The organism is Streptomyces sp. NPDC058877, assembly GCF_042742855.1.
Classification (GTDB): domain Bacteria; phylum Actinomycetota; class Actinomycetes; order Streptomycetales; family Streptomycetaceae; genus Streptomyces.
In genome coordinates, this window is sequence record NZ_JBHYMF010000007.1 from 1 (window position 1) to 56,153 (window position 56,153).

A 56,153-nucleotide genomic window follows, 5' to 3' on the forward strand; every position below is an offset into this window, starting at 1 on the left:
GCCGTGGTGGCGGGGCCGGCCGCTCGGCCGGGGTGGCTCCGGAGGCCCGGGGCGGCTCCGGGTGCCGTCCGGTCAGCCCTCCAGGAAGGCCACCAGGGCGTTCGCGAGGAGGTACGGGTCGTCCGCGCCGCAGAGTTCGCGGGCGCTGTGCATGGAGAGGATGGCGACGCCGATGTCGACGGTCGTGATGCCGTGGCGGGCGGCGGTGATCGGGCCGATCGTGGTGCCGCAGGGCATGTCGTTGCTGGAGACGAAGGACTGCCAGGGCACGCCCGCCTTCTCGCAGGCGGCGGCGAAGACCGCGCGGCCACTGCCGTCGGTGGCGTAGCGCTGGTTGACGTTGACCTTGAGGATCGGGCCGCCGTTGACGCGCGGGTGGTGCGTCGGGTCGTGGCGCTCCGCGTAGTTGGGGTGGACGGCGTGGCCGGTGTCGGAGGAGAGGCAGACGGTGCCGGCGAGGGCGCGGGCGCGGTCCTCGTAGGAGCCGCCGCGGGCGTAGACGGAACGCTCCAGGACGTTGCCGAGGAGGGGGCCCTGGGCGCCGGTGTCGGCTTCGGAGCCGTTCTCCTCGTGGTCGAAGGCGGCGAGGACCGGGATGTACGGGAGGTCCTCGCGCCCCGCGAGGGAGGCGAGCGCGGCGGTGGCCGCGTGGACGGAGAGCAGGTTGTCCATGCGCGGTCCGGCGAGGAGTTCGCGGTCGCGGCCGAGGTAGGCGGGGGCGTCGACGGCGTGGACCATGAGGTCCCAGCCGCTGACGTCCTCGGCGTCGACGCCGGCCTCGGCGGAGACGAAGGAGATCAGGTCGCCCTCGTGGACCTCGCCGATGCCCCAGATGGGCTGCATGTGGCGCTGGCGGTCGAGCTTGAGCCCGTCGTTGACCTGGCGGTCGAGGTGGATGGCGAGCTGCGGGACGCGCAGCAGCGGCCGGTCGACGTTGACGAGGCGGTGGCTGCCGTCGCGGAGGGTGAGGCGGCCGGCGAGGCCGAGGTCGCGGTCGAGCCAGGTGTTGAGGAGGGTTCCGCCGTAGATCTCGACGGCGACCTGGCGCCAGCCCTGGGCGCCCATGTCGGGCTGCGGCTTGACGCGCAGGTTGGGGGAGTCGGTGTGGGCGCCGACGATCCGGTACGGGGTGTGGGCGGCGGCGCCTTCCGGCACGTACCAGGCGATGATCGCGCCGCCGCGGATCAGGTACTTCCCGCCGCTGGTGGCGTCCCAGGCCGCGGTCTCCTCGACGCGGCGGAAGCCGGCCTTCTCCAGCCGCTCGGCGGCGCTCGCGACCGCGTGGTACGGCGAGGGGGAGGCCGTCAGGAAGGCCATCAGGTCGTCGGTGTGGGCGCGGTCGAAGGGGCCGACGCCTGGGCGGGAAGCTGCGCTGCTCATGGGCCCCACCTTACGCAGGCGCCGGTATGCGAATACGGGGTCCCGCAATAAGGAATGCGGGACGGCCGTTGCGGGCGTCGGCCGGGGTCCCGTGCACGGGTCGTCGGGGCGGGGTGCCGGGCTCCGGGGCGGGCGGGGGCCGAACCTTCGGAAAGGGCGGAACGGCCCGCCCCCCTCCCCGGGGACGGGCCGTTCCCTGAAGGACGGGGAGCGTCTTAGAACGCGGCCTCGTCCAGGTCCATCAGCGAGCCGTCGATGGCCTCGGCGAGGGCGCGCTCGGCGGTGACGCCGGGCAGGACGTTGGCGGCGAAGAACTTCGCGGCCGCGATCTTGCCCTGGTAGAAGGCGACGTCCTTGCCGGTGGCGCCTTCGGCCAGCTTCTCGGCGGCGACGGCCGCGCTGCGCAGCAGCAGGTAGCCGACGACGACGTCGCCGGAGGCGAGCAGCAGGCGGGTGGTGTTGAGGCCGACCTTGTAGATGTTCTTGACGTCCTCGCCGGTGGCGGTGAGGTCGGTGATCATCTTGCCGACGATGCCCTCCAGGTCGACGGCCGCCTTGGCGAGCGCGTCGCGGGCCTCGGCCAGCTCCTCGCCGCCGGTGCCGACCGCGAGGAACTTCTTGATCTCCTCGGACAGCGCGTTCAGGGAGGCGCCCTGGTCGCGGACGATCTTGCGGAAGAAGAAGTCCTGGCCCTGGATGGCGGTGGTGCCCTCGTACAGGGTGTCGATCTTGGCGTCCCGGATGTACTGCTCGATCGGGTACTCCTGGAGGAAGCCGGAGCCGCCGAAGGTCTGGAGCGACTGCGCGAGCTGCTCGTAGCCCTTCTCGGAGCCGTAGCCCTTCACGATCGGCAGGAGCAGGTCGTTCAGGCCGTGCAGCGCCTTGGCGTCCTCGCCGGCCGCCTCCTTGACCGCGATCTCGTCCTGCACGGAGGCCGTGTAGAGGACGAGGGAGCGCATGCCCTCGGCGTACGCCTTCTGCGTCATCAGCGAGCGGCGGACGTCGGGGTGGTGGGTGATGGTGACCTTGGGCGCGGCCTTGTCCATGAAGTTGGCCAGGTCGGTGCCCTGGACGCGCTCCTTGGCGTACTCCAGGGCGTTGAGGTAGCCCGTGGAGAGGGTGGAGATCGCCTTCGTGCCGACCATCATGCGGGCGAACTCGATGATGAGGAACATCTGGCGGATGCCGTCGTGCTTGTCGCCGATCAGCCAGCCCTTGGCGGGGTGCTGGTCGCCGAAGGTCATCTCGCAGGTGTTGGAGGCCTTGAGGCCCATCTTGTGCTCGACGTTGGTGGCGTAGACGCCGTTGCGCTCGCCCAGCTCGCCGGTCTCCCAGTCGAACTCGTACTTCGGGACGAGGAAGAGGGAGAGGCCCTTGGTGCCGGGGCCGGCGCCCTCGGGGCGGGCGAGGACGTAGTGGAGGATGTTCTCCTCCATGTCGTGCTCACCGGAGGTGATGAAGCGCTTGACGCCCTCGATGTGCCAGGAGCCGTCCTCCTGCTGGACGGCCTTGGTGCGGCCGGCGCCGACGTCCGAACCGGCGTCGGGCTCGGTGAGGACCATGGTGGAGCCCCAGCGCTTCTCGACCGCGATCCGGGCGACCTTCTTCTGCGCCTCGTTGCCCTCGTTGTAGAGGATGCCGGCGAAGGCCGGGCCGGAGGAGTACATCCAGATGGCCGGGTTCGAGCCGAGCAGCAGCTCCGCGTAGGCCCAGATCAGGGAGCGCGGGGAGACGGTGCCGCCGATCTCCTCGGGGATGCCCAGGCGCCAGTACTCGGAGTCCATGAAGGCGTTGTACGACTTCTTGAAGGTGGCCGGGACCGGGGCGGTGTTGGTCTCGGGGTCGAAGACCGGCGGGTTGCGGTCGGCGTCGGCGAAGGACTCCGCGAGCTCGTTCTCGGCGAGGCGGCGGATCTCGTCCAGGATGCTCTTGGCGGTGTCGACGTCCATCTCCTCGAACGGACCGGTGCCGTACACCTTGTCGCGGCCGAGGACCTCGAAGAGGTTGAACTCGATGTCGCGGAGATTCGACTTGTAGTGCCCCATGGCGACGGCTCCGTAAGGCTCGGGGAGGCAGGTTCCTCGTACACGTGCGTGTGCTCGGCTCCCGGGTACGGGCGTACTACCGGTGAGTAGCGCACGCTCTCTACGATGATGCTACCCACCGGTAATAACGGCAACCCCTATCCGGCCGAGATGTCTGTGACGCCGCACTCAGTGGCGCTGGGGCGGCCGGGGATCAGTACAGGCCGTTCAGGTCCGTTCCCTCGGGCGCGCGGTAGCAGCCGGAGACGACGGTGATCCCGATCAGGTTCTTCTGCTTCGGGTCCGTGCTGCCGACCCACAGCTCGGCGTTCACGGCGAAGTGCTCGTCCTCCTTGTCCGCCGTGAGTTCGAGCGACTTGGCCTTGCTCTTGTTGGGGCCGTACGAGACGACCTTCCACCCCTTCTCGGGCAGCGCCTCGTGGAGCCGCTCGAAGCCCTGCTTCAGCTCGTCCTCGGAGACGTCGTACAGGGACCACGGGTGGCGGACCGAGAAGAGGTGCTCGGGGTCCTCCGCGCAGGTGGAGGCGCCCGCGCCGCCCGGGGTCGACTTGGCCCGGGGCAGGCCGATCATGTCGAAGATCTCGCTGGAGATCTCCTTCGTCCGCTTCCTGGCCTCCTCGACCCCGAGGGTCGTGGGGGTGTAGCCGAGGTCGCCGGTGCCGTCGGAGCCGTTCATGGAGCATCCCGTCGCGAGAGTGGTGAGGCAGAGGAGCAGGGTTCCGAGCGTCGCCCGGCGCCGGGTGCGGCTGCGCCGGGAGACGGGCGACGCGTCCGTCTCGGTCTGTGTGTCGTCGGAGTTCATCAGTCCTCGTCCACCTTGTCGTACGCGCCGGCCACGACCTTCGCCTGGTTCTTCAGGCTCTCCGAGTCGCGGGTCCAGTAGTCGCTGTGGCCGCTCGTGTCCACGTCCATCCGGTGCGCGCCGAACAGCTCGTCCGACGGCACGGTCTGCACGTACCCGGCGTTGAACGGAATGCCGTTCCAGGTCTCGACGCCCCAGGTGTAGCCGCCGAGCCCGGCCAGCTTGCCGCCCGCGGGCACCACGTCGTTCCACGCCGCCTCGGACCACACGTGGCCCTTGTCGACGTCGAGGTCGTCCGCCTTGCCGGTGAGCATGCCGGGGCTGCCGACCGCGACGATGTCGTCGCCCTTGAGGTCGCCCCGGTTCGAGGCGTCGCCGACCACCGTCGAGCCGTAGCTGTGCCCGATGATCGTGGTGTGGCTCTTGTCGGCGCCGCCCTGGACGGTCTCCAGGCCGTCCATGAACTGCAGCAGCTTGGGCGAGCCGTCGTGCGCCCAGCCCTTCTGCATCGCCTCGGGGGCGATGGACTGCGGGGCCTCGTAGCCGAACCAGGTGATGGTCGAGACCTCGGAACCCGGCGCCCACTTGGAGGCCTCCCGCCAGGTCTCCGTCATGCGGTTGACGTCCCCGCCGATCCCCTCGAGCCTCGTCTTCGTGCCGGGCACGTAGACGGCGGTGTGGTCCGCGGTGTCGGGGTTTCCGTTGGCAACGATCGCCCGGCCGATGCCGTCCGTGTCGAAGCCCAGCAGGTACGCCTCGGGGAGGCCCTCCTTGCCCGTTGCGTCGAAGCGGGCCTGGATGGCGTTCATGCCCTTCAGACCCGCCTCCAGCTCCTTCTTCCGGTCGCCGTACTTGTCGTTCCACTCCCGCCACTCGGGGTTCTTGATGACCGCCGGGTAGGAGCCGCTGGGGTTCGGCAGGTACTCCTGGGGCTGCTTCGGGATGGCATTGAGGTCGATCTGGTACTGCGCCTTCGACTCCGCGAGGACCATCCGGTTGGCGTCGTCCCGGACCGCGGAGGGGAGGCCGTCCAGGGCGCCGATGGAGGCCGGGTAGAGCGTCGCGTACTCGTCGCGCTGCTCCTGTGCGAGGCCGTTCCACCAGTCGGCGTTCTCCTTGGGGGACTTGCCGCGGGGGATCTCGTCGTCGTCGGCGTACCTGCCGGCGGCCTCCTGCATCGCCTTGGTGTCCCTGGCGGCGTCGGCCAGCGTCTCGTCGCTGACGGTGAGGCCGGGCCCGGCCTTCAACTTGCGCAGGACGGAGGCGTAGCGGCCGTCGATCTCGTTGGCCTCGCGGACGGCGTCGCCGATGCGCTGGGCGATGTCCTCGGCCTTGCCCTTGTTGGCGTCGGCGCTGCCGATCCCCTCGGCCTTGCCGGGGAGGTACGGGACGGGGGCGCCGTCGTGCGCGGTGTTGCTGCCCGACAGGAGGACGGACGACTGGATCGGGTAGGTCACCGTCCCGTCGGCGTTCACGGTGAACTTCAGGTTCTCCGCGTCCTCCAGTGCCTGCTTCAACTTCTTCTGTGGAGACGCGAGTTCGGACGCGAGTCCGTTGAGCGCGGTGCGGATGAGCCCGCATTCGGTGTGCAGGTACTGGTAGTTGCGGGAGAGCTGCTGGACGTCGCCGCCCGCCTTGTTCGCGGTCTCGCCCTTCTGGGTGTCGTGGATCTTCGCGAACATGCCGTTGTCCACGCGGTCCTTGTCCGCATTGGCGCGGGAGCTGACCTTGCCCCAGCCGTCGGCGGCGTCGGTGTACTCGTTCAGCTTCGCGTCGCGCAGCTGCTGCCAGGTGGGCACGGCGGTCAGCCCTCCTTCTTCGGGCCGGGGTGCTTGTCGCCCTCGGCGGCGACCTTCCGCTTGGTGTCCAGCTCGCGCTCGCCGAAGTCGCGCCCGGCGGCCTTGAGCGCGCCTTCGAGGCGGTCGCACTCGTCGCGGACGTGGGTGAGGCGGGTCTTCCAGGTGCCGAGGACCTCGCCGAGGGCGGCGGAGGAGTCGAAGCCCGCGGTGTTGCCGCCGACGCCCTCGTTCGCGGTGTCGAGGTCGGTGACCGAGGCGGCCGTGGAGGCCTTCAGCTCGCCGGCCGTGTTGCCGGCGCCGTGCCAGGGGCCCACCTCGGCCTTGAGGTCGGGGCCGCCCCCGCCCCCGCCGTCCGGTGCGGGAAGCCCCGCGAGGGTCATCGCCGCGGGCTGCTCGCCCATGATCTCCTGCCATTTGGCGTCGAGCGCCATCTGTCACCCCCGTGGTGGCCGGATTGCTTCCGCGAACCTAGCAAGAGTCTCCGTGGCGTGCGAAGAAGAGTGCGACGGGCATCCGTACGACTCCGGTGCGGGCCCCTCTGGCTTCCGTACCGGCTCCCCCGCGCCCCGGCGATCGATAGTCTGGGCGCATGTACGGCTACGACCAGAATCCGGGTGCCCAGCAGCAGTACGGCCAGCCGCCCCAGCAGGGGCAGTACGCGCCGCCGCAGGCCGGCATGCAGGGCGGGTACGGGCAGCAGGCCCCGCTCTATCCGGAGCCGTCCCCGCCCTCGCTCGCCGACGCCGTGCGCGCCTTCACGACGGGCACCCTGGCCGCCGAGGACTTCCAGCAGGTCTTCGCGACCTCGAAGGTCTACTGCCCGCGCGGGGACAACCCGGGCTTCCTGGCCCTGCACAACACCCAGCAGCCGGTGATCCCGATGTTCACGTCGCTGAAGGAGCTGCGACGGTACGCGGGCAAGGAGTCCAAGTACTTCGTGATCACCGGCGCCGAGGTGATCGACCTGCTGCCGACGGGGTACGGCTTCGTCCTCGACATGGAGGGCGACCACCGCATGGTCTTCGACGCGAAGGCCGTGGAGCAGATGGTCGACTTCGCGATGCGGCGGATGTACGGCTGACCGAGGCTGGACGTGCTGGGGAGAGCGCCCGGGGGAATTCCTCCCGGGCGTTCCGCGTTCCAGGTGACAAGAAGTTCACTGTTCAACTAAAGTGGATGCACAAGGTCGCACCTAGGAGGTCCGGTCATGCCCGCTGTGACTGTCGAGAACCCGCTCACCCTGCCGCGCGTCGCCGCCCCGGCCGACGCCGTCTCCCGCCCCGTGCTCGCCGTCACCACGGCCCCCCAGGGGTTCGAGGGCGAGGGCTTCCCGGTCCGCCGGGCGTTCGCCGGGATCAACTACCAGTACCTCGACCCGTTCATCATGATGGACCAGATGGGCGAGGTGGAGTATCAGCCTGGGGAGCCGAAAGGGACCCCGTGGCATCCGCACCGCGGGTTCGAGACCGTCACGTACATCATCGACGGGATCTTCGACCACCAGGACTCCAACGGCGGCGGCGGCACCATCACCAACGGCGACACCCAGTGGATGACCGCCGGCTCCGGCCTCCTCCACATCGAGGCCCCGCCGGAGCACCTGGTGGTGTCGGGCGGGCTCTTCCACGGCCTCCAGCTGTGGGTGAACCTGCCCGCGTCCGACAAGATGATGGCCCCCCGCTACCAGGACATCCGCGGCGGCCAGGTCCAGCTCCTCACCTCCCCGGACGGCGGCGCGCTGCTCCGCGTCATCGCCGGCGAGCTCGACGGCCACCAGGGACCCGGCATCACGCACACCCCGATCACGATGGTCCACGCCACCCTGCGCCCGGGTGCCGAGGTCACCCTGCCCTGGCGCGAGGACTTCAACGGCCTCGCGTACGTGCTCGCCGGACGCGGCACGGTCGGAGCCGAGCGGCGCCCGATCCACCTCGGCCAGACCGCCGTCCTCGGCAAGGGCGGCGCCCTCACCCTCCGCGCCGACGAGAAGCAGGACGGCAACGCGCCGGACCTGGAGGTCGTCCTCCTCGGCGGCCGGCCGATCCGCGAGCCCATGGCCCACTACGGCCCGTTCGTCATGAACACCCAGGCCGAACTCCGGCAGGCCTTCGAGGACTTCCAGGCCGGACGCCTGGGCACCGTCCCCGCGGTCCACGGGATGGGCGAGTAGGACCCCCACCGCCCGTTGACGGACCGTCACCCGTACGGTCCGCCAGCGGGCGACGACACGCCGACGGGCATGGTCCGGTGGTCGGGTGCAGACGAGTGGAGCACCCCTCCTTCCCGAACCCGCCCGCCGGTTCGCCGCCTGGTGCGCCGTCCTGCTGCTCGCCGCCGGGGTCGCCGCCGTCTTCATCTGGCTCTGCGTCGTCTTCAAGACGGCCGTCACCCCCGTCCTGCTCGCGATCCTCGGCACCGCCCTCCTCGGCCCCCTCTACCGGCGCCTGGTGCGGATGAAGGTCCGCACCTCGCTCGCCGCCGCGCTCACCGTCCTCGCGGTCCTCCTCGTCGTCGGCGGGGCCACCTACATCGTCGTCCTCGCCCTCGTCGAGACCGGCGACCAGATCATCGCCTCCCTCCGACAGGTCGCCGTCGGCATCGCCGAGCACCTCGGCGCGGCCGGGACCTCCCTGGACGACCTGGCCAAGAACGCCAAGACCCTCCTGGAGAGGTTCGGCGGCACCGCCGCCTCCGGGGTCATCAGCGGCATCAGCGTCGTCGGCGAGATGCTCGCCATCGGCGTCCTCGCGCTGTTGCTCATCTTCTTCTTCCTGAAGGACTCCGACCGGGCCGTCGACACCCTGCGCTCCCTCGCCCCCCGCGCCACGGGCGACCTCGTCGAGGCCATGGCCCGCCGCGCCTTCGAGGCGGTCGAGGGCTTCATGCGCGGCACCACCTTCGTCGCGCTCGTCGACGCCTTCCTCATCGGCACCGGCCTGCTCGTCCTCCAGGTGCCCGGCGCGGTGGGGCTCGCCGCGCTCGTCTTCGTCACCGCCTACATCCCCTACCTCGGAGCCTTCCTTTCCGGTGCGATCGCCGTCCTCGTCGCCCTCGCCGACCGGGGCTTCGTGATCGCCCTGTGGGTCTTCGGCATCGTCCTGGCCGTCCAGGCCATCGAGGGCAACGTCCTCCAGCCCGTCGTGCAGAGCCGCACCGTGCAGATGCACCCCGCCGTGGTCATGCTGGCCATCACCGCGGGCGCGTCCGTCGCGGGCATCCTGGGCATGCTCCTCGCCGTACCGCTGACGGCCGCGGCGACGGGCGTCCTCGGCGAGCTGCGCACCCGCTACGGAGCGCGTCCCGAAGCCGCGGAGGAGCCGCCCTAGCGGGTTCTGTTCCGGGCGGTCCGGGGGCTGCTGGGCCCCGCCCTCAGGCGGTGGACAGTCCGCCCGGCTCGAACGAGGCCAGGAGCTGTTCGAGGGCGGCCTGGTCGGGGCCCACGAAGGGGTCGGCGTCGGGGACGGCCGCGATCGTGTCCAGCATCCGGTCCGTCAGCCGCACGGCCGGCGGCAGGTGCGTGCACAGCACGATCTCCGGGTTCAGCTCCGCGAGCGGCGCGATCGTCGCCCGGTACTTCTCCGCGTCCACCAGGTGCACCCACGGGCTGTCGATCGTCGCCCACAGCGTCTGGGCCCGCCGCAGCTCCTCCGGCTTCAGGTCGCTCGCGTGCCCGCTCTCGGCGATCTCGGCGCTCGGCATCGGGCCGCCGAAGCAGTCGGAGCTGAAGCAGATCCGGGTCCGGTCGTCGTAGAAGCCGACGGTGGCGGGGTTGTCGAAGAGCGGCGGCCGGAAGCCGTGCAGCATCCGGTCACCGACGTCGAGGGACTGGCCGGGGTTGAGGAAGTAGACCCGGTCCATGGGCAGCGCCCGCTCGGTCGACATGATGCCGGCGGCGAGGAAGGTGGTGACCACGCGCGCGCGGGGGGCCGCGTCGAGGAGGTCGAAGAGCCCGCCCGTGTGGTCCCGGTCGGGGTGGGTGAGCCAGATCCAGCGGACGTCGGCCGGGTCCATCACCCCGCCGAGCGCGGCCACGAAGTCGCGGTCCTCGACGGAGAGCCCGGTGTCGACGACGACGGGTTCGGCCGCGGTGAGGACGTAGGCGTTGACGGGGATGTGCCCGATGCCCGGGACATCGAGGCTGTCGGCGATCACCGTGGTGTCACTGCCGACCTTGTGGGTGTCCATGACGTGCTCCGTGGTCCCCCCGGGCGGCCGTACGACACCAGTGTGCGCCGTGCGGGAGGCGCCCGCGCGGCGAGGACCGCCCCGTCCCGCGCGGGCCCGCCGGGCCCGCGCGGGCGTGTGGGCGCGGGCTTGCGGGCGCGACGGGTTGGTGCGGCTTCCGTCCGGGGGCGGCGGGCCGGGCGTCCTCCGCCCGCTAGGCGCAGCAGCCGTCGCCCGTCGGGGGCTCGTTCAGTTCGAACCAGATGGCCTTGCCCTCGCCCCGCGGATCGACGCCCCAGTCGTCCGCCAGCAACTCCATCAGGACCAGGCCGCGCCCGCTCGACGCCATCTCGCCCGGGTGGCGCTTGTGCGGCAGTTCGTCGCTGGTGTCGGAGACCTCCACCCGCAGCCGCCGCGACTTCTTCCCGCAGGCGACCTCGGCGACCAGGAGCGCATCGCCGTCGGTGTGCACCAGGACGTTGGTCACCATCTCGGAGACCATCAGCACCGCCGAGTCGAGCTGTTCCCCGTCCGACCAGTCGTGCAGCAGCTGTCGGATCTGCTCGCGCGCCTCGGCGATCCGCTCCGGCTCGGCCTGCGCGATCGTCATCAGGGTGCGGCGCGGGGCCTCCCGCGCGGTGTCGTCGGGTCGGCGGGAGAGCAGCAGGACGGCGATGTCGTCCTCGCGCCGGTCGGCGAGCGGTCCCGTCGTGTGGTGCGAACCGGGCCCGTGGACGGCCTCCACCAGGCTGTCGGCGAGCCGCTCCAGGTCGTCGCCCTCGTGGGTCTCCAGGAGCGCCCTGACCCGCTCCCAGCCGCTGTCCAGGTCGTGCCCACCGGTCTCCAGGAGGCCGTCGGTGCAGATCATCAGGTCTCGCCCGGATCGAGGGTGAGCCGGGTGGTGGGGTAGTCGCCGTCCGGGTCGATGCCGAGCGGCAGCCCGCCGGCCGTCGGCCTGAGCAGAACCGTTCCGTCGTTCATCCGCACCGCCGGGTCCGGATGCCCCGCCCGTGCGATGTCGACGGTGCCCGTCCCCAGGTCGACCTCCAGGTACAGACAGGTCGCGAAGCGCGGCCCGCCGTTCTCCGCCGCGTCGTCGCCGTCGGTGATCCCGTACAGGAAGCGCGAGGCCCGGGACAGGACCGCGTCCGGCCGGTGCCCCTCGGAGGCGTACGCGCGCAGGGCGATCCGCAGCTGTCCCATCAGCCCGGCGGCCCGCACGTCGTGCCCCTGCACGTCGCCGATCACCAGTGCGATCCGCCCCGCGTCCCGCCCACCCCCGCGGGAGGAGCCGCCGGGCAGCCGGATGACGTCGTACCAGTCGCCGCCCACCTGGAGCCCGCCGCCGGTCGGCACGTACCGCGCGGCGATCCGGATGCCGGGGATGCCCGGCCCGAGGGCCGGCATCATCGTCCGCTGCAGCCCCAGGGAGAGCTCGCGCTCCGACTCGGCCACGCCCGCGCGCGCGAGGGCCTGGGCGAGCATCCGCGCGACCGTCGTCAGCACCGAGCGCTCGTCCGGGGTGAACGCCACCGGGTGCTTGAAGGCCGCCATCCAGGCCCCCATCGTCCGCCCGGCCACGACCAGCGGCACGAAGGCCCAGGAGCGTCGTCCGAAGCGCTGGGCGAGCGGCCAGGTCATCGGGAAGCGGCGCAGGTACTCCTCCGGGGTGGGCAGGTAGATCGCCCGACCCGTCCGCACGACCTCCGCCGCCGGATAGTCCGTGTCGACGGACATCGACGAGAACGGCCCCTCGTCGCCCTCGCCGTGCCCGTGGTGGCCGATCACCGTCAGGCGTTCCCCGGCCACCCCGAAGACGGCGAGCCCGTCCGGCGAGAAGCCCGGCATGGACAGCGAGGCGGCGACCCGCAGCACCTCGGCCGTCGACCGGGCCTCGGCCAGCGCGCGTCCCGCATCCAGCAGGAACGCCTCCCGGGAACGGCGCCAGTCCCCGGTGATCGGGGTGTGCGCAGCGGTGCCGGGAAGTTGCTCGGCGACCTCCTGGAGGGTGCCGACCAGTTGGTAGTCGTTCCCGTCGACGAGCGGTTTCGACCTGCTCCGGACGGTACGGATCACCCGTCCGTGTTCGTCCATGATCCGCAGCCTGGCCTCGGCGAGGGTGCCCTCGGCGACGGCGAGGTTGACCACCCCGTCGATCTCGTTCCAGTCCACCGGGTGGAAACGGGAACGCACGGCGGCCTCGGAGAGCCGTGCGGGCTCGGCGGGCAGCCCGAGCAGCCGGGCTGCCTCCGCGTCGAGCGAGACGATCCCGGACGCGTTGTCCCAGCGCCACAGGCCCGTCGCGATCGCGGCCAGGACGTCCTCGGTGCGCATTGCCCTACTTTATGAATATCGGACACCAGGTCGCCAGCGAGAGTATTCGAAATCCGATCACGGCCCGGCCGGTACTCTGGGTGGGGACTGCCTGCGTGTCCCGTGACGTCCGTGACAGCGGCCACGGGACGGCGGCCCACGACCCACGACCCCGAAGACTGGATGAACGACGATGCATCGGTACAGGTCCCACACCTGCGGCGAGCTCCGCGCCTCTGACGTCGGCACCGACGTCCGGCTGAGCGGCTGGCTGCACAATCGGCGCGACCTGGGCGGCATCCTCTTCATCGATCTGCGCGACCACTACGGCATCACGCAGCTCGTCGCCCGGCCCGGCACCCCCGCCGCCGAAGTCCTCGACAAGCTCACCAAGGAGACCGTCGTCCGCGTGGACGGCAAGGTCGTCTCCCGCGGCGCGGAGAACGTCAACCCCGAGCTGCCGACCGGCGAGATCGAGATCGAGGCCGTCGAGGTCGAGGTCCTGGGCGCCGCCAAGCAGATCCCCTTCACCATCAACGCCGACGACGGCGTCAACGAGGAGCGGCGCCTGGAGTACCGCTTCCTCGACCTGCGTCGCGAGCGCATGCACCGCAACATCATGCTGCGCTCCGCCGTCATCGCCTCCATCCGCTCCAAGATGGTGGCCCTCGGCTTCAACGAGATGGCGACCCCGATCCTCGCCGCGACCTCCCCCGAGGGCGCCCGCGACTTCGTCGTCCCGTCCCGTCTGAACCCCGGCAAGTTCTACGCGCTGCCGCAGGCCCCGCAGCAGTTCAAGCAGCTGCTGATGATCTCCGGCTTCGACCGGTACTTCCAGATCGCGCCCTGCTTCCGCGACGAGGACGCCCGCGCCGACCGCTCGCCGGGCGAGTTCTACCAGCTCGACGTCGAGATGTCCTTCGTCGAGCAGGAGGACGTCTTCCAGCCGATCGAGAAGCTCATGACGGAGCTCTTCGAGGAGTTCGGCGGCGGCCGGCACGTCACCTCGCCGTTCCCGCGGATCCCGTTCCGCGAGTCGATGCTCAAGTACGGCAACGACAAGCCCGACCTGCGCACCGACCTCGAACTCGTCGACATCACCGACGTCTTCGAGAACTCCGAGTTCAAGGCCTTCGCCGGCAAGCACGTCCGCGCCCTGGCCGTGCCGAACACCGGTGACCAGCCGCGCAAGTTCTTCGACTCGCTCGGCGACTTCGCCGTCTCGCTCGGCGCCAAGGGCCTGGCCTGGGTCCGCGTCGGCGAGGAGGGCGCCCTCACCGGCCCCATCGCCAAGTTCCTCACCGAGGAGAACGTCAAGGTCCTCACCGAGCGCCTCGGCCTCGCCGCCGGCCACGCGGTCTTCTTCGGCGCCGGCGACTTCGACGAGGTCTCCAAGATCATGGGCCCGGTCCGGGTCGAGGCCGCCAAGCGCGCCGGCCAGTTCGAGGAGGACGTCTTCCGCTTCGCCTGGATCGTCGACTTCCCGATGTACGAGCGGGACGAGGAGACCGGCAAGATCGACTTCTCGCACAACCCGTTCTCCATGCCGCAGGGCGGTCTGGAGGCCCTGGAGACCCAGGACCCGCTGGACGTCCTCGGCTGGCAGTACGACATCGTCTGCAACGGCATCGAGCTCTCCTCCGGCGCCATCCGGAACCACGAGCCCGAGATCATGTTCAAGGCCTTCGAGATCGCCGGCTACAGCCGCGAGACCGTCGAGTCCGAGTTCGCCGGCATGCTCCGCGCCTTCGAGTACGGCGCCCCGCCGCACGGTGGCATCGCCCCCGGCGTCGACCGCATCGTGATGCTCCTCGCCGACGAGCCCAACATCCGCGAGACCATCGCCTTCCCGCTCAACGGCAACGCCCAGGACCTCCTGATGGGCGCCCCGACCGAGCTCGACGAGGCCCGCCTGAAGGAGCTGAACATCCAGCTCCGCAAGCCGGTCGCCAAGGAGAAGCCGGTGGACGGCCGTCCGGTCACGGAGTCGGTCCACCCGGAGGCGGGCCGCTGAGCCCGCCCGGCTGACGCCTGACGGGGGGCCCGGAATCCTGATGGATTCCGGGCCCTTCCGCGTTCTCAGCCAGTCAGCCTCGTGCACGGTGCACGCGTTCACATCCGGAGGACAGAAGCCGGCGGAAGTGACTCACCAAGGGTTCCACCGCGGCAGGGTCCCGGAGCACCACGCGAGCTCCTCTCGTCTGCGGGAAGAACGTCCTCCGGTCGGGCGGGGCGGGGCAGGGCGGTCCGCGTCATCTTGCGGGAAGAGCCTCCGTGGCGCCGACGTTCTCGCCGATCACCCCGCTGACGCGCATCCGCCGCAGGTGCCGGGTTCCGGGGCGCGGAAGGCACGGTCGCAGACCTCGCAGTTCTGGAGCGGGTGTCGGACGGACGGCTCCTCGCGGGGACGGAAGGGCAGCAGGGGTGGGAGCTGGGCGGTGAGGCGGTGGGCCAGGAGGGCGGCGGGGCGGTGGAGGGGCTCCCTGGGGAGGCCGGCGGTCAGGACGCGGTGGACGGCTTCGGCGGGGACTCCCCGTTCGAGCCAGGTCGCGACGCCCGGGGCCAGGTGGTCGACGTCCTTGGCCGAGAGGTGGAGCCGCTCGTCCTCGCGGCGGAGGCCGGCGAGGACGCCGATGGCGGTGACGAGGAGGTCAGGGGCCGGGTAGGCGGGCTGCGGTACGGGCGGCAGGGCGCGCTGCCGCTGGGGCGGTGTGCCGCCCCGGCGGGGCGGGGGCTGCGGCTTGGGCGTGGACCTGGGCTTCGGGCCGTTCGGGGTGCCCGTACGGCCCGGTTGGTTGCAGGAGACCGTCCGCGTGACGACCTGCCCGCTCGCCGTCCGCTCGCGGGTGCGGCGCAGATAGCCGTGCTCCTCCAGCTCACGCAGGGCGGCGGCGATCCGGGTGGTGCCCTCGGGGAACCGCGACGCGAGCGCCTTGATGCCGACGGGCGCGCCGGTGGGCAGCGACTGGATGTGCACGGCCAGACCGATGGCCAGCAGCGAGAGTTCGGCGTGCTGGGCGAGGTGGTTGCCGATCACCGTGAAGCGGGTGCCGTGGCGGACGTTGTCGTGGACGACGCCGGCGGTGGCGTTCCTACCCCGGGAAGGGTGGTTCTTGGCGGTGTTACGGGACGCGGGGCGCGGGAGCGCGCTAGTGTCGCGGGTATCCATCAGGAAGCGTTCTCTTCCTTGTTGGTCAGGCCCTCGCATCGGGATGCCAGTCCCTGCGGGGGCCGACGCATTTCTGCGGTCGGGTTGTTGGGGTGAGCGTAAGGCAGGCAACCAGCCGAAAAGCCAGCTGAGTTGGCATATTCACTCGCGTGAGTGACCATCCCGCCCATCGGGGAGGAGGGGTGGGGTTTGGTTCGGTTCCTTTCCCCCAGTGGTCGTCCTTGGGGGACGTTGGCACCCACCGGAGCCCGTCCGTCTGGGCTCCGGTGGCGATGCCGTCCATGCAGGTCAGGGGCACGGTAGGTCGATTTCGGCCCACACGGTCTTGCGGGGTGAGGGGCCGGTCGTCACGCCCCACCGGTCCGCGAGTGCCTCGACGAGCAGCAGCCCGCGCCCGGAGTCCCCTTCGGGAGAGGGCTGTCGGACGTGAGGGAGGTCTTCGCCCCGGGTGTCCATCACCTCGATCCGAAGGCCGTCCCCGCGCGCGAGGAGTGCGAGCCGGAAGCTCCGGCCGGCGACCCGGCCGTGCGTCGCCGCGTTCGTGGCGAGTTCCGCGACGACGTGGGTGGCGGTCTCGACCACGCGGTACGGAACCGCGTGATCCCGCATCCACTCGACGGCGAGCAGCCGCGCGAGCCGGGCCCCACGCGGGGTGGGTGACAGGAGCACGCTGAAGTAAGGCGCAGGGGAAAGGAGTTGAGTGGTGTTCTGCTGATTCACGTCACCGAGCGTGGTCGCCCCTGGCTATCGTGAACAGTGGTGGCGTCGATGCGTAGAGTGACTGTCCGGGGCTTGTCCACTGTTGTCCAGGCTGTCCGAACTCACCTCGGGGGTAGGGGTATCGCGCCATGGAGCGGGTCGAGGGAAGGGTGCGGTATGTCGGCGGACGGTGGGGCCCAGCGGCTCAAGAACGAGGCGGACGAGCCGGGGTGGGAGGTCGACCCGGACGACGACTGGGGCGTGGCCGTCGTCGCCACGGTGGGGCGGCAGTTGAGGCTGCGGCGTGAGGCGGTGGGGATGGGCGTCGCCGAGTTCGGCGAGGCCCTCGGCTACGGCGAGGACCTGGTCTACAAGATCGAGGGCGGCAAGCGGATCCCGAGGCCGGAGTACCTGGACAAGGCGGACGAGGTCCTCGGTGCGGGCGGGCTGATCTCGGCCATGAAGGACGACGTGGCGAAGGTCCGGTACCCGAAGAAGGTGCGGGACCTGGCGAAGCTGGAGGCGCGGGCGGTCGAGATCCAGCTGTATGACCCGCTCAACATCCACGGCCTGCTCCAGACCCCGGAGTACGCGCGCGGGCTGCTGCTCATGCGGCGGCCGGCGTACACGCAGGACGAGGTGGAGCGGATGACCGCCGGTCGCGTCGCCCGGCAGAGCATCTTCCAGCGGGACCCCGCCCCCGAACTCAGCTTCGTCCTGGAGGAGTGGACGCTCCGCCGCCCGCTGGGCGGGAGGGCGCTGATGCGGCCTCAGCTGGAGCGCCTGTTGGAGGTGGGACGGCTGCGGAACGTCGAGCTTCAGGTGATGCCGATGGATCGCGAGGAGCACGCGGGAGTGGACGGCAGCATCGAGGTGCTGAAGTTCGACGACGGGTCAGCTGTCGGGCGCTCTCCGGTGGTGGCGAACGGACGCCCCGTGACCGAGCGGAAACCGCTCCATATCCTGGAGATGCGGTATGGCATCATCCGGGCTCAGGCCCTCACTCCGCGTGAGTCGACCGCCCTCATCGAGCAACTGCTGGGAGAGACATGATCCGCAACACCTCGGCCGGGGACGCCTCCGAACTGGCGTGGTTCAAGAGCAGTTACAGCAGCGGAAGCGAGGGCGACTCCTGCGTCGAGGTCGCCACCTCTCTTGCCATGGTCCACGTCCGCGACTCCAAGTGCCTCGACGGCCCCCAGCTCGCGGTTGCGCCCGGCGCGTGGGCGGGCTTCGTGTCGTACGCGGCCGGCTGAGTCCGGACTGCGGGTGCCCCGCGCTCGGCGCGCGGGGCACAGGTCTGTCTGCTGGGAACAGGGCGTCCGGCTGGGGGAACGGCTCCCCTTCATCGAAGCCCTCGCCTGTGTCCTGCGGGGCGCGCACAGCGGCCCGCGCCGTGGCCTTAAGAGCAGCCGCCCGCCGCCGTCACACTTCCCGTCCCGTCTCCGTCAGTGTGGTGTCCGGCTCGATCGAGGCGGACGCGGAAGCAGCCGAAGGAGCCGTCGAGATGTTCGCCGAGATGTCCACCGCCGCCGTCGTCGTCACCGTCCTCGCCGCGCTCATGGCCGGGTTCTCCGGGGCGTCGGTCTTCTTCAGGGCCGCGTTCGTGGTCCAGCCCCTCGCCGAGTACGGCGTGCCGCAGGCCTGGTGGAACTGGCTCGGGGCTGCCAAGACCGCTGGGGCCGCCGGGCTCGTCGTCGGGTTCTGGGTGCCGGTGATCGGGACGCTCGCCGCGATCGGCCTGGTCCTGTACTTCGCCGGGGCGGTGATCACCGTGATCCGTGCCCGCGCGTACGGGCACGCACCCTTCCCGCTGATCTACATGGCGCCCGCCGTCGCCGCCCTGGCCCTCACCCGGTGACACACGGCCAGCAAGAAGGCCGCCGTCCCCCGTACGAGGGGGCGGCGGCCTTCTTCGTGCCTCGGGACGTCCCTCAGGACGTCAGTCCTTCTTCGGCTCCTCCAGGCGCGGGAACAGCACCGCGCCCTTCGTCACCGTCGAGCCGGCGGGGAGCTGTCCCCAGGTGGCCGCGGACTGGACCGGCTGGGAGGCCAGCGCGCCCAGGGACGCCTCGGCGCCCAGCGAGTCCCAGAGGGCCTGGGAGGTCTCCGGCATGATCGGGTTCAGCAGGACCGCGACCGCGCGGAGCGACTCGGCGGCCGTGTAGAGGACGGTCGCCAGGCGGGCCCGGCCCTCCTCCGAGTCGTCCTTGGCCACCTTCCACGGCTCCTGCTCCGTGATGTAGCCGTTGACCTGCTTCACGAAGTCGAAGATCGCCAGGATGCCGGACTGGAAGTCCAGCTCCTCGCCGATCTTCGCGTCGGCCGTGGAGACCGCCTTGGCCAGGCCCTCGTGGAGCGCCTTCTCCGCGTCGCCGTCGGCCGTCGAGGCCGGCAGCTCGCCGCCGAAGTACTTGCCGACCATGGCCGCCACCCGCGAGGCGAGGTTGCCGTAGTCGTTGGCCAGCTCGGAGGTGTAGCGGGCGGTGAAGTCCTCCCACGAGAACGAACCGTCCTGGCCGAACGCGATCGCCCGCAGGAAGTACCAGCGGTACGCGTCCACGCCGAAGTGCGAGGTCAGGTCCTGCGGCTTGATGCCGGTCAGGTTCGACTTCGACATCTTCTCGCCGCCGACCATCAGCCAGCCGTTCGCCGCGATCCGACCCGGGACCGGCAGGCCCTGCGCCATCAGCATCGCGGGCCAGATGATCGCGTGGAAGCGCAGGATGTCCTTGCCGATGAGGTGCACGTTCGCCGGGAAGGTCCCGTCGAACTTCTCCTGGTCGGCGCCGTACCCGACGGCCGTCGCGTAGTTCAGGAGCGCGTCGATCCACACGTAGATCACGTGCTTGTCGTCCCACGGCACCGGGACGCCCCAGTCGAACGTCGAGCGCGAGATGGAGAGGTCCTCCAGGCCCTGCTTGACGAAGTTCAGGACCTCGTTGCGCGCCGACTCCGGCTGGATGAAGCCCGGGTTCGCCTCGTAGAACTCCAGGAGCTTCGGGCCGTACTCGCTCATCTTGAAGAAGTAGTTCTCCTCCTTGAGGATCTCCACCGGCTTCTTGTGGACGGCGCAGAGCTTGGTGCCGTCCTCCGCCTCGATGAGGTCGCCCGGGAGCTTGTACTCCTCACAGCCCACGCAGTACGGGCCCTCGTACCCGCCCTTGTAGATCTCGCCCTTGTCGTACAGGTCCTGCACGAACTCCTGCACGCGGTCGGTGTGACGCTTCTGGGTGGTGCGGATGAAGTCGTCGTTCGCGATGTTCAGGTGCTCCCAGAGGGGCTTCCACGCCTCCTCGACGAGCTTGTCGCACCAGGCCTGGGGCGTGACGTCGTTCGCCTCGGCCGTGCGCATGATCTTCTGACCGTGCTCGTCCGTGCCGGTGAGGAACCACACCTTCTCGCCGCGCTGACGGTGCCAGCGCGTGAGCACGTCGCCTGCGACGGTCGTATAGGCGTGGCCCAGGTGAGGAGCGTCGTTTACGTAGTAGATGGGGGTCGTGACGTAGTACGCCTTCGCCCCCTGCTTCTCGGATCCAGTGGCCGCCATGGTCGAAATCCTAACGGCCTGACGGAGATCCACTCACCTCGATAAGCCGGGGCCGGGGAGGACCCGCGGAACCCCGCCGCTCCCCTTGCCCCCGCCGCCACCGGCCCGCGGCGACGGTGACCCCGCGGTCACCGTCGCCGTCGTCGGCCGCTAGAACTCCAGGCCGGACAGCAGGCCCCGGTAGAAGGCCGCGTGCGCCGTCTCCACGGGGGTCGCGCCCGCGAAGTACGTGCTGGTGCGGGGGGTGCCGTCGAGCTTGCGGAGGTAGTCGAAGGCCTTGTTGTCCTCCTCGCCCCAGACAACGAACCGCCAGTGCAGCGGACGGTCGGCGGCCTCGGCGAGCGCCTGCGTGGCAGCCGTCTTCGACTCCGGGGCGCCGTCGGTCTGGAACACGACGAGTGCCGGACGGGCCGGGTCCTCCTTCGCGTGGTGGGCCAGGACCTCCTCGACCGCACGGTGGTAGTTCGTGCGGCCCAGCCGGCCGAGGGTGCCGTTGACCTCCTCCACGCGGGTGGGGGTGGTCGTCGCGGGAGTGAGGTCCACGGTGCCGTCGACGTCCGTCGAGAAGAACACGGTCGTGACGGTGGCGGCCTCGTCCAGGTGCGCCGACAGCGCGGTGACCTGCTCGGCGAGCCGCTGCACGGAGCCGTCCTTGAAGTACCCGCGCATCGAACCGGACCGGTCCACCACCAGGTACACGGCGGCCCGCGTCCCGGTCAGCCCCTGCTTCTTGAGCTGGGCACCGGCCGCCTTGTAGGCGTCGGCGAGGTGCGGTGCGACGGCCTTGACGGCGGCGAGGGGGAGGGCGGGTGCGGGCGTCTCGTCAGGCGTCTCGTCGGGGGTCTGGACGGGGTCGCTCGGGGAGTCCTCGGACCGGGCCGGGGCGGGCGTGACCTCCTCGGCGGGGGCCGGGTCGACCGGGAGCGCCGGAGCCGGGGACCGGTCGGCCGGCTCGTCCGCCGCGGCGGCGATCGCCTCCGGCTCCGCGGGCGCGGCGGACTCGGCCTGCGGTTCCTCTTCCGCCGTGGCGGTGGCGACCGCCTCCGGCTCCACCGGCTTCGGGCCGTCCGCGGCGGTGACCGCCTCCGGCTCCGCGGGCGCGGTCGTGTCGGCCTGCGGCTCTTCGGCCGTGTCCGTCTGGGGGGCGGCGGGGGCGTCCACCGCGGTGTCGGTCGTCGTGCCCGTGGCCTCGGTCACCGCCTCCGGTCCGTCGGCCTCGATCGGCTGCTCGGCGGCGGGCTCCACCGCTTCGGAGGACGCTTCGGACACCGCTTCGGTCGGCTCCGCGACCGCTGCGGTCACGACCTCCTTAGGTGCCGGAGCTTCCTCGGCAGCCTCCGTCGTGGCCCGCTCGGGTGCGGTGACGGTCTCCGCGGCGGGGGGCACCTCTTCGGAGGCGGCCGGCTCCGGCTCGGCGGTCGTCTGCTCGGGGACGGTGGCCTCGGCAGCGGGGGCCGTCCCTTCGAGGACGGTGGCTTCGGGGGCGGCAACCGGCTCCGAGGGGGCGGTCGCCCCGGCAGCCGGGGCGGCTTCCTCGGTCGCGGCGTCCTGCGGGGTGACGGTCTCCGGCGCGACGGTCTCCGGGGCAGCGCTCTCCGGGGCGCCGGCCTTCGCTCCGGCCGTCTTCTCCTCTTCGGCCTTCTCCCCTTCCGCCTCCTGCTCGGGGGCCGCCGGCGGTGCGGGCTCCGAGGGCGCGGGCTCCGAGGGCGCGGCCGTCTCCGTCTTCGCCTCCGTCTTCGCCTCCGCGGCCGGTGCGGGCTCCTCCTCGGCGTCCGTCCGTGCACCCGCCTCCTCGGCCGTCACGGCCGGCTCCGCCTCCACCTGCCCAGTGGCGGCGGCCCGGGCCCTGGGGATCTGCGGGTTGTCGAAGGACGCCGCCACCAGGTCGTCCGCGGCGCGGCGGGCCTCGTCCGAGTCGTCCGGTGCGGTGGCGGGCGCCGGTGCGGTGGCGGCCACCGGGGCGGCCGATGCGGCCGGGGCGTCTCCGGTGGTCCCTCCCTCGACGGCGTCCGTGGTCGCCCGCGTCTCCGGGACGGCCTGCTTCTCCGGAACGGGGGTCTCACGCGTCTGGGGCGGGACGGAGGTTGCCGGGGTTTCCTCGCGGTCCCGGCCGAACACCTTGCGCAGCATGCTCCGAATACCCATGGGCGAACCCTTTCGCATGAGTGGGGGTGCAGTGTGAATGTCCGTACTGGGCGTTTCGGGACGTTCATCCCTGGCCAGGGCGGACACGTAAGGTTAGCGGCCGTCCCCGCTCTCTCCGATGACCCGGCCGTCCTCGGTTGTCGTGCATTCATGCGGTGTTCACTCCTTCGCCGTCCGTGTGCAGGCGTACGCGCATAGCGTCGCCGCCGAAGGAATCCCGACAGCATGTCGGCGCAGTGGTGCGCCGGAGGAGGACGAAGTGCGCAAACTGCTGCCGCTGCTGAGCACGAACGCCCACGGGGGTGGCCGTTCCGCTCTCACCTGCCGGTTCCGCTGCGGTGACGCCTGCTTCCACGAGGTGCCCAACACCAGCGACAACGAGTACGTCGGCGACGTCATAGCCGGCGCGCTCTCGCGCCGTTCCGCGCTCCGCGCCGCCGCCGTCGTCACGGTCGCCTCCGCCGCCGGCGGGGCCGTCGTCGTCGGGACCGCGCCGGAGGCGGCTGCCCGTCCGTCGAAGCCCGAGCGCGTCGACGGCGCCCGTGGCCTCCGCTTCAAGCCGGTGGCGCCCAACACCGACGACCGGGTCACCGTTCCCGTCGGATACGAACAGAACGTGGTCATCCGCTGGGGCGAGCCCATCCTCCGCGGCGCGCCCGCCTTCGACCCGGAGAAGCAGACCGCGCAGGCCCAGGCCGGCCAGTTCGGCTACAACAACGACTTCCTCTCCCTGCTGCCGCTGCGCGGGGAGCACCACCGGCAGGTCCTCGTCGCGAACCACGAGTACACCGACGAGGTGCTCATGTTCCGCGGCTACGACGAGGCCGACCCGACCCGCGAGCAGGTCGAGATCGCCTGGGCCGCGCACGGCCTCTCGGTCGTCGTGGTCCAGGAGGAGCACCGCACCGGCAAGCTGACCCCGGTCACCCGCCACCACCTCAACCGGCGCCTCCACACGACGAGCGAGTTCGAGCTCACCGGTCCCGCCGCGGGCAGCGACCTGCTCAAGACCTCCGTGGACCCGACCGGACGCAAGGTCCTCGGCACGCTCAACAACTGTGCCGGCGGCACCACGCCCTGGGGCACCACCCTCCACGGCGAGGAGAACTTCAACCAGTACTTCGCCAACGGCTCCAGCGCCACCGACAAGCGGTACGGCGTCGGTACCGGGGCCACCGAGCGGAAGTGGGAGCGGTTCGACAAGCGCTTCGACCTCGCGCAGGAGCCCAACGAGGTGCACCGCTTCGGCTGGGTCGTCGAGCTCGACCCGTACGACCCGGAGTCGACGCCCCGCAAGCGCACCGCCCTCGGCCGCTTCAAGCACGAGGCCGCGCAGCCCCGACTCACCGAGGACGGCCGCCCCGTCGTCTACATGGGCGACGACGAGCGGTTCGACTACTTCTACAAGTTCGTCTCTTCGAAGCGGATGAAGAAGGGGTCCTCCCGGGCCGCCCGCGAGCACAACCTCACCCTGCTCGACGAGGGCACCCTCTACGTCGCCAAGCTGACCGGGGACTCGCCCGCCGCCGAGATCGACGGCAGCGGAAAGCTCCCGAACGACGGCGAGTTCGACGGCTCCGGCGTGTGGATCCCGCTCGTCACCGGCGACGTCTCGCACGTCCCGGGCATGACCGCCGAGGAGGTGTACGTCTTCACCCGGCTGGCCGGTGACAAGGTCGGCGCGACGAAGATGGACCGTCCCGAGGACGTCGAGCCCTCCCCCCGCAGCGGTCGCGTCTACGTGGCGCTCACCAACAACTCCAACCGCGGCAAGGAGGGGTACGCGCCGGCCGACGAGGCCAACCCGCGCAACCTCAACAAGCACGGGCAGATCCTGGAGCTCGCCGAGCACTGGGACGACCCGTCCTCCGACGGCTTCGCCTGGCGGCTGTTCCTGGTGGCCGGCGACCCGAACGACCCGGCCACCTACTTCGCCGGCTTCCCCAAGGAGAAGGTCTCCCCGATCTCCTGCCCGGACAACGTCGCCTTCGACCCGCACGGCAACCTGTGGATCTCCACCGACGGCAACCGGCTCGGCTCGCACGACGGCCTGTACGGCGTCGCCACGCGGGGCGAGCGGCGCGGTGAGCTCAAGCAGTTCCTGACCGTGCCGGCCGGCGCCGAGACCTGCGGCCCGATCGTCCAGGACCGCCGCGTCCTGGTCGCCGTGCAGCACCCGGGCGAGATCGACGGCGCCTCCGTCGAGAACCCCGCCTCCGTCTGGCCCGACGGACCCGGCAAGATCGTCCGCCCGTCGGTCGTCTCCGTCTGGCGCAAGGACGGGCGCGACATCGGCGTCTGATCCGGTGCCCCGGGCCTGGGAAGGGGGTCACCCCACTCCCAGGCCCTCCCGGAACCGCAGGAACTGCTCCTCCGGATCGCCGGTGTACGCCCACGGCACCCATGCGGCCCGTGACCCGAGCATTCCCAGCAGCTCCCGGGCTATCTCCACCTGGCCCGCGTAGCAGGCCGCGTGCGCCAGGAAGTTGAGGTCGGCGACCTCTTCCGGCGCCACCGGTCGGTCCGGGTCCCGGCCGCAGATCCAGCGCGCATGGGTGCGGCGCAGTTCCGTCGCCGCGAGTTCGTGCTTCCAGTGCTGGTCGAAGCCCCGCACGGGGCCCCGGCCGAGCGCCCCGTCCGCGACGTACCGGTACTCCTCGACCCGGGCCACCTGCACCAGGACGGGCAGCGGGGAGCCGGGGGGCGCCACGCCCGCCGCGTCGCGGGCGAAGTCGTACATGCTGCCGTGCGTGCCGTGCCACCGCGCCGACCAGTAGCGCAGCACCTGGATGTGCCCTTCGGTGTTGTACGGGTCGCGGCGCCGCAACTCGTCGAACCAGTGGCGCAGCTCGCGGCGCGGCACCCCGCCCTCGTACAGCCGGGCCACCGAGAGCAGCGACACCCACGGCATCGGGTCGGCCGGTGCCGCCTCGGCCGCGCCCCGGCAGGCGTCGACGGCGGCGTCGATCCGGCCCCGGTCGATGACGGCGCCCCGGCCGGCCGCGATGGCCGCGTCGAAGACCCGGACCACCTCCGTCGCGGCCCGGAGCACGGCGGCGTCGGGGTTGCCGGGTTCGGCGGCCCGCCAGGTCTCGACGGTGGAGCTGCCGGCGGCGGCGTGCGAGAGGAGCCGCAGCCGGTGGGTGCGGCGCGCCCAGTCCGTGCCGGTGCCGGCGAGCAGGTCCCGCACGCCCTGCCAGCGGCCGATGACGATGTCGTGGCGTGCTTCGGTCAGGGCCCGGTCTCCGAAGTCCGGATCGAAGTCGGGCGCGAAGCGCTCCTGGCGCGCCGAGCGGCGGCGTACGGCCATCGGGGTCTCCTTCGGGTTCGGCTGCCGTCAGAAGTCGTTCTGTCTGCGGGGGACGGGTCAGAAGTCGGTGGCGTAGCTCTTGTCGTCGGTGCGGTCCCTCCGGGGCGCCGGGACCGCGGCCTGCTCCGCGGCCAGCGCGCGGACCGCGTCGAGGCGCGCCGGACGGTAGTAGTCGCTGCCCCTGCGCCAGTACACGAGCAGCGGCACCACCCCGAGGAGCAGTCCGCCGAGGCCGATGGCGAGGGCGGTCGTGGTGAGGACGCCGAGCGATTCGACGAACGCCCAGAGCATGAACGCGGAGCCCAGCAGCGGCCACAGTCCGCCGAGGAACAGGTCCTTCACGGAGCGGAACAGGACCGTCTTGTACGCGACGATCGCGGCGATGCCGGCGAGGCCGTAGTAGAAGGCGATCTGGAGGCCGATCGCGGCGACCGCGTCGCTGAGGATCCGTTGGACGGAACCGGCGGCTGCGGCGGCGGCGAACATCAGGAGGGCGGCGCCGCCGACCGCGGCGATCGCGACCCACGGGGTGTTCCAGCGGTGGTGCACGGAGCCGAGGGCCGCCGGCAGGGTCCGGTCGCGGCCCATGGCGAACAGCGAACGGGTCACCTGGAGGAGGGTGGTCTCCAGGGTGGCGACGGTGGACAACAGGACGGCGACGACGAGCAGTTTGCCGCCGATGCCGGGCCAGATCTCCTGGCCGAGGACGGCGAGGACGTTCGGCCCGGCGGTGCGGATCTCCTCCGCGCCGAGCAGCACGTTGACGGCGACGGTGAAGGCCTCGAAGAGCAGGAAGACGAAGCCGACGCCGACGAGCGCGGCGAGCCCGGCGGTGCGGCGGCTGTTCCGGGTCTCCTCGCTGAGGTTGCTGGTGACGTCCCAGCCCCAGTAGTAGAAGGCGGCGATCAGCGCGCCGGCGGCGAAGCCCTCGGGGCCGTCGAAGCGGTCGAGCGCGAACCAGGACCAGTCGAAGGCGGTGGCCCGGCCCCGGTGGGCGACGGCGGCCAGCACGAAGCCGAGCAGGATCAGCATCTCGGCGCCGGACATGACGAGTTGTGCCCGTACGGTGAGCCGGGCACCGCCCAGGACGACGAGCAGCATCATCAGGAACCAGCCGGCTCCCACCGCGGCGGCGAGCGGGGTGTTCTCGGCGAGTTCGGGATCGAAGAGGGAGAGGGTGAGCGAGCCGGCGGGCAGCGAGCCGGCCACCATGAACACGGTGGCGGAGAAGACCAGGGCCCAGCCGGAGAGGAAGCCGAGGAAGGGGTGGAGGGTGCGGCCCACCCAGGAGTATCCGGCACCGGCGTTGACGTCGATCCGGCCGAGCCGGGCGTAGGCGAGGACGATGCCGAGCATCGGTATCGCGCAGTAGAGCAGGGCGCCGGGGCCGGCGAGGCCGACCGCGCCGAAGAGGACGGCGGTGGTTGCGGCCAGCGAGTAGGCGGGGGCGCTGCCGGCGATGGCCATCACGATCGTGTCGAAGGTGCCGAGGACGTTGGGCCGGAGCCCTCTGTTGGTGGTGGTGCGCATGGCGGGACCTCGGGGGCGCGGGGGGTGAGGCAGGGCGGTGGCAGGACGAAGTGGTGTGTCCGTCGGGCCGTTTGCCGACGGTGGAGGGCTCGGATCACGGTGAATCGTGCGCATCGTAGTCGCCCGGGTGGTTCCCGGTAACGGCGGTGGGGAGGGTTCCGTTCCGTGACCGCCGGTAAGTTCTCCGGCGTGCTTCCCCGGGTGTTCACCGCAGGTCGGGGCCGGCGATGGCACGGGCCGCGCTGACTTCCTGGCGGAGCGGCTCCAGCACTCCGTTCTCGTCGCCGGGGAGTTCCGCGTGGACCTCCACGAGGGTTTCGGTGCCCCGCAGTCCGTCCGCGAGCTCCCGCAACTCCCTTTCCACGGCGGCGACCTCGGCGGGGTCGGGGGCGGGCGCGCCGTGGTTGACCCGGATCCGGGCCGCCGTCGTGGCGTCCACGATCCGCTCCACGGCGACGACCAGCGGCCACCAGGCGGCGGCCCGGGTGCCGGTCGGGGGCGGTTCGGTCAGGGCCCGCTGGAATTCGGAGCGGACCGTCGACAGGTCCCGGTAGAGCTTCCGGCGGGCCCGCAGCCTGCTGCCCTGGCCGTCCGCCGCCGCGGGGCCGAAGGCCCGGCCCACGTAGGCGGCGGTGTCGGCGACCGCGTCCGCGAGCCGGTCCCCGATCCGGGCGTGCCAGGACTCGGGCCAGAGCAGGTAGCCGGCGACCAGGGCGATCGCGCAGCCGATGAGCGAGTCGTACAGGCGGGGCAGGACGAGGCCGAAGCCCTGGTGGTTGAGCAGGTCGGAGAGGAGCAGGATGACCGGGGTGATCGCTGCGGTCTGGAAGGCGTAGCCCTTCGCCGAGAAGGCGGGGACGAGCGCCGCGAGCACGCACATCACCGGCACGTCCCACCAGCCCCGGGGCACTTCGGAGAGGACGAGGGCGGCGAGGACGAGTCCGGCGGCGGTGCCGGCGGCACGGAGCACGGCCCGGGAGAACACCGAGCCGAAGTCGGGCTTCATGACGAAGGTGACGGTGAGTGCGACCCAGTACGAACGGGGCACGGCGACCAGCGAGACCAGGGCCTGGGCGAGGCCGATGCAGAGCGCGAGCCGCAGGCCGTACCGCCAGGACGCCTCGGACAGCAGGGCGGCGCGGACGGCCCGGCGGACCCGGACGCGCAGCGCGGCGGGCCGCCCGAGCCGGTCGTCGACGTTGTACGGGTCCGGATCGGCCTGGTGGACGACGGCCGCCGCATGGCGCAGGGCGTGGTCCACGGCCTTCTCGGCGGGCCGTTCGGGCACCGGCAGGTCCAGGTCGGGGGCGCCGGTGCGGCCCTCCTCGACGGCGTCGGCGAGGTCCCGCACGGCAGCGGGGACCGCGGCGGGCAGCGGGCCGACGAGCCGGGCACGGAGGTGTGCGGCGGGGGCGGCTTCGACGAGGGGGATGACGACGTTCAGTTGGGCCAGCAGCCGCACCAGGGAGGAGGCACGGCCGTGCTGGCGGGTGCGGCGGGAGAGGACCAGGTCGTATGCCTGGTTGAGGGAGGCGGTGACGGCCTGGCGCTTCTCGTCGTACGCGGCGGTGCCGGTGGCCTCGTACAGTTCGGCCACCGCCCGGTAGGTCGACGCCACCGCCGACCGTTCGGGCGCGGCGCGGCGCAGCGGCCAGCCGAGGAGGGTGAGGAGGAGGACGAGCAGTCCGCCGAGGGTGAGGAGGACGGGGGCCTTCCACCAGGGGTCGGGCATGGGCAGACCGGCGCCGACGACGGCGTTGAGGAGGAGCAGCAGGCCGGAGACGGAGGCGACCGCGCCGATGGAGGAGATCATCCCGGAGACCAGCGCGATGAGGGTGAGGGCGGCGACGGCGAGCCAGCCCTGGCCGAAGACGAGGGTGCCGAGGGCGACCCCGACGGCGCCGAAGAGCTGGGGCACCGCGATGTTGAAGACCCGCATCCGATAGGCGTCGGCGGTGTCGCCGATGACGCCCGACAGGGCGCCCATCGAGACGAGTGCGCCGTACGCCGGCCGGTCGGTGGCGAGCCCCACGGCGAGCGGTGCGGACAGGGCGACGGAGGCGCGGAGGACGGCGGCCCAGGGGATCTCCGCGGGGGCCGGGCGGAGTCCGGCGGTCAGCCAGGGGGGCGGGGCGAGACGTGCGGGTCCTGCGGGACGTGCCATGTGTCAAACGTACGACGGCGCCCGGCCGGTGCCGTGTCGTCGACGGGCGTTCCGCGGGCGGATCTCCGGGAGGGCGGGCGGATCTCCGGGAGGTGTGCCACGGGCGGCACGGCGGGGGCGCCCACCGGGACGCCCCTCGGGTGCCGGTCGCCGGTCCCGGGGCGGGCGGGGAGGAGTGGTCGCGTCAGCCCGGAGGCCGTCGCGGGGCGGTGGCCGCCGGGGCGGTCCTCAGTTGCGGTAGGCCTCGACTTCGGAAGCCGGGCGCAGGGCGGCCGTGTCGGGGTCCTCGCCGAACTCCGCCTTCGCCCGACGTTGGCGCAGCAGGTCCCAGCACTGGTCGAGGCGCACTTCCAGCTCGGCGAGCCGGGCGCGTTCCTCGGGAAGGAGGCCGCCGGTCCGCTGCCGCAGGGCCCGCTCCTCTTCGACGAGGGCGCCGATGTCGTCCAGGATCTCCTCGTTGTCCATGCCTACCAGCGTGGCCGATCAGCGCTCGCCCCGCAGGTCGAGAGCGGTGAGGACGGCGCGGTGGTCGGAGCCGGCGAGGTCGGGGAAGCGGATGTGGTCGACCGTGAAGTCCTCGCTGACCAGGACGTGGTCGATCTGGACGTACGGCGGGAGGGGGGCGTCCGTGGGCCAGGTGGGGGTGCGGCTGGAGTGCGTCAGGCGAGCGGCGTCCTGGAGCCGGCCGGCGCGCAGGACCGCACGGAAGGCGGCGTGGTCCTGGGAGGCGTTGAAGTCTCCCGCCATCAGGAACGGCCGGTCGGGGGTGCGTCCGGCGGCGGTGTCCGCGAGCCGGCCGAGTTCCCGCTTCCACCGGTGCACCTGGCGGGGCAGCGGCGGCAGCGGGTGGGCCAGTTGGAGCCGGACCGGACGTCCGGCGATCTCGACGGTGGCGCCCGGCATGCCCATGGCCGCGGGGACCACCCGCTCGTCGCGCAGCGGACGGGCGCTGAGCAGGACGGAGCCGACGGAGCCGTCCGCGTCGACGGCGGTCCGGTGGGGGAGCTCGGCGGCGAGGGCGGTGGCGAGGGACCGCCCGCAGGCGCGGTCGCATTCGGAGACGAAGACGAGGTGGGGGCGTTCGCGTCGGACGGTGGCGATCAGCGCGTCGGTGGCCCGGCCGAACCGCACGTTGGCGGCCAGCACGCGGACCCGGGCGAGCGGCAGCCCGTACGAGGTGACGAGGTGCGGGGTGTGGGGCAGGGAGGTCCAGCCGGTGGCGGTGAGGACGAGGACCGAGAGGAAGACGAGGGCGCGTCGGCGGGCGGCGGCGGCGAGCAGCACGGCGAGGCCGGCGGGGAGGGTGAGCCAGGGGAGGAAGGAGAGTAGTTGCGGTACGGGGGTGACGGCATCCGTGTCGAGCGCCCGGCAGGTGGCGGCCAGGGCGGGGGCGAGGAGGGGCAGCCCTGCGGCCCGGGCGGCGAGTCGTCGTCCGGGCCTCGGGGGCGGCGGCTCGGGGGCCGCCGGGACGGTGCGCGTCTGCGTGTCCGTGACGGGTTCGGTGGGCTGGGCGGGCCCGATCGGTGGGCTGGGCTGGGCTCGATCGATCGGCTCGGTGGGCTCGATCGGCTCGGTGGTGAGGGCTCGGTCCAGGCACTTCAGTGGCGCAGCGCCTGCCCGACCTCCGCCGTGGGTTCGCCCGAGAGGGTCCGATTGCTGCGTGCCGTACCGGTCTTGGAGGCGCCGGGTTCGACGCCGTTGATGTTGAGGACGACGGCGTCGAGCAGATTGCCGTCGCCGTCACGGAAGTTGACCAGGATCGTGTAGTCGGCGCTCTTGTCCTTGGGGTTGGTCGCGGTGATCTCCGCGACCGTGCGGTCCCCGTCGGTGCTCGTCGGCCCCGCGGTCACGTCTGCGCCGGCGTTCACCCCGTCCTTGACCTCGTCCAGCTTCTCCTGGGCGGCCGAGGCGACGGCGGCCGTGGCGGACGAGACGATCTCGCCCGCCTTGTCGCCGACGCTGTCGCAGCCGCTGAGGGCGAGGAGGGTGACGGCGGCGAGTGCGGCTCCGGTGGTGCGTCGCATGTTCCGGCGCCTCAGAAGGTCTCGCCCGAGCCGTACGACTCGTCCGTGGCCAGCGCCCAGATCACGAAGATCGAGATGGCCATGGAGAAGAGCGCCCACCAGGGCTGGTACGGCAGGAAGAGGAACTGGAAGAGGATGTTGAGGGAGGCCAGGGAGATGCCGGCGATCCTGCCCCACTCGGCGCCCTTGAGGATGCCGAAGCCGGTGACGGCGATGATGACGCCGAGGATCAGGTGGATCCAGCCCCAGGTGGTGAGGTCGAACTTGAAGACGTAGTCGCCGATGCGGGTGTAGACCTCGTCCTCGGCGATGCCGGCGATGCCCTGGAAGATGTCCATGAAGCCGATGACCAGCATGAGGACGCCGGCGAAGAGCGTGCCGCCGGCGGCCCAGGCGCCGGCGGTGCTCGGCTTGCGGGGTGCGGTGTTCTGGCTCATGCCCCCATCGTCGGTGCGCTCGCCGGTGCGCGATCGTTCAACGGGTCCGAACGAGTGAGCGGAGGAAGGCGTCGAGTGCCGCGTCGAACTCCTCGGGCCGTTCCAGGTTGGGCAGGTGGGCGGCCCGCTCGATGACGGCGAGCGTGGAGTGCGGCAGCAGGGCGTGCATCTCCTCCGCGTCCGCCACCGGCGTGTAGGTGTCCTCCCGGCCGACCACGATCAGCGCGGGGACCGCGAGTGCGGCGAGCGTCTCCCGGTAGTCGGGCCGCTCGGCCCGGCCGCGCAGCGCGGCGGCTGCGGCGACCGGGTCGGTGGCGCACATCATGCGGTGGACGTGGGGTGCGGCGTGGGTGTTGTGCGGGGCGACCATCCGGTCGAGGACCTCGTCGGCGTATCCGCGCATGCCCTCCCGCAGGAGCCGGTCGGCCATGGCGTTCCGGGCCCGCCTGCCGTCCTCGGTCTCGGCGGCGGGGAAGGTGTCGGCGAGGACGAGGCCCCGGACGCGCCCGGGGTGGCGGCGGACCAGTTCCATGGCGATCTGGCCGCCCATGGAGAGGCCGGCGAGGACGCACTCCTCGATTCCCAGGTCGTCGAGGAGGGCGATGAGGTCCTCGGCGAAGACCCCGAGGTCGGTGGAGCCGGGGGAGGCGCCGAGCGGGCTGTCGCCGTAGCCGCGCAGGTCGGGGGCGAGGACCCGGTGTCCGGCGCGGGAGAAGCGGTCGATCTGCGGCTGCCACATGGTGTGGTCGAAGGGGTGGCCGTGGACCAGCAGGAGGGCGGGGCCGGAACCCCGGTCCGCGTAGGAGGTCTCGGCGTGGACGGTGCGGGAGACGGGCATGGCGGCAGGCTAGGCAGCCCCCGCCGATCGGTGCAATAAGATCTTTGCTCTCGGTGCAATGGGGGAGGGGTTCGAATGGACGAGTACCGCAGGATCGCGGACCGGGTCGAAGCGGCCGTGCGGGGCGGGCGGCTCAAGCCCGGCGACCGGATGCCCCCGCAGCGCGTCTTCGCCCGCCGCCACGGGATCGCGAACTCGACGGCGATCCGCGTGTACGGGGAGCTGGCCCGCCGCGGCCTGGTCGTCGGAGAGGTCGGTCGCGGCACCTTCGTCCGGGCCGCGCCCCCGCTGCCCGGCCCGGCGCTCGCCGAGGCCACCGGCGCCGCGCCCGTCGACCTCCAGCTCAACTACCCGACCGTGCCGGGGCAGTCGGAGCTCATGGCCCGTGCGCTCGCCGCCCTCGCCCGGCCCGACGTCCTCGCCGAGGCCGTCTCCCGCCCCGCCGCCGCCGGTGGCACCCCGCAGGCCCGGGAGGCGGCGGCGGCCGTGCTCGCCCGGCCCGGCTGGGCTCCCGATCCCGAAGGGGTCCTCTTCGCCGGGAACGGCAGACAGGCCCTCGCCGCCGCGCTCTCCGCGCTCGTCCCGCCCGGTGGCCGGCTCGGCGTCGAAGCGCTCACGTACCCCCTGGTCAAAGCGGTCGCGGAGCGGCTCGGCATCCGACTCGTCCCGCTCGCCCTCGATGCGGAGGGCGTACGGCCCGAGGCCCTGGAGGCCGCCCACCGGTCCGCGCCCCTCGCCGCCGTCTACCTCCAACCGACCCTGCACAATCCGCTCGCCGCCACCCTCGGTGAGCAACGTCGAGCCGAACTCGCCGAACTCCTCAGGCACTTGGACCTGACGGCCGTCGAAGACACCACCTGGGCCTTCCTGGTCCCCGATGCGCCCGCCCCGCTCGCCGCCCACGCCCCCGAGCGCGTCCTCCTCGTCGACAGCCTCTCCAAGCGGCTCGCCCCCGGGCTGACCGTCGGCTACGTGGTGGCGCCGGGACGGCTGCGGAACACGGTGGCCGACGCCCTGCGCTCCGGCGCCTGGACGGCGGGCGGCCTCGCCCTCGCCGCCGCGACCCGATGGGCCGGCGACGGAACGGTCACCGAGGCCGTCGCCGCCAAGCGGGCCGACGCCAGGGCCCGGCACGCCCTGGTCGTCCGCCACCTCGGCGACCGGACCGTCCGGACCTCCCCCCACGCCTACTACTGCTGGTGGGAACTGCCCGCCCCGTGGCGCGCCGAGACCTTCACGGCCGCCGCGGCGGCCCGTGCGGGCGTGGCGGTCACCCCGGGCAGTGCCTTCGCCGTGGGCCGCGGCGGCGCGCCCGATGCGATCAGGATCGGGCTCGCGTCCCCGCCCCGCCCGGTCCTGGACGAGGCCCTGGCCCGGCTGGCGGCCCTGGCCGCAGAAGGCCCGGCGACCGGGCCCGGCCCTGATCCACTTGCGGGCCGTCCGGCGGGGGTGTGACCTGGAGGGTGCGGGAACCAGGGGGGCGAGAGACGAAGGAGCTCCTGCCATGGCCGCACACGCAGCGGCGCCCACCAGGCGCCGGATCAGCATGAACGGCTGGGGAGGCCCGGTCACCATCGGCGTCCTGTACGGCCTCTACGCGGCCACCGTCGCGCGCCAGGGCGGCCCCACGACCCTGGGACAACTGTGGCTCGGCCTCATCTCGGCCGTGGTCCTCGCCGTCGCCATCGTCGCCCTGCGGCGCTACGGTCGTGCCCTGCCCCGCGAGCCGCGCGCCGCCGCCTGGGGCGCGCTCCCCGGCATCGCGGTCGGCTTCCTCTACAGCCTGTCCGGCGCGAGCGTCTTCTCGTCGAGCGGGCTGGGACTGATGACGGCGCTGGTGTCCGGCGCCGCCGCCTACTACCTCTTCTACACGCACGAGGACGCGACGGGTCATCCGGCTCCGTGGTGAGCCGGGGCGGATGGACCGTCCGGGTGGGACCCGCACGCCGGAGCGCACCCGCCGCCGCGCGGAAGCGGCCGTCGGCACGGCGGCCCCCGGCCCGGGACCGCTGACGGGGATCCCGCCCTCGCGCCGGTGCGGGGCGGACGGGCCCCGCCCCCGGGACCACGCCCCCGGTCCCGCCCTCCCGGGTACCGGGGGACCGCCGTGAAGCGGCGACGGACCCTCCTGGTGCTCCCGCTGCTGGGCGTGGTGCTCGCTGCCGCCTCGTGCGTCCTCGCGCCCGACCGCTCCGCCGCCGCGCCCCGGCCGGCGCCCCCCGGTCCGACGGCGCCGCCGGTGACGGCCCCGGTCCGGCCCGCTCCCCTCGCGCCCGCGGCGACCGCCCCGCCCCCGTCGGCGGGCCTTCCCCCGTCGGCGAGCGCCCCGAGCCCCGAGCGGGCCGCGCGTGCGGCGCTCGACGCGCTCGGCCCGCACCCCGGCCGGTACGCGCTTGCGGTCGAGGACCTCACCTCGGGCCGCTCCGTGACGTACGGGGCGGTCACGGAGTCGTTCGTCTCCGCGAGCATCATCAAGGTCGACATCCTGGCCGCCCTGTTGCTGCACGTGCAGGACCGCGGGACCCCGCTCACCGCCGAGGAGCGGCGCCTCGCGTCCGCCATGATCCGCCGGAGCGACAACGACGCGGCCCAGCAGCTCTGGATCGAGGTGGGCAGGCGCCCGGGCCTGGACGCCGCCAACGGGCGGCTCGGCTTCAGCGGGGCGCACGCCGGGCAGCAAGGCCCCTGGGGGCTCACCCGGACCACGGTCCTCGACCAGCTGAACCTGTTGAGGCGCGTCTTCACCGAGGACTCGCCGCTGACCGCCGAGTCCCGGGCCTATCTGCGGTCCCTGATGGGCGGGGTCCTTGCGGGGCAGGACTGGGGCGTCAGTGCGGCGAGTTCTCCCGCCGGTGCGTTCGCCCTCAAGAACGGCTGGTTGCGGCGGGACGCGACGCACCGCTGGGTCGTCCACAGCATCGGCAGGGTGGAACACGGGGGACACGTCCTGCTGGTGGCCGTCCTCACCGACGGGCAGCTCGCGTACGAGGACGGGATCTCGCTCGTCGAGCGGACCGCGGCGACGGCGGTCCGCGCCCTGACGGGGGACTCCTGACGCCGGGCCCCGGCCGCCGACCGCGGGCGACCGTCGGGCCGGAGGCGGGCCGGCGCCGGGGGTTCCGGCACCGGCCCGGGCCGTCGCTCCCGGAGCGGATCAGTCGAGCCGCAGGTCCGCCAACTGCTTCTCGAACGGGATGACCTCGTCCTCCTCCGCCCGCCGGGCGGGCCGTGCCGCGACCGTGTCCGCGAACTCGTTCCCGGCCCGGGTGATCCGGGTGGGCAGCCCCTCCTGCCCGAAACCGGTCGGCGCCGCGTCGCCGCCGGTGCCCCAGTCCTCGGAGGCCGCGTAGACCGCGGTGGGGACGACGAGGGCCCGCAGGTGGGCGAAGAGCGGTCGCAGGGCGTGGTCCAGGACCAGGGAGTGGCGGGCCGTGCCGCCGGTCGCTCCGAGGAGGACCGGGGTGCCGGTCAGCGCGGCCGGGTCGATCAGGTCGAAGAAGGACTTGAAGAGCCCGCTGTACGAGCCGGTGAAGACCGGGGTCACCGCGATGACGCCGTCCGCTCCGGTCACCGCGTCGATCGCCTCCCGCAGCGCGGCCGACGGGAATCCCGTCACGAAGTGCTTCGCGACGTCGACGGCGAGGTCGCGCAGCTCGACGACCCGGACGTCGACGGCGTACTCCTGCTCGGCGAGCCGGTACCGGGCCGCCCGGAGCAGTCGGTCGGTGAGGAGCCGGGTCGAGGACGGGCTGCTGAGTCCGGCCGAGACGGCGACCAGCTTCAGGGTCTGCATGGCCTCAGGCCTCCTTCTTCGCGGAAACGGCGGGGTGGAGCGGGGCGGTCTCCGGCACGCCGGCCGGACGCAGGTTGGCGAACTCCTTGCGGAGCACCGGGACGACCTCCTCGCCGAGGAGGTCGAGCTGCTCCAGGACCGTCTTGAGGGGGAGTCCCGCGTGGTCGATCAGGAACAGCTGGCGCTGGTAGTCGCCCACGTACTCGCGGAAGGACAGGGTGCGCTCGATGACCTCCTGCGGGGAGCCGACGGTCAGCGGGGTCTCCCGGCTGAACTCCTCCAGGGAGGGGCCGTGGCCGTAGACCGGTGCGTTGTCGAAGTACGGGCGGAACTCCCGTACGGCGTCCTGCGAGTTCTTCCGCATGAAGACCTGCCCGCCCAAACCGACGATCGCCTGCTCGGGGGTTCCGTGGCCGTAGTGCGCGTACCGCTGTCGGTAGAGGCGGACCATCTTCTCGGTGTGCTGCTTGGGCCAGAAGATGTGGTTCGCGAAGAAGCCGTCGCCGTAGTAGGCGGCCTGTTCGGCGATCTCCGGGGAGCGGATGGAGCCGTGCCAGACGAACGGCGGGACGCCGTCGAGCGGGCGCGGGGTGGACGTGAAGCCCTGGAGCGCGGTGCGGAACGTGCCCTCCCAGTCGACGACGTCCTCCCTCCACAGCTTGTGGAGGAGTGCGTAGTGCTCGATGGCGAGCGGGATGCCCTGTCGGATGTCCTGGCCGAACCACGGGTAGACCGGGCCGGTGTTGCCGCGGCCCATCATCAGGTCCACCCGGCCGTCGGCGAGGTGCTGGAGGGTCGCGTAGTCCTCGGCGATCTTCACCGGGTCATTGGTGGTGATGAGGGTCGTGGAGGTGGAGAGGACCAGGTTCTCGGTGCGGGCGGCGATGTGCCCGAGGAGGGTGGTGGGGGAGGACGGCACGAACGGCGGGTTGTGGTGCTCGCCGGTCGCGAAGACGTCGAGCCCGACCTCCTCGGCCTTGAGCGCGAGGGCGACGGTGTTCTTGATGCGCTCGTGCTCGGTGGGGGTGCGGCCGGTGGTGGGGTCGGTCGTCACGTCGCCGACGGTGAAGATCCCGAACTGCATCGTGCTCACCTCTTGCCCTTCGGTGTCGGGAAGCTAATGGTTGAATCTTAAAGCATCAGCTTCAACGGTACGCCCCCCTCCCCTATTCCGACCCGTACCCTGGACCGCATGACCACACCTGAGACCGACGGCGAGCGCTGGAAGGAGCGGGGCGTGATGCTCCGCGTCTTCGTGTACGTCTTCGCCACCCACGCCTTCGCGGGCTTCGTCTGGCTGCTCTTCTACGTCGGGCAGAACGCCCAGAAGTAGGAGCCGACCGGGGCTCACGTAGAGTCGCCGACGTGAACGGTGCGATAGCGGTCGTCGGAATCGGCGCGGACGGCTGGGACGGACTCCCCGAGACCTCCCGCCGCGTCCTGGGCGCCGCCGAGGTCCTCCTCGGCGCCCCCCGTCAGCTCGACCTGCTGCCCCCCGCGGACTGCCCCGGCGAACGGATCGCCTGGCCCTCCCCCCTCCGCCCCGCCGTCCCCGGACTGCTCGCCGCCCACCGGGGCCGCGCCCTCGCCGTCCTCGCCAGCGGGGACCCCTCCTTCCACGGCATCGCCCGCACCCTCCTGGAGACCGGGGCCGCCGACGCCGAACGGCTCCGCATCCACCCGCACCCGTCCTCCGTCTCCTACGCCTGCGCCCGCCTCGGCTGGCCCCTGGAGGACACCGAGACCGTCTCCCTCGTCGCCCGCCCCCTCGCCGCGCTCTCCGCCGCCCTCCACCAGGGCCGCCGCCTCCTCGTCCTCAGCGAGGGCGCCGACACCGCCGCCCGGGTCGCCGAACTGCTGCGCGCCACGGGCTGGGGCGGCACCCGCATCCGGGTCCTGGAGCAACTGGGCGGTCCCGCCGAACGCCTCCTCGACGGCACGGCCGAGGACTGGCCGCACGACCGGACCGCCCCCCTCAACGTCCTCGCGCTCGACTGCACTCGTGACCCGGACGCCCTCCGGCTCGGCTCCGCGCCCGGGCTCCCCGACGCGGCGTACGAGCACGACGGGCAGCTCACCAAGCGCCATGTGCGGGCCGCCACCCTCGCCGCCCTCGCCCCCGCCCCCGGCGAACTGCTCTGGGACGTCGGCGGCGGCTCCGGCTCCATCGGCGTCGAATGGATGCGCACCCACCGCTCCTGCCGGGCGATCGCCATCGAGAAGTCCTCCGAGCGGGCCGCCCGGATCACCCGCAACGCGGACGCCCTCGGCGTCCCCGGCCTGCGCGTCGTCCGGGCCGCCGCACCGGAGGGCCTCGCCGGCCTGGAGACCCCCGACGCCGTCTTCATCGGCGGCGGACTCACCGCACCCGGCCTGCTCGACGCCTGCTGGGACGTCCTGCCCCCCGGCGGTCGACTCGTCGCCAACACCGTGACGCTGGAGTCCGAGGCCCTGCTCGCCGACCGCTACCGCCGCCACGGCGGCGAACTCGTCCGGCTCGCGGTCTCCACCGCCGTGCCCGTCGGCGGCTTCACGGGCTGGCGCCAGGCCATGCCCGTCACCCAGTGGTCCGTAACGAAAGGTTCTGAAGAGGGATGACCGTCTACTTCATCGGCGCGGGCCCCGGCGCGGCCGACCTGATCACCGTGCGCGGTGCACGGACCCTCGCGGCCTGCGGCGTCTGCCTCTACGCCGGCTCCCTCGTCCCCACCGAGCTCCTCGCCGAATGCCCGCCGGACGCCAAGCTCGTCGACACGGCCCGGCTCGACCTGGACCAGATCATCGCCGAGATCACCGCCGCCCACGAGGCCGGCCGGGACGTGGCCCGACTGCACTCCGGCGACCCGTCCGTCTTCAGCGCCGTCGCGGAGCAGATGCGCCGCCTCGACGCCGCGGGGATCCCCTACGAGGTCGTGCCGGGCGTCCCGGCCTTCGCCGCCGCCGCGGCGGCCCTCAAGCGGGAACTCACCGTCCCCACGGTCGGCCAGACCGTCATCCTCACGCGGATCGCCCAGCAGGCCACGCCCATGCCCGAGGGGGAGGACCTCGCCACCCTCGGCCGCAGCGGCGCCCTGCTCGTCCTGCACCTCGCCGCGCGCTACGTCGACCGGATCGTCGCCGAACTCGTCCCCCACTACGGCGCCGACTGCCCGGTCGCCGTCGTCGCGATGGCCAGCCGTCCCGACGAGGTGATCCTGCGCGGCACCCTCGACGACATCGCGTCCCGGGTGAAGACCGCGGGCATCACCAAGACCGCCGTGATCATCGTCGGCCGCACCCTCGCGGCCTCGGAGTTCCGCGACAGCCACCTCTACGACCCGGCCCGGGACCGTCACAGCTGCTGACCGCCCCGGACCGGCCGGAATCAGGCGTTGGGCCGCTTGCCGTGGTTCGCCTTCTTCTTCTTGCGGGCCCGCTTCTTGTTGCCGCGCTTCGCCATGGGACTCCCTCTCACCCAACTCACTAGGGGACGGTGCCCTGGCAAGCCTAGGGTCGGGGTGCCGGGGCCGCACGTCGATCCGTCGGCGCCGTGCGGTCTGATGGAGGCATGACCGTCTACGACGTGGCCCGGGCGCTGCCGGGCATCGAGGAACTGCGCGACCACAGCCGGGCGCTCGCCATGGCGGAGGCCGTGCTCTGCCCGGAGTGGGAGGGCCGCTGTTACTCCTTCGACGCCCACTGGTCGGAGGACGAGCAACTGGCGTCGATGAGGGACGGTGAGGGCGGCGAGTACACGATCGTCCTCTCCCCCGCGGGGGCCTTCGCCCGCGCCTTCGACCACGAGTCGCCGCTCAGCCCGTTCGGACCGCTCGCGGACGGCCGGACCTGGCCCGGCCTGCTCGACGGGGTTCCGGAGCCCTTCGGGGAGTACCTGACCGAGCCCGCGTTCACCGACGAGGACGGGGTCCACGTGACCACCGCCTGCCTGTGGCGGGAGGCCGCGGACACCGCCTGGCGCACCGGTCCGGTCGAGTTCCCGGACCTGGACGGGCACCCGGACCCGGACGGCTCCGGCCGTCTCTTCCGCCTGCTGACGGACCGCTCGGCGGAGGCGTACGCGGAGTGGGCCGAGGAGTACTACGAGCGCCCGGTGGACCGCGGGGCGGTCCGCCGGCTGCTCGCCCTGCACCCGCTGACGGCGGAGCTCGTCGCCGCCCTCAACCCCGAGGTGACGCTCGCGGACCTCGCCGAGGACATCCAGGAGATCGGCTACCCGACGGCCTGAGCACCGCCCGCCCGCGCTCCCGCACGGGCCGCGGCCGGGCGGGCCGCCGGGGGCGCCGGGTCAGGGGCCCTGCACCGCAGACCGTCCCACCACGACCCCCGCGCGGTCGATGCAGACCACGTCCACCGCGATCGGGGCGCCCCGTAGCACGGACAGGGCCTCGTCGCGGGCGCGGGCGGCCACCAGGTCGCCCAGCGGGACGGCGGCGGCCTCGCAGAGGCGGAGGGCGGCGAGGCCCGTGTTGGCGGCGGCGACCTCCGCCGCCAGGGACTCCGGGGCACCCCCGGCGCGGGCCAGCTCCGCCAGGAACGCCTTGTCGACCTGCGAGCGGGCCGAATGGAGGTCCAGATGGCCGGCGGCGAGCTTGGAGAGCTTGGCGAAGCCGCCGCAGAGGGTGAGCCGGTCGACCGGATGCCGACGGAGGTACTTGAGGACGGCGCCCGCGAAGTCGCCCATGTCCAGGAGCGCGATCTCCGGCAGCTCGTACAGGCCCCTCACCGTGCGCTCCGAGGTCGAGCCCGTGCAGCCCGCCACATGGGTGAGGCCGCCGGCACGGGCCACGTCGACGCCCCGGCGGATGGAGTCGATCCAGGCCGAGCAGGAGTACGGGACGACGACCCCGGTCGTGCCGAGGATCGACAGGCCGCCGAGGATGCCGATGCGGGGGTTCCAGGTGGAACGGGCGATCTCGGCGCCGTTGTCGACGGAGATCGTGACCTCCACGTCGCCGGGGGCGCCGTGCGCGGCGGCGACCGCGGCCACGTGCTCCCGCATCAGCTGCCGGGGCACCGGGTTGATCGCCGGCTCGCCGACGTCGAGGGGCAGCCCGGGCAGGGTGACCGTGCCGACCCCGGGGCCCGCCCGGAAGACCACGCCGGAACCGGTCGGCAACAGCCGCACCGTGGAGCGGATCACGGCCCCGTGGGTGACGTCCGGGTCGTCGCCCGCGTCCTTGACCACCGCCGCCATGGCGGTGCCGCCCGCCAGGGACTCCGCCGTCAGCGCGAAGGACGGCGTCTGCCCCTTCGGCAGGGTGATGGTCACCGGGTCGGGGAACCCGCCGGTCAACAGGGCCGTGTACGCGGCGGTGGTGGCCGCCGTCGCACAGGCACCGGTCGTCCAGCCCGGGCGGAGGCCGGTGTGCTTGAGTTGGGCCTCACGCCCGCCGCCTGACGTCACCGAGGGGCTCCTGTGCACGTACTCATTCTCGGGGGGACCACCGAGGCCCGCGCCCTCGCCGGACTGCTGCACGGCGAGGTCCGGGTGACCAGCTCCCTCGCGGGGCGGGTCGCGAGTCCCCGCCTGCCGGCCGGGGAGGTCCGGATCGGTGGCTTCGGCGGCGCCGAAGGGCTGGCGACGTGGGTGCGGGAGCACGCCGTGGACGCGGTCATCGACGCCACCCATCCCTTCGCCGAGCGGATCAGCTTCAACGCGGCCCGGGCGACCGCCACCGTCCATGTTCCCCTGCTGGCGCTGCGCCGTCCCGGCTGGGTCCCGGCGGAGGGCGACGACTGGCGTTCGGCGGCGACCCTGGAGGAGGCGGCCCGGGCCCTCGGCGACCTCGGCGACCGGGTCTTCCTGACGACGGGCCGCATGGGCCTCGCCGCCTTCGCCGACTGCCCGCAGTGGTTCCTGGTCCGCTCGGTGGACGCCCCGGACGTCCCCGTGCCGGCCCGCGCCGAAATCCTCCTCGACCGGGGCCCCTTCACCCTGGACGGCGAGCGGGAGCTCCTCGCCCGGCACCGCGTCGACGTCCTGGTGACGAAGGACAGCGGAGGCGCGGCGACCGCCCCCAAGCTGACCGCGGCCCGGGAGGCGGGCATCCCGGTCGTGGTGGTCCGCCGCCCCCCGGTCCCGGAGGGCGTCCCGGTGGCGGCGACCTCCGAGGAGGCCGCCGCCTGGGTGCGGAGTCGCGGACGTCAGCCGTAGCGGCGCGGTGTCCACGCGATCGTGCGGCCGTCGCCCCGTTCGACCGCGCGGGTCTGCGAGGACCCGATCAGGAGCAGGGTGCGCATGTCGACCTCGGAGGGTTCCAGGGTCTTCAGGGTCAGCACCCGGACCGACTGCTCCGGCCCGCCCACGTCACGGGCGACGACCACCGGGGTCTGGGGGGAGCGGAGTTCGAGGAGGAGGTCGCGGGCGGCGGCCACCTGGTGGTTGCGGGACTTGGAGCCCGGGTTGTAGAGGGCGATGACCAGGTCGGCCGAGGCGGCTGCCCGGAGCCGGGCCTCGATGACGTCCCAGGGCTTGAGCCGGTCGGAGAGGGAGATCGTGGCGTAGTCGTGGCCCAGGGGGGCGCCGGCCGCCGCGGCGGCGGCGTTGGCCGCGGTCACGCCCGGGAGGACCCGGACGGGCACGTCCGCGTACGCCGGCTCGCAGGCGACCTCCAGGACCGCCGTCGCCATGGCGAAGACGCCGGGGTCGCCGCCCGAGACGACCGCCACCTTCCGGCCGCGCCGGGCCAGGTCGAGGGCGAACTCGGCGCGCTCGGACTCGACCTTGTTGTCGGAGCCGTGCCGGATCTGCCCGGGCCGCAGCTCCGGAACCCGGTCGAGGTAGGTGGTGTAGCCGACGAGGACGTCGGCGTTGACGAGGGCGCCGCGCGACTCGGGGGTGAGCCAGGGCGCTCCGGCGGGGCCGGTGCCGACCACGGTGACCTCGCCCGCCTCCCGCACCGGGGGCTCCTGGTCGATGCGGGAGGGCAGCACGGCGACCGAGAAGTACGGGACGGACGCGGGGTCGACCTCCGTCAGCTTCTCCGTCCGCTCGCCGGCCATGAACGCCCGCTCCACGTACCGCGCGTCGTCCAGGCGACCGGCCCGTTCCAGGGCCCGCTTCACGGTGGGGAAGGTGCGGCCGAGCTTCATGACGACCGCCGAGTCGGTGCCCGCGAGGCGGGCCGTCAGCTCGTCCTCCGGCAGGGTGCCGGGGATGATCGTGAGGACCTCCTCCGCCTCGCACAGCGGCTCGCCGAGCCGGGCGGCGGCGGCGCTCACCGAGGTGACGCCGGGGATGACGGTGGTGTCGTAGCGGTCGGCGAGCCGCTTGTGCATGTGCTGGTAGGAGCCGTAGAAGAGCGGGTCGCCCTCGGCGAGGACGGCGACGGTGCGGCCGGCGTCGAGGTGGGCGGCGAGGCGGGCCGCGGCCTCCTCGTAGAAGTCGTTCAGGGCCCCCCGGTAGCCGCCGGGGTGGTCCGTGGTCTCCACCGTGAGCGGGTACACCAGCCGCTCTTCGAGGTGGTCCTCGCGGATGTGCTCGGCGGCGATGGAGCGGGCGATGGAGCGGCCGTGGCGGGCGGAGTGGTAGGCGATGACGTCGGCTTCGGAGATCGCCTTCACGGCGGCCACGGTCATCAGGTTCGGGTCGCCGGGGCCGAGGCCCACGCCGTAGAGCTTGCCGGTCACTGCTGGATCTCCGCTTCGTGGGCGAGGGCGTTGAGCGCGGCGGCGGTCATCGCGCTGCCGCCGCGTCGGCCCCGTACGACCAGGTAGTCGAGGCCGAGGACGTTCTCGGCCAGCGCCTCCTTGGATTCGGCGGCGCCGATGAAGCCGACGGGTATGCCGAGGACGGCGGCGGGCTTCCCGGCGCCCTTCGCGATCATCTCCAGGAGGTGGAAGAGGGCGGTGGGGGCGTTGCCGATGGCGACGACGGAACCTTCGAGCCGGTCCCGCCACAGTTCGAACGCGGCGGCGGAGCGGGTGGTGCCGAGCTCGGCGGCGAGGCCCGGGACGGCCGGGTCGGAGAGGCCGCAGAGCACCTCGTTGTCGGCGGGCAGCCGCTTGCGGGTGACGCCGCTGGCGACCATCTGCGCGTCGCAGAGGATGGGGGCACCGGCGCGGAGCGCGGTGCGGGCGCCGGCGACGACGCCGGGGGAGTACGCGATGTCCTGCACGAGGTCGGTCATGCCGCAGGCGTGGATCATCCGGACCGCCACCTGGGCGACGTCGGCGGGCAGGCCCGCGAGGTCCGCCTCGGCGCGGATGGTGGCAAAGGACCGGCGGTAGATCTCCGTCCCGTCCTTCTCGTAGTCGAACATCCTGTTGTTCTCGCTCATCTCGTGTGGGTCGGCAGGCTGCGGGCCGCCGCGACTGCTGCGGTCAGGGAGGTGCGGGGGGTGGGGACGCCGTCCACCAGATAGCCGTCGTCGCCGGTGGCGAGGACGTCGATCCAGGTGCCGTGCGGGTGTCCGCAGCGGCGTGCGCAGCCGGAGAAGTGCACGGGCAGGGGTCCGGGGGGTGCGGCGGGGGCGTCGGCCCGGACGTCGGCGAGGGACTTGGCGCAGCCGGGCCGCCCGGTGCAGGCGGTGACCCGGGCGCCGGGTGCGTCGGAGCGGGTGAGCAGGCCGTGTGACGCCAGCTCGGCGAGCCGCGCCGGGAGGGAACCGACCGGGGTGCTTCCGCCGGCGGCCGGAGTGGGGGCGGAGGCTCGCCCGGCGGCCGGGACGGCGGCGGGGCGGTCCGCGGCCGGGGCGGCTGCGACGCCCACCACGACGACCCCCCGCCACGGCGTGAGCCGGATCTCGGCGGCCGGCAGCAGGGCCCGCAGCTGGACGGTGGTGAGCCGGCCGAGCGGAGCGAGGACGTGCAGGGCACCGTCGCCGAGCGGCCCGGGCTCGGGCGACCGGGGCGCGGGCAGGGGCGGTACCGGTACGGGCTCGGCCGTGATCCCGGCCCGTGCCAGGGCGTCGGCCCAGTCCGGCAGGTGCCCGTCGGGCAGTTCGCGGGGGCGCCAGGCCCCGTTTCCGGCGGCCCCGGCGGCGTCCAGGAAGGCGAGGGCGGCGGTGAGGGCGGCCCGGACGGCGTCCGCGGCGGCGAGCCGGAAGGCCCGTGAGCCGAGCCGCAGCAGGACCGATCCGTCCGGTTCTGCGATCAAGCTCACATCGCCGCCCAGTCCGGCCACGTCTCCGCGCCCGTCGTCCAGGACGAAGAGGAACCGCCCCGAAAGGGACGCCGCCCGGGCCTCGGCACAGAGCGCGGCGTCCAACCCGCGCGCCCACAACTGCACGTCGGCGTGGCCGAGTCCGTCGAGGCCCGCAGCGGGCGAGGCCACGATGTTGCGGACCCGTTCGTGGGTGGGGGAGGGCAGCAGGCCCGCCTCCGCCAGGAGCTCCGCCAGCCGTGCCCCGCAGTCCTCGGCGAGGCCGCGCAGCTCCGCGTTGCCGCGCGAGGTGATGCTGATCCGCCCGTCGCCGAGGGCGTCGGCCGCGCCGGCCAGGACCTCCACCTGAGCTGCCGTCAGACGGCCTGCGGGCAGGCGGAGTCGGGCCAGGCGGCCGTCGTCGGCGGCGTGCAGGCGCAGCGCTCCCGGGCAGGCGTCGCCACGGTCCCGCGTGCGGGCCTCGCCCGCTTCGGGCGTCGGGGGTGGGGTGGGCGGCATGGCGGCGAGCATACCCACGGGGAACCGGCCGGCCACCGGGTGTGATCCGGTCGACGTCCCCGCTCCCTGGGGGCCCGACGGCGCCACGATCTAGGATGCAGACCGGCATGGGGTCCCAGGACCCCGGGGAGGAAGCCCGGTGAGAATCCGGCGCGGTCCCGCCACTGTGAGCCCGTACCAGCGATGGCACGGGTGAGTCAGGAACTCCCTTCCCCGAGCTCTCGGCTTCGGCCGAGCGAGGGGAGGCCCCCATTCACACGACCACCCGGGGCGCGGACAACCCCGAGGAAGGCCTGAGCTCGCCATGCTCCTGCTGCTGTCGCACTCCGACACCGACCTGCTCAGCGCCCGTGCGGCGAACGCCGCGGCGCCCGGGGACGGCCCGGTCGAGTACCGCTTCGCCAACCCCTCCCGCCTGCCCCTCGCCGACCTGCCGGCCCTGCTCGACGGCGTCGACCTGGTCGTCGTCCGCCTCCTCGGCGGCCTCCGCTCCTGGCAGGAGGGGCTGGACGTGCTCCTCGCCGCCGGAAAGCCGGTCGTCGTGCTCAGCGGCGAACAGGCCCCCGACGCCCAGCTGATGGCGGCCTCCACCGTCCCGATCGGCGTCGCCACCGAGGCGCACGCCTACCTGGCGCACGGCGGCCCGGCCAACCTGGCGCAGCTGGCCCACTTCCTCTCCGACACCGTGCTCCTCACCGGCCACGGCTTCGAGGCCCCGGCCGCCACCCCCACCTGGGGCCCCCTGGAGCGCCCGGCGCGGAACGAGACCGGCCCGACCGTCGCCGTGCTCTACTACCGCGCCCACCACATGAGCGGGAACACCGCCTTCGTCGACGCCCTGTGCGGGGCGATCGAGGACGCCGGCGCGCGCGCCCTGCCGCTCTACGTGGCCTCCCTGCGCGCCCCCGAGGCGGAGCTCGTCGACACCCTCCGCACCGCCGACGTGATCGTCACCACCGTCCTCGCGGCCGGCGGCACCAAGCCGGCCGAGGCGCAGGCGGGCGGGGACGAGGAGGCCTGGGACGCGGGGGCGCTCGCCGCGCTCGACGTGCCGGTGCTGCAGGCGCTGTGCCTGACCGGCTCGCGCTCCGCCTGGGAGGAGAACGACGAGGGCCTGTCCCCGCTGGACGCGGCCAACCAGATCGCCGTGCCCGAGTTCGACGGCCGGCTGATCACCGTGCCGTTCTCCTTCAAGGAGATCGACGCGGACGGCCTGCCGGCGTACGTGGCGGATGCCGAGCGCGCCGCCCGGGTGGCCGGGATCGCCGTCCGGCACGCCCGGCTGCGGCACGTCCCGAACGCCGAGAAGAAGCTGGCCCTCGTCCTCTCCGCGTACCCGACGAAGCACTCCCGCATCGGCAACGCGGTCGGCCTGGACACCCCGGCCTCCGCCGTCGCCCTGCTGCGGCGCCTGATCGCGGAGGGGTACGACTTCGGGCCGGAGGGGGAGCTGCCCGGGTTGGTCTCCGGCGACGGGGACGAGCTGATCTACGCCCTCATCGAGGCCGGCGGCCACGACCAGGACTGGCTCACCGAGGAACAGCTCGCGAAGAACCCGGTCCGCATCCCCGCCGCCGACTACAAGCGCTGGTACGCGCTCCTCCCGGAGGAGCTGCGCACCGAGGTCGAGGAGCACTGGGGCCCGCCGCCGGGCGAGATGTTCCTGGACCGCTCCCGCAACCCCGAGGGCGACATCGTCCTCGCCGCCCTGCGGCGCGGGAACCTGCTGGTCCTCATCCAGCCGCCGCGCGGCTTCGGGGAGAACCCGATCGCGATCTACCACGACCCCGACCTCCCGCCGTCCCACCACTACCTGGCCGCCTACCGCTGGATCGCCGCCCGCGCCGAGGACGGCGGCTTCGGCGCCGACGCCATGGTCCACCTGGGCAAGCACGGCAACCTGGAGTGGCTGCCGGGCAAGAACGCCGGTCTGTCCGCCGCCTGCGGCCCCGACGCGGCCCTCGGCGACCTGCCCCTGGTCTACCCGTTCCTCGTCAACGACCCGGGCGAGGGCACCCAGGCCAAGCGGCGCGTGCACGCGACCCTCGTCGACCACCTGGTGCCCCCGATGGCCCGCGCCGACTCGTACGGCGACATCGCGCGCCTGGAGCAGCTGCTCGACGAGTACGCGCAGATCTCTTCCATGGACCCGGCGAAGCTGCCCGCGATCCGCGCCCAGATCTGGACCCTGATCCAGGCCGCCAAGCTCGACCACGACCTCGGTCTCGACGAGCGCCCCGAGGACGACGGTTTCGACGACTTCCTGCTGCACGTCGACGGTTGGCTGTGCGAGGTCAAGGACGCCCAGATCCGCGACGGCCTGCACGTCCTCGGTGGCGCCCCGGTCGGGGAGGCCAGGGTCAACCTGGTGCTCTCCATCCTGCGTGCCCGCCAGATCTGGGGCGGGACGCAGGCCCTGCCGGGGCTGCGCGAGGCGCTGGGGCTGGACGAGTCGGCCGCCACCCGCACCACCGCCGACGAGGCCGAGGCGAAGGCCCGCGAGCTGGTCGAGGCGATGGAGGCCGCCGGTTGGGACGTGGCGGCCGTCCCCGAGGGGTACGGCCCCGAGGTGCAGGCCGTGCTGCGCTTCGCCTGTGAGCAGGTCGTGCCGCGCCTGGCCGCCACCACCGACGAACTGGCGCACGCCGTGCACGCCCTGAACGGCGGCTTCGTCCCGGCCGGCCCGTCCGGTTCCCCGCTGCGGGGCCTGGTCAACGTGCTGCCCACCGGCCGCAACTTCTACTCCGTCGACCCGAAGGCGGTGCCGTCCCGGCTCGCCTGGGAGACCGGTCAGGCGCTCGCCGACTCGCTCCTGGAGCGCTACCGCACGGACAACGGCGAGTGGCCGACCTCGGTGGGCCTCTCGCTGTGGGGCACGAGTGCGATGCGCACCGCCGGCGACGACGTCGCCGAGGCCCTCGCGCTGCTCGGCGTCCGTCCGCTGTGGGACGAGGCCTCGCGCCGCGTGAACGGCCTGGAGCCGATCCCGCTCGCCGAGCTCGGCCGCCCGCGCATCGACGTCACGCTGCGCATCTCGGGCTTCTTCCGGGACGCCTTCCCGCACGTCATCGGCCTCCTGGACGACGCCGTACGGCTGGTGGCCGGGCTCGACGAGCCGGCCTCGGACAACCACGTGCGGGCGCACGCGCAGGCCGACCTGGCCGAGCACGGCGACGAACGGCGCGCCACCACCCGCATCTTCGGCTCGCGGCCGGGGACGTACGGCGCGGGCATCCTCCAGCTGATCGACTCGCGCGACTGGCGCACGGACGCCGACCTCGCCGAGGTGTACACGGTGTGGGGCGGGTACGCGTACGGCCGCGGGCTAGAAGGCCGCCCGGCGCGCGACGAGATGGAGACCGCGTACAAGCGGATCGCGGTCGCCGCGAAGAACACGGACACGCGCGAGCACGACATCGCCGACTCCGACGACTACTTCCAGTACCACGGCGGCATGGTCGCGACCGTCCGCGCGCTGAAGGGCACGGCCCCCGAGGCGTACATCGGCGACTCGACCCGCCCGGAGACCGTCCGCACCCGCACGCTCGTCGAGGAGACCTCCCGGGTCTTCCGCGCCCGCGTGGTCAACCCGCGGTGGATCGAGGCGATGCGCCGCCACGGCTACAAGGGTGCGTTCGAGCTCGCGGCGACCGTCGACTACCTCTTCGGGTACGACGCGACGACCGGGGTCGTCGCGGACTGGATGTACGACAAGCTGACGCAGGAGTACGTCCTCGACGCGGAGAACCAGGCCTTCCTGAAGGAGGCCAACCCGTGGGCCCTGCACGGCATCGCGGAGCGGCTCCTCGAAGCGGAGTCGCGGGGGATGTGGGAGAAGCCGGACCCGGAGACCCTGGCCGCGCTGCGCCAGGTGTTCCTGGAGACCGAGGGCGACCTGGAGGGCGAGGACTGATCCCCGCGGGGCGGGTGCCGGAGCCGTGCGGGGGAGCCGCTCCGGAATCCGTCCCCCGGCCACCGGTCGTTGGGGGGAGCCCGCTTCGGCGTGCCGGTGGACCGCGCCCCGCTCCGGCGGGCCCGGTGCGGCCGTCCGCGGGCGGTCCCCGGGGCGGGGCTACCGGCCCTTCGCGGCCTGCACCGCTGCCGCCGCGTCGACGTTCCCGAGCCCCAGTTTGGGCAGTTGGCCGGGGTTGGCGGCGGTGTCGCGGATCGTCTGCATGATCGCCGCCGGGTCCAGGCCCTGCTGGTGCAGGAGCGCGGCCACGGCGGAGACGTACGGCGCGGCCATCGAGGTGCCGGACAGCTTTCCGTATCCCGTGGTGTTCTTCACGGTCTCCTTCGAGGTGTGGGTCGGGAGCGTCGAGAGGATGTCGACGCCGGGGGCCGACACGGCGCTCTGCGCGCCGAAGTTGGTGAAGGAGGCCGGTTTCCCGTCCCGGTCGGACGCGTTGACCACCAGGACCGGGGTGTCGACCTCGTAGGGCTGGAGCACGGTGGCGTCGTTGCCCGCCGCGGCGACCACCACCGCGCCCTTGCCGTTCGCGTGGGTGATGGCCCGGTTGAGGATGCCGCCCTTGAGGAGGCGGGCCATCAGGCCGGACTCTCCGAGGGAGAGGTTGATGACGTGGGCGCCGTGGTCGGCGGCCCAGACGATGCCCTTGGTGATGTTCGCGTCGCTGCCGCTGCCGTTCGCGCCGAGCACCCGGACCGGCATGATCTTGGCCTCGGGGGCGCCGCCCGCGATGCCGACGCCGTTGTCGGCGCCGGCGGCGGCGATGCCGGAGACGTGGGTCCCGTGGCCGTTGAGGTCCGTGGGCTCGTCGTCGCCGTCGACGAAGTCGTAGCCGTCGACGAGCCGCCCCTTCAGATCGGGATGGTCGGGGTCCACGCCGGTGTCGACGACGGCGATGACGGTGTCCGTGCCCTTGGCGGTGCCCCAGGCGTCCGGGAGCTTCAGCGCGTCCAGGGCCCACTGCTCGCCGCGCAGCGGGTCGGGCTCGCCGTCGTCGCCGCAGCCGGTGACGAGGCCGGCGGTGAGGACGGCGAAGGCGGCGAAGGAGGCGAGGGCGGTGGGCCGGCGGCGTATGAAGATCTCCCCGTTCGTCGGCATGTGACCCAGTGAACAGTCGGTTTCGGCGTCCCGCATCTCGACGGGACCTCGACGAGAACCCCTATTGTTCTAGTAGAGTGCAAACAAGGGAGGTTTTCCGTGAACCGTGCCACGCCCCGTCTCCGCGCGCTCGCCGCGCTGCCCTTCGTCCTCGCGCTCGCCGCCCAGCTGCTGCTGCTCGCCCTCCATCACGACCGGCTGCCCGACCAACTGGCCGTCCACTTCGGCCCCGGGGGCGCCGACGGCTTCGCCGGTCGCACCGCCTACGGCGTGATCAGCGCCGCCCTGCTCCTCGGACTCGGCACCGGCTGGACGCTCCTCGTCCGCCGCAACGCCCTGTGGGGCGCCTGGGCGACCGCCGGCTTCACCGGCGCGCTCCTCGCCCTCCTGGTACGGGACAACCTGGACGCCGCCGATGCGACACAGGTCGTCTCACCCCCCACCGACCTCGCCCTCGCGGCGGCCTCCGCGGCCCTCCTCGCCACCGTCGGCCTGGCCCTCACCCGGCTCGTCCCCGAAGGGGAGCCGGCCGGCGCCTCCGTCGACGCGGACGCCCCACGGCTTCCGCTCGGCGCGGGCGAGGTCGCCGGCTGGACCCGCACCACCGGCTCCCGGCCGCTCACCGCCCTCGCGGTCCTCGCCCTCGCCGCGGCCCCGGTCGCCCTCCTCCTCGCGCCCTGGCCGCTCGCCCTGCTCGGCCTCGTCGGCCTCGTCATCGGCGTGCCCGGCCTCGCCCTCGCCCGCGTCCGGGTCACCGTCGACCGGCGCGGCCTCACCGTCCGGCCCTCGTTCGCCTCCCGACCCCGCGTCCGGGTCCCGCTCGACGAGGTCGCCGGCGCCGACGTCCGGGACGTCGACGCCCTCACCGACTTCGGCGGTTGGGGCTACCGGGTCCGGGCCCACCGGACGGGTGTGGTGCTGCGCTCCGGCGAAGCCCTCGTCGTGCGTCGCTCCGGCGGCCGGGAGTTCGCGGTCACCGTGCCCGACGCGCGGACCGCCGCCGCCCTGCTCAACACCCTTGCCGAGCGGCATGGGAAGGTCTGACCGTGCTCTTCCGTGTCGACCCGGCCTCCGTCGTGCCCCTCGGCGACCAGATCGCCGCCTGCGTCCGCGGTGCCCTCGCCGACGGCTCCGCCGCCCCCGGCGAGCGCCTCCCGGCAGCCCGGGAACTCGCCGACTCCCTCGGCGTCAACGTCCACACCGTTCTGCGCGGCTACCAGCGGCTCCGCGAGGAGGGCCTGATCGAACTCCGGCGCGGCAGGGGCGCCGTCGTCGTCCCCGGAGCCACCGCGCCCGGTCGCGCCCGGCTCCTCGCCCGTCTCCGCGAGGCGGCGGAGGAGGCCCGCGGACTCGGACTGACGGAGACGGAGTTCCTCGAACTGGCCCGCACGAGCCTGGGGTAGGGGACTCCGCACCCGCTCCGGTCCGCGGATCGGCGCCCCCGCCGGGAGCGTCGCGAGGCCCTCGACCGCCCGACCGAAGGGGCGCCCGTGGTTCCCTTCCGTCCCGCGGCCCGGACGGGGGAGGGCGGGGACGCCCGGCGGGGTCCACGGCGGGTCGTCGGCGGGCAGCGGTTCCGCCCCGTGCGCATCGGGTCCCGCCCCTGCGATCCGCCCCCGAGTTATGTTTTCGCGGTCCTGCAAGAGGGCCGCTGGTCTCCGGGCCCGGCATGACCGTGTCCCCCTGTCGAACGGATGACCCGGGGGGGGTGGTGTCACCGGGCCCGAGGGGTGCCGTCGGAGACGCTGATAAGAGGTCCGACCACCGCCTGACCAGGCGCAATGCCTGGTCGTTCGCGGGCGGCAGGTCTGCACGACGTGGATGCGCGCGCACGACACCGATGCCAAGGCCAGTCCGCCTCCATATCGGCGCCCTCCCTGACCGTCGCCCGCGATGCGGGCTGCCAGGTCGCCTACCTGCCGGGCCTTGCCATGCGGCGGATCGCCGACCTCTACCCCGGCGAGGCGAAGACCGACGCGAAGGACGCGGCGGTGATCGCGGACGGTGCCCGCACCATGCCGCACACCCTGCGCTCGCTGGAGCTGACCGCCGAGATCACCGCCGAGCGCACCGTCCTGACCGGCTTCGACTGGAGCCTCATGCCCCAGTGCCCAGGTGTCCACGACCAAGGGGAAGCTTCAACTCATCGCACAACCCTATGGCCTGTCTGGTGGTCGAACGGCCGAGAGATCCACAGCACGTCCGGCCTTTTGGGGGGGCGGGTAGCCCACAAGGGGGGGCAGTGGAGCCGGTACGAACGACAGATGGACGATGCAGGTGGAACAGAAGACAGCGGTCGGCTTCGAGGCGGGGCGCGCCGAGCGCGTGGTGACCGGGTCGAGGGTGGTGGTGCTGCCGTCTGCCCGTCGGGACCGGCTCGCGGCCCTGGACGGGCTGCGGTTCCTGGCCGCGCTTGCCGTCGTCCTGTTCCACTTCGTCGGGCAGACCAGGTGGGCGATGATCCACATCTGGGGGCTGCCGTACCAGAGCCTGTTCCCCCAAGCGCACGAGTACTTCGCCTTCGGTAGGCTCGGGGTCGACCTGTTCTTCCTGATCAGCGGGTTCGTCATCTGCATGAGCGCGTGGGGGCGCTCACCACGTGACTTCTTCATCTCCCGGGTGACCCGCCTGTACCCGATGTACTGGATCGCGATCGTGGTGTCGGCGTGCGTCGTCTACACGGTCGACACGCCGTTCGGCCGTCCCAATCCGCGGGTGCTGTTCTCCAACTTCACGATGCTCCAGATGCCGCTCGGGATGGAGAGCCTGGACCCGGTCTACTGGACCCTCTGGCCCGAGCTGTGCTTCTACCTGGCCTTCGCGGTCGTGGTGTGGAAGGGCCTCACCTACCAGCGCGTCGTGGTCTTCTGCGGGGTATGGACGGTCGCCGCGGTGCTCACGCCCGCCGCGGGCGTGCCGCTGCTGACGGTGTTGGTCAACCCGGCGTCGGCGCCGTACTTCATTGCCGGCATGGCCTTCTACCTCATGTACCGGTTCCGGCCGACCCCGGTCCTGTGGGGCGTCGTCGGCATGTCGTGGTTGCTGTCGCTGCACTTCCTTCTGAACCCGCACGGTCGCAACAACTGGGCCACGTGGGCGCCCTGGCGCGGCTGGCTGGTGCTGGTGGTCACGGTGTTCTTCCTGCTCATAGCTGCCATCGCGCTGGGCTGGACGCGGCGGATCCGCTGGCGCGGGCTGACCGTCGCGGGGACGCTGACCTTCCCGCTGTACCTGCTGCACGACGTCATCGGCATGACCATCGTGCACCACTACGGCACGAAGGTGGACCCCTGGGTGCTGGTCGGGGTCACGGTCGCCGGTCTCATCGTCCTGTCGTACCTGGTGCAGCGTTTCCTCGAACGTCCGCTCGCGAAGTTCGTGGGACGGTCGCTGCGGAGCGCGGCCTTCGACCTTCCGCTCGGGCGTCCCCGGGGCAGCTGCTGAAAGAAGAGGGGGGGGTGAGGGCCCTCGTCCAAGAGGGCGAGCAGGCTGTCGGGGGCACCGGTGCGGCTGACGATGTGGAGCCGGTCGGGGTGTGCGAGCTTGCGGTAGATCTCGACGTCGGTGTGGTTCTCGTCGGCAAGGTCCATGGCGTACTTCCGTGAAGCGGAGCGGCTGCGGGCGGTGGGAGCGGCACCGCGGGCGCGCCCAGGCGGCGAGGGCTGGTGGCCTGGCTCACTGGTGAGTGCCGTCGTCACCCCGCGCAGGCCCGCAGCAGTGCACCGCCGTCGACGGGGCCCGCCCGAGAGACGTCGGCGGGGTGCGCGGACGGGACCCGTACGCCATGCTCCGGGCGACAAAGCAGACCGACATGCCCAGAATCGTCCTGGAACATTCCCCCGGGAGAGGTGGGCGACATGGGCGATCCCGCTGGTGACGACAGCGACGAACTCTCGCTGCTCCGGGCCCGGGTGGCCGCCCTCGAAGCGGACCGGACCGCCGCCCCGCCGCCCCGCCACCGCCTCCGCTCCTTCTGCGCCGCCCTGCTCATCGTGATCGGCTGCCTCCTCGTCCCGCTGGGCATCGTCGCCTCCTGGACCGCGGACATCGTCGGCGACACCGACCGCTACGTGCAGACGGTCACCCCCCTCGCCTCGGACCCGGACGTCCAGGCCGCCGTCGCCGACCGGGTCACCACCGCCGTCATGGAGCACGTCGACCTGCCCGCCCTGCTCCAGGGCGTGGCACCCGACCAGCGCCCCCTCGCGGAGAAGGCCCTCGGCGCCCTGGGCGACTCGCTGCAGAGCGCGGTCGCCAGCTTCGTCCACGACCGGGCGCAGGACGTGGTCGCCTCCTCGGCGTTCAAGACGATCTGGGTCGATGCCAACCGGACGATCCACACCTCCCTCGACCGGGCGCTGACCGGCAGCGACGACGGAGCCGTGAAGATCGAGACGGACGAGGTCACCATCGACCTGGCGCCGCTGATCGAGCGGGTGAAGGAACGCCTCGTCGACTCCGGGCTCACGGTCGCGGGCAGCATCCCCGAGATCCACACCGACTTCACGGTGGTCAGGTCCGATGACATCGGCAAGGTGAAGACCGGTTTCGGGCTGCTGCAACTGCTGGGCGTGTGGCTGCCGGTGATCGCCGTGCTGCTCGTCGCGGGCGGCGTGCTGCTCGCCGTGCGCCGCCGTCGCACCCTGATCGCCGCGGCCCTCGGCGTCGCCGTCGCGGCGCTCGTCCTCGGCGTCGCCCTCACCGTCTTCCGCACGGTCTACCTGAACGCCCTGCCCGCCGACGTCTCCCCCGCAGCCGCCGGAGCCGTCTACGACACCCTGATCCGCTTCCTCCGCACCTCGGTCCGGGTGTTCGCGACCCTCGGCGTCCTGATCGCCCTCGCCGCCTGGCTCTCCGGCCCGAGCCGCCCCGCCGTGCTCACCCGCGGCCTCTGGCACTCCGGCATCACCGCGACCCGGGCCACCGCCGACCGCGCGGGCCTGCGGCTGGGCCCGGTGGGGCCGTTCGTCCGCCAGTACCGCACCTGGATCACCTGGATCCTCGTCGCGGCGGCTGCCGCGGCCTGCGTCTTCTGGCCCCACCCCACCGGCTGGGTCATCGTCGGCATCGCCCTCGGCCTGCTCTTCGCCCTGGCCGTGACGGCCTTCCTGGCGGAGGAACCCGTCGAGCACGCGCCGTAGCCGGGGCACGCCCCTACCGGCACGCAGGGCGCACGGGCACGTTCGTACCGGCGCGGGCGTGCGCTCCGGAGCACGGGCGGGCGGGTTTCCGGCTCGGGGGCGTCCCCTCCCGCACCTCCGTGCGCACCGCGGCGCACGTCGACACCGCGCCGCGCCAAGGACCTCCGCACCGGAGGCCCGC

General features: G+C 72.9%; 47 protein-coding genes, 2 pseudogenes and 1 riboswitch. Of the genes and pseudogenes, 22 read left to right on the forward strand and 27 right to left on the reverse strand.

The annotated features are described in order from the left end of the window. Window positions 1–72: 72 nt before the first annotated feature. The 5 genes from ACFW2Y_RS03020 to ACFW2Y_RS03040 all read right to left on the reverse strand — a co-directional run bounded on the left by ACFW2Y_RS03020 (window position 73) and on the right by ACFW2Y_RS03040 (window position 6,457). Window positions 73–1,380 carry a M18 family aminopeptidase gene (locus ACFW2Y_RS03020; protein ID WP_384872634.1) on the reverse strand — a complete coding sequence of 436 codons (1,308 nt, stop codon included), beginning with the start codon at window positions 1,378–1,380 and terminating at the stop codon, window positions 73–75. Between the two features lie 215 nt (window positions 1,381–1,595). Beyond that, window positions 1,596–3,425, reverse strand: coding sequence for an acyl-CoA dehydrogenase (locus ACFW2Y_RS03025; protein ID WP_384872636.1), 1,830 nt, complete (start codon window positions 3,423–3,425; stop codon window positions 1,596–1,598). 193 nt (window positions 3,426–3,618) lie between these two features. Next, a complete protein-coding gene (locus tag ACFW2Y_RS03030) occupies window positions 3,619–4,227 on the reverse strand; it encodes a hypothetical protein (protein ID WP_384872639.1) in 609 nt (202 codons plus the stop codon). After that, window positions 4,227–6,026 carry an alpha/beta hydrolase gene (locus tag ACFW2Y_RS03035; RefSeq protein ID WP_384872641.1) on the reverse strand — a complete coding sequence of 600 codons (1,800 nt, stop codon included), beginning with the start codon at window positions 6,024–6,026 and terminating at the stop codon, window positions 4,227–4,229. Before ACFW2Y_RS03035 ends, ACFW2Y_RS03030 begins: the two co-directional genes overlap by 1 nt. A gap of 5 nt (window positions 6,027–6,031) precedes the next feature. Further along, entirely contained in the window at window positions 6,032–6,457 is a 426-nt protein-coding gene (locus ACFW2Y_RS03040) for a hypothetical protein (RefSeq protein WP_384872644.1), read from the reverse strand. Window positions 6,458–6,615: 158 nt separating this feature from the next. On the opposite strand from ACFW2Y_RS03040, the gene ACFW2Y_RS03045 reads away from it, so the two are divergent. The 3 genes from ACFW2Y_RS03045 (at window position 6,616) to ACFW2Y_RS03055 (ending at window position 9,352) form a co-directional block, all read left to right on the forward strand. Continuing rightward, on the forward strand, window positions 6,616–7,107 hold the full coding sequence (locus ACFW2Y_RS03045) for an SseB family protein (protein ID WP_384872647.1): 492 nt from the start codon (window positions 6,616–6,618) through the stop codon (window positions 7,105–7,107). A 126-nt stretch (window positions 7,108–7,233) separates the two neighbouring features. Beyond that, entirely contained in the window at window positions 7,234–8,196 is a 963-nt protein-coding gene (locus tag ACFW2Y_RS03050; RefSeq protein ID WP_384872649.1) for a pirin family protein, read from the forward strand. An 85-nt stretch (window positions 8,197–8,281) separates the two neighbouring features. Then, the gene (locus ACFW2Y_RS03055; protein WP_384872651.1) at window positions 8,282–9,352 is read left to right on the forward strand and encodes an AI-2E family transporter; all 1,071 of its coding nucleotides are present in this window, start codon (window positions 8,282–8,284) and stop codon (window positions 9,350–9,352) included. Window positions 9,353–9,395: 43 nt separating this feature from the next. Here ACFW2Y_RS03055 and ACFW2Y_RS03060 read toward each other — a convergent pair whose 3' ends face one another. Next, window positions 9,396–10,211: an MBL fold metallo-hydrolase gene (locus ACFW2Y_RS03060; RefSeq protein ID WP_384872654.1), complete on the reverse strand. Its 816-nt coding sequence runs from the start codon at window positions 10,209–10,211 to the stop codon at window positions 9,396–9,398. A 193-nt stretch (window positions 10,212–10,404) separates the two neighbouring features. Next, a pseudogene (locus tag ACFW2Y_RS03065) lies at window positions 10,405–12,524 on the reverse strand (SpoIIE family protein phosphatase). A gap of 172 nt (window positions 12,525–12,696) precedes the next feature. Here ACFW2Y_RS03065 and aspS point away from each other — a divergent pair. Next, window positions 12,697–14,517: an aspartate--tRNA ligase gene (aspS, locus tag ACFW2Y_RS03070; protein WP_384872657.1), complete on the forward strand. Its 1,821-nt coding sequence runs from the start codon at window positions 12,697–12,699 to the stop codon at window positions 14,515–14,517. A gap of 282 nt (window positions 14,518–14,799) precedes the next feature. Here aspS and ACFW2Y_RS03075 read toward each other — a convergent pair whose 3' ends face one another. Together ACFW2Y_RS03075 and ACFW2Y_RS03080 are read right to left on the reverse strand one after the other, a co-directional pair. Continuing rightward, the gene (locus ACFW2Y_RS03075; RefSeq protein WP_384872659.1) at window positions 14,800–15,672 is read right to left on the reverse strand and encodes a helix-turn-helix domain-containing protein; all 873 of its coding nucleotides are present in this window, start codon (window positions 15,670–15,672) and stop codon (window positions 14,800–14,802) included. A gap of 288 nt (window positions 15,673–15,960) precedes the next feature. Beyond that, on the reverse strand, window positions 15,961–16,392 hold the full coding sequence (locus ACFW2Y_RS03080) for an ATP-binding protein (RefSeq protein ID WP_384872662.1): 432 nt from the start codon (window positions 16,390–16,392) through the stop codon (window positions 15,961–15,963). 156 nt (window positions 16,393–16,548) lie between these two features. Between ACFW2Y_RS03080 and ACFW2Y_RS03085 the strand changes: the two genes are divergently transcribed. The 3 genes from ACFW2Y_RS03085 (at window position 16,549) to ACFW2Y_RS03095 (ending at window position 18,232) form a co-directional block, all read left to right on the forward strand. Next, window positions 16,549–17,424, forward strand: a complete 876-nt coding sequence (locus ACFW2Y_RS03085; RefSeq protein ID WP_384872664.1) for a helix-turn-helix domain-containing protein — start codon at window positions 16,549–16,551, stop codon at window positions 17,422–17,424. Continuing rightward, a complete protein-coding gene (locus tag ACFW2Y_RS03090; RefSeq protein WP_384872667.1) occupies window positions 17,421–17,627 on the forward strand; it encodes a DUF397 domain-containing protein in 207 nt (68 codons plus the stop codon). Before ACFW2Y_RS03085 ends, ACFW2Y_RS03090 begins: the two co-directional genes overlap by 4 nt. A 263-nt stretch (window positions 17,628–17,890) precedes the next feature. Next, window positions 17,891–18,232 (forward strand): DoxX family protein, encoded by a 342-nt coding sequence (locus ACFW2Y_RS03095; RefSeq protein ID WP_384872845.1) that lies wholly within the window; start codon window positions 17,891–17,893, stop codon window positions 18,230–18,232. 81 nt (window positions 18,233–18,313) lie between these two features. Here ACFW2Y_RS03095 and metG read toward each other — a convergent pair whose 3' ends face one another. Then, window positions 18,314–19,921 (reverse strand): methionine--tRNA ligase, encoded by a 1,608-nt coding sequence (gene metG / locus ACFW2Y_RS03100; RefSeq protein WP_384872670.1) that lies wholly within the window; start codon window positions 19,919–19,921, stop codon window positions 18,314–18,316. A gap of 150 nt (window positions 19,922–20,071) precedes the next feature. Further along, a complete protein-coding gene (locus ACFW2Y_RS03105) occupies window positions 20,072–22,066 on the reverse strand; it encodes a VWA domain-containing protein (protein WP_384872672.1) in 1,995 nt (664 codons plus the stop codon). Window positions 22,067–22,325: 259 nt separating this feature from the next. Here ACFW2Y_RS03105 and ACFW2Y_RS03110 point away from each other — a divergent pair, with 259 nt between their 5' ends. Beyond that, entirely contained in the window at window positions 22,326–24,368 is a 2,043-nt protein-coding gene (locus ACFW2Y_RS03110; protein WP_384872675.1) for a PhoX family protein, read from the forward strand. A gap of 27 nt (window positions 24,369–24,395) precedes the next feature. Here ACFW2Y_RS03110 and ACFW2Y_RS03115 read toward each other — a convergent pair whose 3' ends face one another. The 8 genes from ACFW2Y_RS03115 to ACFW2Y_RS03150 form a co-directional block, all read right to left on the reverse strand. Next, complete coding sequence (locus tag ACFW2Y_RS03115; protein ID WP_384872677.1) at window positions 24,396–25,376, reverse strand: hypothetical protein; 981 nt, start codon at window positions 25,374–25,376, stop codon at window positions 24,396–24,398. Window positions 25,377–25,433: 57 nt separating this feature from the next. Further along, window positions 25,434–26,906, reverse strand: coding sequence for an APC family permease (locus ACFW2Y_RS03120; protein WP_384872680.1), 1,473 nt, complete (start codon window positions 26,904–26,906; stop codon window positions 25,434–25,436). A 205-nt stretch (window positions 26,907–27,111) separates the two neighbouring features. After that, window positions 27,112–29,070 (reverse strand): FUSC family protein, encoded by a 1,959-nt coding sequence (locus tag ACFW2Y_RS03125; RefSeq protein WP_384872683.1) that lies wholly within the window; start codon window positions 29,068–29,070, stop codon window positions 27,112–27,114. Between the two features lie 228 nt (window positions 29,071–29,298). Next, window positions 29,299–29,535 (reverse strand): DUF2630 family protein, encoded by a 237-nt coding sequence (locus ACFW2Y_RS03130; protein ID WP_384872685.1) that lies wholly within the window; start codon window positions 29,533–29,535, stop codon window positions 29,299–29,301. An 18-nt stretch (window positions 29,536–29,553) separates the two neighbouring features. Continuing rightward, window positions 29,554–30,354, reverse strand: coding sequence for an endonuclease/exonuclease/phosphatase family protein (locus tag ACFW2Y_RS03135; protein ID WP_384872688.1), 801 nt, complete (start codon window positions 30,352–30,354; stop codon window positions 29,554–29,556). A gap of 314 nt (window positions 30,355–30,668) precedes the next feature. Further along, window positions 30,669–31,094 carry a hypothetical protein gene (locus ACFW2Y_RS03140; protein ID WP_384872690.1) on the reverse strand — a complete coding sequence of 142 codons (426 nt, stop codon included), beginning with the start codon at window positions 31,092–31,094 and terminating at the stop codon, window positions 30,669–30,671. An 11-nt stretch (window positions 31,095–31,105) separates the two neighbouring features. After that, the gene (locus ACFW2Y_RS03145) at window positions 31,106–31,531 is read right to left on the reverse strand and encodes a hypothetical protein (protein ID WP_384872693.1); all 426 of its coding nucleotides are present in this window, start codon (window positions 31,529–31,531) and stop codon (window positions 31,106–31,108) included. A 37-nt stretch (window positions 31,532–31,568) separates the two neighbouring features. Continuing rightward, window positions 31,569–32,369, reverse strand: coding sequence for an alpha/beta fold hydrolase (locus ACFW2Y_RS03150; protein ID WP_384872696.1), 801 nt, complete (start codon window positions 32,367–32,369; stop codon window positions 31,569–31,571). A gap of 75 nt (window positions 32,370–32,444) precedes the next feature. Here ACFW2Y_RS03150 and ACFW2Y_RS03155 point away from each other — a divergent pair, with 75 nt between their 5' ends. From ACFW2Y_RS03155 to ACFW2Y_RS03165, 3 genes are all read left to right on the forward strand, one after another. Then, entirely contained in the window at window positions 32,445–33,824 is a 1,380-nt protein-coding gene (locus ACFW2Y_RS03155) for a PLP-dependent aminotransferase family protein (protein ID WP_384872699.1), read from the forward strand. A 49-nt stretch (window positions 33,825–33,873) separates the two neighbouring features. Further along, window positions 33,874–34,278 carry a hypothetical protein gene (locus tag ACFW2Y_RS03160; protein ID WP_384872702.1) on the forward strand — a complete coding sequence of 135 codons (405 nt, stop codon included), beginning with the start codon at window positions 33,874–33,876 and terminating at the stop codon, window positions 34,276–34,278. 198 nt (window positions 34,279–34,476) lie between these two features. Beyond that, window positions 34,477–35,424, forward strand: coding sequence for a serine hydrolase (locus tag ACFW2Y_RS03165; RefSeq protein ID WP_384872705.1), 948 nt, complete (start codon window positions 34,477–34,479; stop codon window positions 35,422–35,424). Between the two features lie 99 nt (window positions 35,425–35,523). Here ACFW2Y_RS03165 and ACFW2Y_RS03170 read toward each other — a convergent pair whose 3' ends face one another. Beyond that, on the reverse strand, window positions 35,524–36,162 hold the full coding sequence (locus ACFW2Y_RS03170) for an FMN reductase (RefSeq protein ID WP_384872707.1): 639 nt from the start codon (window positions 36,160–36,162) through the stop codon (window positions 35,524–35,526). Between the two features lie 4 nt (window positions 36,163–36,166). Further along, a complete protein-coding gene (locus ACFW2Y_RS03175) occupies window positions 36,167–37,246 on the reverse strand; it encodes an LLM class flavin-dependent oxidoreductase (protein WP_384872848.1) in 1,080 nt (359 codons plus the stop codon). Window positions 37,247–37,354: 108 nt separating this feature from the next. Here ACFW2Y_RS03175 and ACFW2Y_RS03180 point away from each other — a divergent pair, with 108 nt between their 5' ends. From ACFW2Y_RS03180 to cobM, 3 genes are read left to right on the forward strand one after another with little or no spacing between them, the layout of a single operon-like run. After that, window positions 37,355–37,495 (forward strand): DUF6126 family protein, encoded by a 141-nt coding sequence (locus tag ACFW2Y_RS03180; RefSeq protein ID WP_384872710.1) that lies wholly within the window; start codon window positions 37,355–37,357, stop codon window positions 37,493–37,495. Between the two features lie 32 nt (window positions 37,496–37,527). Further along, window positions 37,528–38,760 (forward strand): precorrin-6y C5,15-methyltransferase (decarboxylating) subunit CbiE, encoded by a 1,233-nt coding sequence (cbiE, locus tag ACFW2Y_RS03185; protein ID WP_384872713.1) that lies wholly within the window; start codon window positions 37,528–37,530, stop codon window positions 38,758–38,760. Next, on the forward strand, window positions 38,757–39,506 hold the full coding sequence (gene cobM / locus ACFW2Y_RS03190; RefSeq protein WP_384872716.1) for a precorrin-4 C(11)-methyltransferase: 750 nt from the start codon (window positions 38,757–38,759) through the stop codon (window positions 39,504–39,506). The genes cbiE and cobM overlap by 4 nt, the downstream gene beginning before the upstream one ends. Window positions 39,507–39,526: 20 nt before the next feature. Here cobM and ACFW2Y_RS03195 read toward each other — a convergent pair whose 3' ends face one another. Then, window positions 39,527–39,601, reverse strand: a complete 75-nt coding sequence (locus tag ACFW2Y_RS03195) for a 50S ribosomal protein bL37 (protein WP_099895366.1) — start codon at window positions 39,599–39,601, stop codon at window positions 39,527–39,529. A 108-nt stretch (window positions 39,602–39,709) separates the two neighbouring features. On the opposite strand from ACFW2Y_RS03195, the gene ACFW2Y_RS03200 reads away from it, so the two are divergent. Next, window positions 39,710–40,387 (forward strand): hypothetical protein, encoded by a 678-nt coding sequence (locus ACFW2Y_RS03200; RefSeq protein WP_384872719.1) that lies wholly within the window; start codon window positions 39,710–39,712, stop codon window positions 40,385–40,387. Between the two features lie 60 nt (window positions 40,388–40,447). Here ACFW2Y_RS03200 and ACFW2Y_RS03205 read toward each other — a convergent pair whose 3' ends face one another. Next, window positions 40,448–41,566, reverse strand: a complete 1,119-nt coding sequence (locus ACFW2Y_RS03205; protein WP_384872722.1) for a cobalt-precorrin-5B (C(1))-methyltransferase — start codon at window positions 41,564–41,566, stop codon at window positions 40,448–40,450. Window positions 41,567–41,578: 12 nt separating this feature from the next. Between ACFW2Y_RS03205 and ACFW2Y_RS03210 the strand changes: the two genes are divergently transcribed. Beyond that, entirely contained in the window at window positions 41,579–42,316 is a 738-nt protein-coding gene (locus tag ACFW2Y_RS03210; protein WP_384872725.1) for a cobalt-precorrin-6A reductase, read from the forward strand. Here ACFW2Y_RS03210 and cobJ read toward each other — a convergent pair. The 3 genes from cobJ to ACFW2Y_RS03225 are packed head-to-tail and all read right to left on the reverse strand — an operon-like array spanning window position 42,307 to window position 45,775. Further along, window positions 42,307–43,791, reverse strand: coding sequence for a precorrin-3B C(17)-methyltransferase (gene cobJ, locus ACFW2Y_RS03215; RefSeq protein ID WP_384872728.1), 1,485 nt, complete (start codon window positions 43,789–43,791; stop codon window positions 42,307–42,309). The genes ACFW2Y_RS03210 and cobJ overlap by 10 nt on opposite strands. After that, the gene (locus ACFW2Y_RS03220) at window positions 43,788–44,423 is read right to left on the reverse strand and encodes a precorrin-8X methylmutase (RefSeq protein WP_384872850.1); all 636 of its coding nucleotides are present in this window, start codon (window positions 44,421–44,423) and stop codon (window positions 43,788–43,790) included. Before ACFW2Y_RS03220 ends, cobJ begins: the two co-directional genes overlap by 4 nt. Before the next feature lie 14 nt (window positions 44,424–44,437). Next, window positions 44,438–45,775, reverse strand: a complete 1,338-nt coding sequence (locus tag ACFW2Y_RS03225; protein WP_384872730.1) for a cobalamin biosynthesis protein CobG — start codon at window positions 45,773–45,775, stop codon at window positions 44,438–44,440. 80 nt (window positions 45,776–45,855) lie between these two features. After that, window positions 45,856–45,989, forward strand: a riboswitch (cobalamin riboswitch). 78 nt (window positions 45,990–46,067) lie between these two features. On the opposite strand from ACFW2Y_RS03225, the gene cobN reads away from it, so the two are divergent. Beyond that, complete coding sequence (gene cobN / locus ACFW2Y_RS03230) at window positions 46,068–49,676, forward strand: cobaltochelatase subunit CobN (protein WP_384872733.1); 3,609 nt, start codon at window positions 46,068–46,070, stop codon at window positions 49,674–49,676. Between the two features lie 159 nt (window positions 49,677–49,835). Here cobN and ACFW2Y_RS03235 read toward each other — a convergent pair whose 3' ends face one another. Next, window positions 49,836–50,831, reverse strand: coding sequence for a S8 family peptidase (locus ACFW2Y_RS03235; RefSeq protein WP_384872736.1), 996 nt, complete (start codon window positions 50,829–50,831; stop codon window positions 49,836–49,838). Between the two features lie 99 nt (window positions 50,832–50,930). Between ACFW2Y_RS03235 and ACFW2Y_RS03240 the strand changes: the two genes are divergently transcribed. The 5 genes and pseudogenes from ACFW2Y_RS03240 to ACFW2Y_RS03260 all read left to right on the forward strand — a co-directional run bounded on the left by ACFW2Y_RS03240 (window position 50,931) and on the right by ACFW2Y_RS03260 (window position 55,972). Beyond that, complete coding sequence (locus ACFW2Y_RS03240) at window positions 50,931–51,875, forward strand: hypothetical protein (RefSeq protein WP_384872739.1); 945 nt, start codon at window positions 50,931–50,933, stop codon at window positions 51,873–51,875. Window positions 51,876–51,877: 2 nt separating this feature from the next. After that, window positions 51,878–52,234: a GntR family transcriptional regulator gene (locus ACFW2Y_RS03245; protein WP_384872742.1), complete on the forward strand. Its 357-nt coding sequence runs from the start codon at window positions 51,878–51,880 to the stop codon at window positions 52,232–52,234. A 447-nt stretch (window positions 52,235–52,681) separates the two neighbouring features. Then, window positions 52,682–52,930: pseudogene (locus ACFW2Y_RS03250) on the forward strand (transposase); the annotation flags it as partial. A 178-nt stretch (window positions 52,931–53,108) separates the two neighbouring features. Then, window positions 53,109–54,275, forward strand: a complete 1,167-nt coding sequence (locus ACFW2Y_RS03255; RefSeq protein ID WP_384872745.1) for an acyltransferase family protein — start codon at window positions 53,109–53,111, stop codon at window positions 54,273–54,275. Window positions 54,276–54,688: 413 nt separating this feature from the next. Next, window positions 54,689–55,972: a hypothetical protein gene (locus ACFW2Y_RS03260; protein ID WP_384872747.1), complete on the forward strand. Its 1,284-nt coding sequence runs from the start codon at window positions 54,689–54,691 to the stop codon at window positions 55,970–55,972. Window positions 55,973–56,153: the final 181 nt, after the last annotated feature.

Bases quoted from the DNA above. Each gene is read 5' to 3' on its own strand.
- ACFW2Y_RS03020 (WP_384872634.1), bottom strand. From the start codon at position 1,380: ATGAGCAGCGCAGCTTCCCGCCCAGGCGTCGGCCCCTTCGACCGCGCC.
- ACFW2Y_RS03025 (WP_384872636.1), bottom strand. From the start codon at position 3,425: ATGGGGCACTACAAGTCGAATCTCCGCGACATCGAGTTCAACCTCTTC.
- ACFW2Y_RS03030 (WP_384872639.1), bottom strand. From the start codon at position 4,227: ATGAACTCCGACGACACACAGACCGAGACGGACGCGTCGCCCGTCTCC.
- ACFW2Y_RS03040 (WP_384872644.1), bottom strand. From the start codon at position 6,457: ATGGCGCTCGACGCCAAATGGCAGGAGATCATGGGCGAGCAGCCCGCG.
- ACFW2Y_RS03045 (WP_384872647.1), top strand. From the start codon at position 6,616: ATGTACGGCTACGACCAGAATCCGGGTGCCCAGCAGCAGTACGGCCAG.
- ACFW2Y_RS03050 (WP_384872649.1), top strand. From the start codon at position 7,234: ATGCCCGCTGTGACTGTCGAGAACCCGCTCACCCTGCCGCGCGTCGCC.
- ACFW2Y_RS03060 (WP_384872654.1), bottom strand. From the start codon at position 10,211: ATGGACACCCACAAGGTCGGCAGTGACACCACGGTGATCGCCGACAGC.
- aspS (WP_384872657.1), top strand. From the start codon at position 12,697: ATGCATCGGTACAGGTCCCACACCTGCGGCGAGCTCCGCGCCTCTGAC.
- ACFW2Y_RS03075 (WP_384872659.1), bottom strand. From the start codon at position 15,672: ATGGATACCCGCGACACTAGCGCGCTCCCGCGCCCCGCGTCCCGTAAC.
- ACFW2Y_RS03085 (WP_384872664.1), top strand. From the start codon at position 16,549: ATGTCGGCGGACGGTGGGGCCCAGCGGCTCAAGAACGAGGCGGACGAG.
- ACFW2Y_RS03090 (WP_384872667.1), top strand. From the start codon at position 17,421: ATGATCCGCAACACCTCGGCCGGGGACGCCTCCGAACTGGCGTGGTTC.
- ACFW2Y_RS03095 (WP_384872845.1), top strand. From the start codon at position 17,891: ATGTCCACCGCCGCCGTCGTCGTCACCGTCCTCGCCGCGCTCATGGCC.
- metG (WP_384872670.1), bottom strand. From the start codon at position 19,921: ATGGCGGCCACTGGATCCGAGAAGCAGGGGGCGAAGGCGTACTACGTC.
- ACFW2Y_RS03105 (WP_384872672.1), bottom strand. From the start codon at position 22,066: ATGGGTATTCGGAGCATGCTGCGCAAGGTGTTCGGCCGGGACCGCGAG.
- ACFW2Y_RS03115 (WP_384872677.1), bottom strand. From the start codon at position 25,376: ATGGCCGTACGCCGCCGCTCGGCGCGCCAGGAGCGCTTCGCGCCCGAC.
- ACFW2Y_RS03120 (WP_384872680.1), bottom strand. From the start codon at position 26,906: ATGCGCACCACCACCAACAGAGGGCTCCGGCCCAACGTCCTCGGCACC.
- ACFW2Y_RS03125 (WP_384872683.1), bottom strand. From the start codon at position 29,070: ATGGCACGTCCCGCAGGACCCGCACGTCTCGCCCCGCCCCCCTGGCTG.
- ACFW2Y_RS03130 (WP_384872685.1), bottom strand. From the start codon at position 29,535: ATGGACAACGAGGAGATCCTGGACGACATCGGCGCCCTCGTCGAAGAG.
- ACFW2Y_RS03140 (WP_384872690.1), bottom strand. From the start codon at position 31,094: ATGCGACGCACCACCGGAGCCGCACTCGCCGCCGTCACCCTCCTCGCC.
- ACFW2Y_RS03145 (WP_384872693.1), bottom strand. From the start codon at position 31,531: ATGAGCCAGAACACCGCACCCCGCAAGCCGAGCACCGCCGGCGCCTGG.
- ACFW2Y_RS03150 (WP_384872696.1), bottom strand. From the start codon at position 32,369: ATGCCCGTCTCCCGCACCGTCCACGCCGAGACCTCCTACGCGGACCGG.
- ACFW2Y_RS03155 (WP_384872699.1), top strand. From the start codon at position 32,445: ATGGACGAGTACCGCAGGATCGCGGACCGGGTCGAAGCGGCCGTGCGG.
- ACFW2Y_RS03160 (WP_384872702.1), top strand. From the start codon at position 33,874: ATGGCCGCACACGCAGCGGCGCCCACCAGGCGCCGGATCAGCATGAAC.
- ACFW2Y_RS03170 (WP_384872707.1), bottom strand. From the start codon at position 36,162: ATGCAGACCCTGAAGCTGGTCGCCGTCTCGGCCGGACTCAGCAGCCCG.
- ACFW2Y_RS03175 (WP_384872848.1), bottom strand. From the start codon at position 37,246: ATGCAGTTCGGGATCTTCACCGTCGGCGACGTGACGACCGACCCCACC.
- ACFW2Y_RS03180 (WP_384872710.1), top strand. From the start codon at position 37,355: ATGACCACACCTGAGACCGACGGCGAGCGCTGGAAGGAGCGGGGCGTG.
- cobM (WP_384872716.1), top strand. From the start codon at position 38,757: ATGACCGTCTACTTCATCGGCGCGGGCCCCGGCGCGGCCGACCTGATC.
- ACFW2Y_RS03200 (WP_384872719.1), top strand. From the start codon at position 39,710: ATGACCGTCTACGACGTGGCCCGGGCGCTGCCGGGCATCGAGGAACTG.
- ACFW2Y_RS03220 (WP_384872850.1), bottom strand. From the start codon at position 44,423: ATGTTCGACTACGAGAAGGACGGGACGGAGATCTACCGCCGGTCCTTT.
- ACFW2Y_RS03225 (WP_384872730.1), bottom strand. From the start codon at position 45,775: ATGCTCGCCGCCATGCCGCCCACCCCACCCCCGACGCCCGAAGCGGGC.
- cobN (WP_384872733.1), top strand. From the start codon at position 46,068: ATGCTCCTGCTGCTGTCGCACTCCGACACCGACCTGCTCAGCGCCCGT.
- ACFW2Y_RS03235 (WP_384872736.1), bottom strand. From the start codon at position 50,831: ATGCCGACGAACGGGGAGATCTTCATACGCCGCCGGCCCACCGCCCTC.
- ACFW2Y_RS03260 (WP_384872747.1), top strand. From the start codon at position 54,689: ATGGGCGATCCCGCTGGTGACGACAGCGACGAACTCTCGCTGCTCCGG.